The sequence below is a fragment of the Vibrio sp. Isolate33 genome, assembly GCF_022397895.1.
Lineage (GTDB): Bacteria > Pseudomonadota > Gammaproteobacteria > Enterobacterales > Vibrionaceae > Vibrio > Vibrio pomeroyi.
Genome location: NZ_JAKEUP010000013.1, coordinates 1 through 57671, shown reverse-complemented (window position 1 = coordinate 57671; position 57671 = coordinate 1). Strand labels below are relative to the sequence as shown.

Below are 57671 nucleotides of genomic sequence, written 5' to 3'. Positions count from 1 at the left end.
GTATAGATTGAGAGTAAATGGAACTGGTAATGACTTGGTTGTGGGACAGGGCGTATGGCTACGGTATTTATATCGTTCTCATGTTGCTGATTGCTCTCATCTGCTGGCATCTTTATTCACGTTATCAGTCGCATATTGAACAGCTTCTTCTTTCTACTCCGTCGCCACTCTATTTCGTCGATGTGCGAAGTGGCGAGATCCTCTATGCTAATCGCCAAGCGATGCAACTGCTTGGCATCCGCCAAATCGGTGTTAATTTTCGCTTTCCTACCGTGGAGAGTGAGAACAGCTTTCGCCACTATTTAACCAATCACATAAACTCTCGAGCATTTGAGCAGATCTCGTTTTGGGCTCTTTCTGAATTTGAATATTTTAAGATCAATTTAGTGGCTCGTAAGATCCGCTTTAGAAGCAAGAAAGCGTGGATGATTCACGCCTCTCCCTACAAGAATACCAATGAAGAGCAGTCTCAAGAAGTTCGAGAACTGAATGTCGCGCGTACGGCTTTGGATTCTCTGTCTGAGCTGATCTATGTAAAGGATCAGAAGGGTGAGTTGGTCGCGAGTAATCGTTCGTTTAAAAAGTTTTGGCATGGTCGTCCTGAAGAGGGCACTTTGAGTGTGTCTGGTGGTGCATTAAAAGGTCGTGTTAGTGAACGATCGTGGACAACCGACCAAGACGGCAAAGGTTGCTTGCTCGAAACCTATCAAAGTGTGCTGCTTTCCCAAGATGGAGAAACAATCGGTACGCTCTCTATTAGCCATGATGTGACCGATTGGCATGACATGCAGCAGAAACTGCGTGGCGAGATGGAGAAGCGTAAAGATACCGAAGTTGCACTTGCCCAGCGTGACACCATCTTACAAAACATCTTAGAAGCCAGCCCGGACTCAATTGGTATCTTCAACGAGAACATGGTTTATCAAGCGTGTAATAAGCCATTCGTCGCGGCGCTTGGTATTTCTGAGGTCAGTGATTTAGTCGGCAAACGTCTGCAAGACGTGGTGCCAAACAGCATGTACATGCGCATCTCAGACACGGATCATCAAGTGCTTCATCACGGTAAATCACTGCGCTACATCGATAAGGTGGTGTCCAGTGATGGCGAGTACACTTGGTATGATGTGGTGAAATCTCCGTTTAGAGATCCAGCCTCTAGCACCAATGGTGTGCTGATCATGGCGCGTGATATCACTGAGCGTTACCTTGCGGAGCAAAAACTTGAAGAGGCCAACCTTGAGCTTGAGCGCCTCAGTTTTATGGACAGCCTGACTCAAGTATCTAACCGACGTCGTTTCGACGAGCAGTTGTCGACACTGTGGCATTACCATGTGCGTGAGAAGTTGCCACTGACGATTATGTTGTGTGATATCGACTTCTTTAAAGGCTATAACGATTATTACGGACACCAGCAAGGTGATGATGCGCTGATTCAAGTCTCTCAGGCGTTTAAAAAGGTGCTTAATCGCTCGTCAGATTGTGTGGCTCGTTATGGCGGTGAAGAGTTCGGCTTTATTCTGCCAAATACAACGGCTGATGGTGCGCAGCTGGTGGCGGAGCGCATTCATAGTGAAGTCGTTAAACTAGGGCTAATACACGAGAAGTCGGCAGTCTCCGAATTCATCACGGTGAGTATCGGTATCATCTCTTACATTCCGACACCTGACGATGAGATGGAATCTGCGGTTGCCTTGGCTGATAGCGCGTTGTACCAAGCGAAATCCGATGGCCGAAACCGTTCAATTGTGCATCCATCGTCAATTCGCTAAACAAACCTATCACTGACTTAACCAGTATTTACTCGGGTTATCTGTTTTAAACAATATAACCCTAGCTCTCTTGCTGCATGTGATGTAGCTAGCTTACCTCCTATCTTCAAACAGGGTAGAATGTTGCTAGTCTTATCGCATGGAGCGCTAAATGAAACCCATGAAAAATCTCGCCCAGTATTACGTGGATCTACTCGTAAAACTGGGGATTGTCCGCTTTTCTATCTTACTCGCCCTAGCGCTTGTTGCTCTCGCTGTTGTTGTGCAAGTCGGCATAACCCTCGCACTCAAAGGTAATGTTGATGATATCGACATTGTCCGTTCAGTTTTCTTCGGTTTAGTGATCACGCCTTGGGCTGTTTACTTCCTGTCAGTGGTGGTTGATCAGCTGGAAGAGTCTCGTCAAAGATTGGCGAAGTTAGTCTCTAAGCTTGGTGACATGCGTGAGCGAGACCAAGAGCTCAACAATAAACTGCAACTCAATATCGAGAAGCTGAATCAAGAAATCGAAGAGCGTGAAAAAGCAGAAGAAGCACGCGCAGAAGCGATGCATGATCTCGAGAATGAAGTATTCCAACGTGAACGTACTCAACTTGAGTTAGCTGAACGTACTGCGCTACTGCGTTCGTTTATCGATGCCTCGCCTGACCTTATTTACTACCGTAATGAAGAGGGTGTTTTCTCTGGTTGTAACCGTGCGGTTGAAGAGCTCACTGGCAAGACAGAAAAAGAGCTAGTCGGTTTGACGCCTTGGGATGTCTACAGCAAAGAGGTCGCTCAACAAGTTGTGGAAACCGATAAGAAGGTGTTTGCCGATAACCAAGCGCTCACTTATGACCAATGGCTTGAATATCCTGACGGACGTAAGAGCTACTTCGAACTGCGTAAAGTACCTTTCTACAGCAAAGATGGTCGCCACTTAGGCTTAGTGGGTTTTGGTCGTGATATTACCGAGCGTAAAGAGCATCAAGAGTCGCTAGAGAAAGCCAGTCGCGATAAGACCACCTTTATCTCAACCATTAGTCATGAGCTAAGAACGCCGCTTAACGGCATTATTGGTTTGAGCCGTATGCTACTTGATAGCCAACTGACCACTGAACAGCGCAAGCAGATGCAAACAATCAAGGTGAGCGCAGTGACACTGGGTAATATCTTCAACGATATTATTGATATGGATAAGTTCGACCGTCGTAAGCTTGAGCTATTCCCAACCCCAATCAACTTTGAAGATTTCGTTGTTGAGATCGAAAGTATCTCTGCATTGATGGCTGAACAAAAAGGATTGAGATTCGATCTAGAAAGGTTGTCTGATCTCCCTGCGGCCGTTGAAGTGGATGGCACTCGCCTGAGGCAGGTGCTGTGGAACCTCGTAAGTAACGCGATGAAGTTCACCAAAGATGGTGGTGTGGTGATGACAGTCAGCGCCGACATTGATGGCGACTTTGCGAACATCACGATGGAAGTGGAAGACACCGGTATTGGTATCCCTGAAAGTGAAATCGAAAAGATCTTCGCGATGTATTATCAGGTGAAATCCGGAACGGATAATCTGCATGCGGTGGGTACAGGCATTGGCCTTGCTGTCTCACAGCAGCTGATCAATATGATGGATGGCAACATTGAAGTGACTAGTGAAGAGGGCTTTGGTAGTACCTTTACGGTTTCAATTCGTGTGCCGGTTAATCACGATACTCAAGCATTGATTAAAACACCAAGAAAGCAGTCGAATCTTAAGATCTTCATGGTCGAAGATATTGAACTGAACATCACGGTGGCTCGTTCTCTACTTGAAAGCTTAGGTCACGAAGTGACAGTGGTGATGACGGGTAAAGAGGCGCAAATCGCTTTCAACCCGGAAGACTATGACCTGGTACTGTTGGACATCCAACTGCCAGACATGACTGGCTTCGACATTGCTCAGTACTACCGCGAGAAGTACAGCCAGTTACCGCCTTTGGTTGCGTTAACTGCCAACGTGTTAAATAACAAACAAGAGTATTTCCAGAAAGGCATGGACGAAGCGATCAGTAAACCACTGTCGGTTCGAGCTATCCAAGATGTGATCAGCGAGCTTATCGAGGATGCACCAGAAGTGGTCGAGAAAGTCGGAAATATTGAAAAGAGTGAAGAGAGTAAGCCAGTTCTTTCATCGATTGACACCACTTTGCTTGATATTGATATGCTAGAGTCTTATGTTGACATTGTTGGACCGAAACCGGTTTTGGATAGCATCGCGATGTTTGAAGATATGATGCCGGAGTATATGGAAATATTGAATTCCAACATGGTCGCGAAAGACCAAGCCAGTATCGTTTCTGAGGCGCACAAGATCAAAGGCGCGGCAGGTTCGATTGGTTTGAAACGCATACAGCAAATTGCTCAGAAAGCTCAGTCGCCAGATATGCCTGCTTGGTGGGAGAATATTTCAGATTGGGTCGATGAAATTAATAACGAATACCAGAATGACATTGAAGTCTTAAAAAGTTGGTTAAACCAAAGGTAGAAGAATAATGAAAAAATTAGCATTCGCCGCATGCGTAGTGGCATTAGCAGGTTGTTCTGCACCGCAAGTAGAATGGCAGCAAGGTAACCAAGTTGAAGTATCTGCAACGACAGTAACAATGAAAAGCAATCTTTGGCACAACAAGATGCCAACGATTGGAGAGACTCAAGATAAGACACTGCATGGTGCTATCTACCTAGAATCAGACTCAGAGCTGCCAGCAACGCTAGCGGTTGAAAGCGTTACGGTAAAACAAGGTGCAGATACCTTGTTAGTGACGGCTGACGATCTTGATTTAAGAACGCACAGTGAAACTCAGTGGGAAGTCGCTTTTGTGTGGCAGCTAGAGATCGACAGTGACAAGCCTGTTGATGTTGCGGTTGAACTGAAAGATGGTGAAACCGTGAAGTGGCTGGTGGAGAAAGACGTTAAGGTTGATACGGTTTACTAAACCTTACTCAATTTAGAACAACAAAAAAGGGAGAATGCGTTGGCATTCTCCCTTTTTAATAACTATTGATTGCGCTTCTACTGTTAAAATCACTAAGTGCTAAACGACTCGAAACGCGAATCGAATTAGTCTTCTAGGTCACCACAAAAGCGGTAGCCTTCACCGTGAATCGTTGCAATGATTTCTGGCGTACCAGAAACAGATTCAAAGTGCTTACGAATACGACGGATTGTTACGTCTACAGTACGATCGTGTGGCTTAAGCTCACGGCCTGTCATCTTCTTAAGAAGGTCAGCACGTGTTTGGATCTTACCTGGGTTCTCACAGAAGTGAAGTAGAGCACGGAACTCTGAACGAGGTAGCTTGTAGCCTTCGCCATCTGGGCTAACCAGAGAGCGACTGTTGATATCTAGTACCCAACCGTTGAACTCGTACTTCTCAACGCTACGCTTTTCTTCTTGAACAGAGCTTGTGCTCATTGAACGGTTAAGAAGGTTGCGTGCACGGATAGTCAGTTCACGAGGGTTGAAAGGCTTAGTGATGTAGTCATCAGCGCCGATCTCTAGGCCAAGGATCTTATCAACTTCATTATCACGACCAGTTAAGAACATAAGCGCTACATTTGCTTGCTCACGTAGTTCACGCGCAAGTAGTAGGCCATTCTTACCTGGAAGGTTGATGTCCATAATTACAAGGTTAACTTGGTTGTCAGATAGCACTTGGTGCATCTCTTCACCGTCGCTAGCCTCAAAAACAGCATATCCCTCTGCTTCAAAAATACTCTTTAGAGTGTTACGAGTTACTTGCTCATCTTCAACGATAAGAATCTGCGGGGTTTGCATTTGGCGGTACCTAAATTTGTGACGAAACTGTGCTAATAGAATAAATTCTAGGCAAAAACATAACATACAGGTAATGTATTTTTGATGATAACTTAAAGTTTTCAAAAAAACACTTACTTCCAGCTATCTGCCTTCCTTGAAGTATTGCCCAATAACGTAGATCCAGTACGCCTTTCAATCATTCTTTTAGTGATTGCAACGGATTCTATAATGTTAACAGCATGCTAACAACGCGAGAATGTTAATTCCATTCACTTTGTTGATTTACATCAATTGCCGTATCGCAACAAACTTTAATAGTATGGCTACAACTTAACCAGTGTTATGGTGATTATTTAGCATCAAAACCAGAATGGTTATTCGAGATAGTTCTCACATCTCGCATGCTAAAGACCTGATTATGAACCAAGGAAGCGGAAAGCTGTCCTTAGAGTCTAGTAGATAAATATGCTCAATCAACTTTAATTAGTGATTAAATTGAGCATAGAACAATGAAAACAAAGGATTAATTTTAATAACATATAAAAGCACAGAGGTAAGCCTGACTTAACAGGTAGCGCCTTACTCACGGAGGATATATGCACGATATAACACCCGACTTGTGTGATGAGTTTGAAAGCAAAGTCACCCTACTTAACCTTCCATTACAGAACTTCGGTCAACGTGGTGCGTTCTGGGGAAAAATTGTAACAGTTCGTTGTTATCACGATAATTCCAAGGTTCGCGAGGTTTTAGCGACCGACGGCAGCGGCAAAGTGCTGGTTGTTGACGGAAATGGCTCGTGCCAAAAAGCATTGCTTGGTGACCAACTCGCTATTCTTGCAATAGAAAATGGCTGGGAGGGCGTGATTGTTAATGGTGCTGTGCGGGATGTTGGCATGATGTCGCAAATGGACTTGGGTGTTCAGGCGCTAGGTGCATCACCATTCAAAACCGAGAAGCGTGGCGTAGGCCAAGTGAATGTGACACTGACAGTGCATAACCAACTGATTCAGCCTGGTGATTACATTTATGCAGATTGGAATGGCGTGTTAATTTCGTCGGAGCTGTTGCTCGAATCATAACGGCGATTTGATTCGCCGTTATTAATGGGTAACAAGCATATTGGGTTAGAAGCGAAACCCTAATCCCACTTCAACCCCCTGCTGCCACTCTTCATAATCAAGGGTGGCATGCAGATCCAAGTTGTCCGTTAGTTGAACTCGGCTTGAAACTTCCGCAGCCACAGATTTTTCATTTTCTTCGGTTTCATCCTTATAGGTATGAAGAGAGCTATTGAAAGAGATTCTTTCAGAGAACTGATAGCTGACACCGCTCAAGAATCCACTTTCACTTTTCAAAGACGCACTGTTTATACGTGTACCGACATAAAGATCAACATCATCAAACAAGCTATAGGCGTAGCCACTGTCGACTTTCCAAGTATCGAAACTTTCGTTCGACGCATTTTGAGCTGAGATAAAGAACTTATGAGCAGAACGATCGATTTGACCAGGTAATAGGGGCAGGTTGCTTAACAGGGGTAAGCTGTTCGCTGAACAAACGACAGGCATAGCAAAGGCTAAAAGAATAAGTAATCTCTTCACTTCCCACTCCTGATGTCATTATTATTGTTCTTTGAACGTTATCGTTCAATTAAAGCACAGTTCTTGTATGCTTGCTGAACAATCGATATAGCATTTTGTTATGACCATATATGCAATTAATCACTCCTGAGTGTTTATAGGATAAATCCACGATCTGAATTACAGGTGCATACAGGGTGTTTTATCCCTTAAATGACGGTTTGCTCTGAAAAACGGTGTGAATGTAAAAAAAACGCAACTTTTCATTGACGTCTAGTGGTAAAAATTGATACACGTAGAGTAAAGCACAAGCAGAGAATTTGATATGCAGCACGTAAGCCACCTAGTAATGACCACAACCATTATTATTACCGACATTAACATTGTTGGGGCAGGCTGCTAAGTAACGGATTTTAAAAAAAAGGCCTGTATCCAACAAGATACAGGCCTTTTTTTGTACCATTTTTATGACTTATGGAGAAAGGGATGCGCGTTTTAAAGTTTGGAGGTTCATCATTAGCTGATGCAGATCGTTTTTTACGAGCTGCTGATATCATCGCTAATAATGCCCAGCAAGAAGAGCTAGCCGTTGTACTATCGGCTCCAGGAAAAACAACCAATAAGTTGGTCGCTGTTATTGAAGCTGCACTGAAAAATGGTGAAGCTGACGCACAAATTACAGAGATCGAATCTTCATTTACTGCGCTGTTTGCAGAGATTAAAGCGGTTGTACCTTCGATTGATGGTACTGCGTTCCAAGAGCAGGTTGATACCTCTCTTGCTCAGCTAAAGCAGTTCGTGAACGGCATCAACCTACTTGGTATGTGCCCAAACCACGTCAATGCTCGTATCATCAGTAAAGGTGAGCGAATCTCTATCCAGTTAATGAAAGCGGTACTTGAAGCAAAAGGCCAGCCAGCAAGCCTGATTGACCCAGTTCAATACCTATACGCTAAAGGTGATCACCTTGAAGCTATGGTTGATGTAGATGTGTCTACTCAGAACTTCCGTCAATCGCCACTTCCACAAGGTCACGTTAACATCATGCCGGGTTTCACTGCGGGTAATGATAAAGGCGAATTGGTCACCCTTGGCCGTAATGGCTCTGACTACTCAGCAGCAGTGCTAGCAGCATGTCTACGTGCTGATTGCTGTGAAATCTGGACAGATGTAGACGGCGTTTACAACTGTGACCCACGCTTAGTCGATGATGCACGTCTGCTTAAGTCACTGAGCTACCAAGAAGCAATGGAGCTTTCTTACTTTGGTGCTTCGGTTCTACACCCGAAAACCATTGCTCCTATCGCGCAATTCCACATTCCTTGCCTGATCAAAAACAGCTTTAACCCACAGGGTGCAGGTACTTTGATCGGCCAAGACACTGGCGAAGATAACCTAGCAATCAAAGGTATCACGACGCTAAGTGACCTAACCATGGTTAACGTATCAGGCCCTGGCATGAAGGGTATGGTTGGCATGGCGAGCCGTGTATTCGGCGCGATGTCTTCAGCTGGCGTTTCTATTGTCCTTATTACTCAATCTTCTTCTGAATACAGCATCAGCTTTTGTATTGAATCAGCAGATAAAGTAAAAGCGAAGCAAGTACTGTCTGACGCATTTGAACTTGAACTTAAAGATGGTCTATTAGAGCCAGTTGAGTTCATGGACGATGTAGCGATTGTAACGCTGGTGGGTGACGGTATGCGTACTTCACGCGGTGTCGCTTCTCAGTTCTTCTCTTCTTTAGCTGAAGTGAACGTGAACATCGTTGCGATTGCTCAAGGTTCATCTGAGCGTGCTATCTCTGCGGTTATCCCTGAAGATAAAATTTCAGAAGCAATTAAAGCGTGTCACGAAAACCTATTTAACTCTAAACACTTCCTAGACGTATTCGTTGTGGGTGTTGGCGGTGTTGGCGGTGAGCTTGTTGACCAGATCCAACGTCAGCAGGGCAAACTGGCTGAAAAAGGCATCGTGATTCGCGTATGTGGTTTAGCAAACAGCAAAGGCTTATTGCTAGACAGTGAAGGCTTACCACTAGAGCAATGGCGTGATCGCATGTCGAGCGCGACAGAAGAGTTTAGCCTAGCTCGTTTAGCGGCTCTGGTTCAACGTAACCACATCATCAACCCTGTACTGGTTGATTGTACGTCTAGTGAAGGTATTGCAGCACAGTACGCAGACTTCCTTGCGGCAGGTTTCCACGTGGTAACACCAAACAAGAAAGCGAACACAGCAAGCATGGCTTACTACCATCAGCTTCGAGAAGTTGCACGTAACTCACGTCGTAAGCTGATGTACGAGACAACGGTAGGCGCAGGTCTACCGGTAATCGAAAACCTACAGAACCTAATTTCTGCAGGTGATGAGCTTGAGAAGTTCAACGGTATCCTTTCTGGTTCACTGTCTTACATCTTCGGTAAGCTTGATGAAGGTATGACGTTAAGCCAAGCAACCAACATTGCTAAAGACAACGGCTTTACTGAACCGGACCCTCGTGACGATCTATCAGGTATGGATGTGGCGCGTAAGCTGCTTATCCTTGCTCGTGAAGCTGGTATGGCACTTGAACTTGAAGACGTTGAAGTAGACCAAGCTCTACCACCGGGTTTTGATGATTCAGGTACGGTTGAAGAGTTTATGGCTCGTTTGCCAGAAGCGGATGCTTACTTCCAAGAGCAATCAGCTATCGCTGCAGAAGAAGGCAAAGTACTTCGTTACGTTGGTGAGATCGCCGATGGTAAATGTAAGGTTCGTATCGCTGCTGTTGATGGCGACGACCCAATGTTCAAGATTAAAGATGGCGAGAACGCGCTGGCATTCTACAGCCGTTACTACCAACCAATCCCGCTAGTACTTCGTGGCTACGGCGCTGGTACTGAAGTAACAGCAGCAGGCGTATTCTCTGATGTGATGCGTACTCTTGGTTGGAAATTAGGAGTTTAGGAATGAGTTCAAGTGATATGGATGTTGTCGTTTATGCTCCTGCATCAATCGGTAATGTCAGTGTAGGGTTTGATGTGCTGGGGGCCGCTGTGTCTCCAGTGGATGGCACACTGCTGGGTGACCGAGTTATGGTTAAAGCAGGTGATGAACCATTCTCACTTAAAACAGCAGGCAGCTTTGTTTCTAAGCTGCCGACTGAAGCCAAAGAAAACATCGTCTACGACTGCTGGGTGGTGTTCTCTAGAGAGCTTGATAAAAAAGGCGTAGCGCTAAAGCCTTTGGAAATGACACTCGAAAAGAACATGCCTATTGGTTCTGGTTTAGGTTCAAGTGCATGTTCAATTGTAGCGGCACTTGATGCGCTAAACCGTTTTCACGGTCAGCCACTGAATGAAACTGAACTGCTTGCTCTGATGGGTGAAATGGAAGGTAAGATTTCAGGCGGTATTCACTACGATAACGTTGCGCCATGTTACCTTGGTGGCGTACAGCTTATGCTTGAAGAGCTAGGTATCATTAGCCAAGAAGTTCCGTGTTTTGATGACTGGTACTGGGTGATGGCTTATCCGGGCATTAAGGTTTCAACGGCAGAAGCGAGAGAGATCCTACCATCTCAATACCGTCGTCAGGATATCATTGCTCATGGTCGCCACTTAGCGGGCTTTATCCACGCGTGTCACTCAGGCCAACCTGAACTAGCTGCGAAGATGATCAAAGACGTGATCGCTGAACCATATCGTGAGAAACTGCTTCCAGGGTTTGCTGACGCTCGTAAATACGCGCTGTCGGCGGGTGCATTGGCTACTGGTATTTCTGGTAGTGGCCCAACTCTATTTAGCATTTGCAAAGAACAAGATGTCGCCGAGCGTGTTGCGCGCTGGTTAGAACAAAATTACGTACAAAATGAAGAAGGATTCGTTCACGTTTGTCGCCTAGATAAGCAAGGTTCGATCGTTACAGGAAGTGAGTTATGAAACTGTACAACATCAAAGAAAATGATGAACAAGTCTCTTTTGGCCAAGCCGTTCGTCAAGGCTTAGGCCGTAATCAAGGTCTATTTTTCCCATCAGAGCTGCCAAAGTTTGATGATATCGATGCGCTGCTAGCAGAGGACTTTGTCCCTCGTAGCTCAAAGATTTTGTCGGCGCTTATCGGTGATGAACTGTCGAAAGAGCAAATTGACCAGATGGTTGACGCAGCGTTCCAATTCCCTGCGCCAATCAACCAAGTAAAAGACGGTGTTTACGCACTTGAGCTTTTCCACGGTCCAACACTGGCATTTAAAGATTTCGGTGGCCGCTTTATGGCGCAATCTTTAGCAGCAGTTTCAGATGGTGGTCAAATCACTATCTTAACGGCAACATCAGGTGATACTGGTGCGGCGGTTGCGCATGCTTTCTACGGTATGGAAGACATCAACGTTGTGATCCTTTACCCGAAAGGCAAGATCAGCCCTCTGCAAGAGAAGCTATTCTGTACTCTAGGTAAGAACATCCATACTGTCGCGATTGATGGCGACTTTGATGCGTGTCAGGCACTGGTTAAAGACTCATTTGATGACGCTGAACTGCGTAAAGAGATTGGCCTTAACTCGGCAAACTCTATCAACATCAGTCGTCTAATGGCTCAGATCTGTTACTACTTTGAAGCGGCTTCTCAGCTGACTAAAGAGCAACGTGAAAACCTGGTTATCTCTGTACCAAGTGGTAACTTTGGTAACCTAACGGCTGGTCTATTGGCTAAAGCGCTTGGCCTACCAGTTAAGCGTTTCATTGCTGCAACCAACGAAAATGACACGGTTCCTCGTTACCTAGAAACAGGTCAATGGGATCCAAAACCGACTGTTGCGACGACATCGAACGCGATGGACGTAAGCCAACCGAACAACTGGCCTCGTATCGAAGAGCTTTGCCAACTGAAAGGTTGGGGCTTAGATACACTAGGCAAGGGTAAAGTATCTGACGAGCAGAGCGCTGAATCAGTACGTGACCTGAAAGCACAGGGTTATCTATGTGAACCACATGGTGCGATTGCTTACCGTTTATTGGAAGAGCAACTGCAAGAGAACGAAACTGGCTTGTTCCTATGTACAGCACACCCAGCGAAGTTCAAAGAAGTGGTTGATGACATCCTAGGCTCTGACATTGAACTGCCTGGTCCGCTAGCAAAACACGCTGCGATGGAGTTGTTGTCTGAAGATCTAGATAACGATTTCGAAGCGCTAAAAGCGGTACTTCGTCGAGTTCAACCAGCGTAGTTTTTCACAAACGTTATGTGTAGAACTTAGATGGTTAAGAGAAAGGTGAATGAGCAATCATTCACCTTTTTTATTGCCTGATTACTTTTAACCAGTAAGCTCTAATGAAGTATTTTCTTAAGCTTGAGGTTAACTCAAGCTCGGCAGTGAACTGACCAAAGTTAAATAGAAAGGGATAGTATGAATTTTTTAATTTTTCTTGGCTCTGTACGTGAGAGTACACCACCAAGACCAGCCCGATTAGGGATGAGAGTCAGCAAGGCGTGTGCAAAGTTACTGGCGGATAAACACTCTGAGCATACCGTCGAGATCATCGACCCATTGAATTACGATTTTGGTGACGTATTTCAACCAGAGTTTTCTTATCATCGCTCCAAAGTACCTGCACATCTTGCTGAGTTAGCGGACAAGATCGCAAAAGCGGATGGTTACGTGATGGTAAGCCCGGAATACAACCACTCAATGAGCCCGGCGCTGGCTAATATTCTCAACCATTTTGGTAGCTCGTTATTCTCATATAAACCGAGCGCTATTGTGACTTATTCTGCAGGTCAGTGGGGCGGAGCAAGAGCATCCGTTTCGATGAGAACTTTCTTATCAGAGCTAGGTTGTTTACCCGTTTCTGCGATGATTCATCTGCCTAAAGCACAAGAAGTGTTTGATGAAGAGGGCTGTGTTGCTCAAGAATCAGAACAGGCACAGTGGGATGAGTACATGAACCGAACGTTTCATCAACTGATGTGGTGGGCACAAGGTGCAGCGTTGCAAAGAGACAATGTGGATCCAACTGCGTTAGCGAAAGCCTTTACCAAAGATCCTTCTCAACGAAACGCGCCATAATCAGAGCAAGTTGGTGAGTGTGATGGGGTGATCCAGAGTGCTCCGAACTGAGTCGAGACAGTTAGCAATAAAAAGTGGGTAACACTAAAACGAAAAAAGCTTGGCCATTTCTGACCAAGCTTTTTAAATCTTTAACACTCTAGTTTACTGAGATTATAGAGACTCAGTGAACGTACGTGCGATAACGTCACGTTGCTGTTCAGTTGTTAGAGAGTTGAAACGTACAGCGTAACCCGATACACGGATTGTTAGCTGAGGGTAGTTCTCTGGGTGAGCAACTGCATCTTCTAGCGTTTCACGCTTAAGAACGTTAACGTTTAGGTGTTGACCACCTTCGATGCGTGGTGCTGCTTCGATTGCAACTTCACGGCTTTCGTACTCGCCTAGGTCTGCAGCTGAGATAACTTGGTCAGCTTCGAAACCTGCAGTAGCAACAACACAACGAGCTTCATTCTTCTCGCTATCTAGTAGCCAGATTGAGTTTAGTAGGTCATCGTTTGCTGCTTTAGTAATTTGAATACCTTGGATCATAACTATCTCCTAGTCCACTGAACGTGGTTTGATTATGGTGTTAACTTTCGATTTTTATTGAGCTGGGTAATATATACCTAATGTTTGTAAGGTTAACATTGATTTAAGTCAAAAAACAACCAAAAACCATATTTTTACAAAGGTGATTATATTGAGGTAAATCAATAAAACCTTTGAAAACAAAGTAATTACAAAATATTTTAAAGTATAAAAAATATTTAACAGTCCTATTTGGTGTAATTTTACTACATTTGTTATGTTTTAATTGAACTACAACTGATATGACCCTTTATTTATGATGCATTCTGAAAGTGTAAAGTGATTTAATGACAAACAAAATTTCATCCTCAAAACCTGAGACAAATATTAAGTTTATTGGCGCTCATGTGTCGGCGGCGGGCGGTGTTGATCAGGCACCCATGCGTGCGCGTGAGATCGGTGCTAATGCGTTCGCACTGTTTACCAAAAACCAGAGGCAGTGGGCGGCAAAGCCACTAGAAGCCAAAACCATTAGTGCATTCAAAGCCAACTGCAAAATGTTGGGCTTTGCTGCCGAGCACATTCTTCCTCATGATTCCTACTTGATTAATCTAGGCGCACCGGAAGAAGAGAAGCTAGAGAAATCACGCGCGGCTTTTATTGATGAGATGGAGCGTTGTAACCAACTTGGTTTAACGCTTTTGAATTTTCACCCTGGCAGTCATCTTAAGAAGATCTCTGAGACGGAATGCTTGGCTAAGATAGCTGAGTCGATCAACCTCGCTCATCAAGCGGTTCCAGATGTGATTGCGGTGATCGAGAATACGTCAGGCCAAGGTACTAACTTGGGCTGGAAGTTTGAGCACCTAGCAGAGATCATTGATCAAGTAGAAGATAAGTCGCGTGTTGGCGTGTGTTTAGATACCTGCCATACCTTTACTGCGGGTTATGACCTACGAACAAAAGAAGCGTGTGAGCATACTTTTTCAGAGTTCGACCGCATTGTGGGCATGCACTATCTAAGAGCAATGCACATCAATGATTCAAAAGCTGAGTTTGCGAGTCGAGTTGATAGACACCATTCTTTAGGAAAAGGCGAAATTGGCTGGGATTGTTTTGAGTATATCGCCTCAGATTCTCGCTTCAATGGAATCCCTCTTATCTTAGAAACGATTGATTCGACGATTTGGAAAGAGGAAATTCAACAACTTAGAATGTTTCATCGCTCAGCAACGGTCGCAACTGAAGAGGCGTAATAGTAGAGGGGAAAATTAACTTTCTTCTATTTGTAAAAATTGGCACCTTTCTTTCATAGTCTTAAAGTGAATATGTATTTCACGATGTCTTAGAGGAGGTGCCTTTATGTATTCAAAAGCCCAAACTTCAACTGTTTCTGCTGCTCGCCGTTTACCAACCCCAAACCGTCACGTGCATAGCCACGGTCACCATCGCACACAGCAGAAAAGTGGTTAATCGAGATCAACACAACTTGAACTGATTATTATGATTCATCAACAAGTGAACCCTACACATCATGTTTATTGATAGCTGTATGAGGTATAACTAGAGCCTTATTTAGGACAGTTAGCCGATACAGCTATTTTTTTGTCTGGCGAAACCTAGAAACCTTGATGATTGGGAAGTAAAACGATGAGCACACCAAAGACTTGGGAATCCATTATTAATGATGAACGTGAGAAAGAGTACTTCCAGAGTGTTCTCGCTTTCGTCGAACAGCAACGTAATAGTGGGAAAACCATCTACCCGCCACAAGAGCAGGTGTTCAGTGCCTTCGATATGACGCCTTTCGAATCAGTGCGAGTGGTTATCTTAGGGCAAGATCCTTACCACGGCGCCAATCAAGCACACGGCTTGGCATTCTCTGTGTTGCCCGGCGTAAAAATCCCGCCTTCTCTACGCAACATGTATAAAGAACTCGCACAAGATATAGAGGGTTTTGAGATCCCTAGCCACGGTTACCTTGATGCTTGGGCATCGCAAGGGGTGCTGATGTTGAACACCGTGCTTACGGTAGAAGAGGCAAAAGCACACTCACACGCTAAGTGTGGCTGGGAAACATTTACCGATGTCATTATTGCAGAACTAAACCAGCGCTCTGAACCGATCATCTTCTTGTTGTGGGGCGCACACGCCCAGAAGAAAGGCCAAGCGATTGATACAGGCATGCACCATGTGCTGGCAGCGCCTCATCCCTCGCCATTGTCAGCTCGTCGTGGTTTCTTTGGTTGTCAGCACTTTTCGACAACCAATAAGCTGCTTTCTTCTATGGATCAACAACCTATCGACTGGCATGTACCAGAAGAAGTGTAGGTTGGTGGTTTTCTGAGCAGGGTCAAATCATAAATCAGCATCTTCGTATACACTTATAAATAGTAGGTGTAATGGAGTGCAATACTATGATGATTGAAAGGATAAGACGAGAGCATGGCTATATGGCTCGTTTACTCGCGATACTCAACAATAAGTTAGAGTTCCTCAAGCAGGAGCGAGAAATAAACTATAGCCTGATCGCCGAGGTGGTTCATTACTTGATGAACCACTCAGACAAAGTACATCACCCTAAAGAAGACGTCATTTATCGCTACTACCTTAAGCAATATGGCAGTGACCAAGCGATTGAGGACTTGGAACTCGAGCATCAGTTGCTATCTGAGAAAACGGCCGACTTCTTAGGTGTGGTTGATATGATTCTCCAAGATGCTGTGGTGCCGCAACAGGTGTTCATTGACCAACTTGAGAGCTTTGTGAAAGCTCAGCGTAAGCACATGGAATATGAAGAGAAGCATGTGTTGCCAATGATTGTTGATGCATTCACGGTGAAAGATTGGCAAGAGGTCGAGTCACAGTGGCTTCAACCAGAAGACGACCCTGTTTTTGGGGACACGATTGCTGACCAATATCGCCAGCTCGCAGCTCGTGTTCGACAAAATGAGCAAGAGTGCGTTTAGATAATATTAAGAGTGAGTCTCCCAGTTCGAAGTGCCTTCTATATAAGAGGCGAGAGTTTGAGACTCCCTCTATATTAGGTGATTCGGTTTTAATGCAGCGCTTTGAACGGATACGAGAGTCTAGACAATAAAAAAGGCACCTTTATAGGTGCCTTTTGCTATCTGATTTCTTATCGTGCTGATTAAAGCTTTATATCGTCAAGGCTAAAATCAAGACCGAGGTTCATCTCTCTTAGCTCTTTCTCAAGCTGCCTACGATCGTTGATTGCTTCGATTTCACGCCACTTACGCTTGAGTGGTTTAGAGCGTGTTTTTTGAGTTGCACGAGGCATTTCTAGTTCTGATACTTCATCGAATTGAAAGCTATCCATAAGCCATATCTCCTTCCGTGGGACTAGTTCTTACGAACTATTAAATATCATATTTAGGTTCACCATAACCTTGATTTGTTTCTCATTTGTTTCAAATCTATGAAGCTTTTGTTCTGTTTTTTTATGCATGCTCACACATTGAGGGAATTTTTATGTATAAAAAACAAGCAAACAAACCGAAGTAAACGATTAAATTAGGGGTTATTGAATGTTAATTCATTGTGCGAAAGGAATAGCACTTTAGCCACAATGCATTTAAGTGCGTATTGCTGTGTGCGAGATAGGAATCTTATTGCTCTAGAAAAAAATGCAGATCTTCACTATACCTTGTAAAACCTAGGCTGACGTCATTTTTATAGGATGGTGTTCTTGTTGCGATGAGGCGATGGTTGTTGTTGATATTATGTCCCGATAATGTGACTTTTATTGGGCTGTATTGTTGAAAAATGTGTTAACAAAAGGTGTGTTATTAGTGAAATGTCATTTTAATATAAGTGCATTTGCATATTGATTTTTAAGCCGTCTCGCTGCATTATCCGCCCGTCAAAAAATACACTGATACGTAAAATGGATGCATGAAGCGACATTTACAATCTAGATCGCAGCAAATAAATATAAAACTAATGCCGACACAACTATTGACACTGGCATAGGTGATCTAGAGGAAGGCTAGGAAGCATGATCGGTGCTTAAACTCAATTACGAGGTTCACGTGACAGACTTAATCAATTTGATGAACGATCTCCTTTGGGGATCTATCTTAGTTTACTTACTGGTTGGTGTGGGTATCTACTTCACCGTACGACTAGGCTTCATTCAATTCCGCCATTTCGGCCACATGTTCTCTGTTCTAAGAAACAGCCGTAAAGCAGACAGTGCTGGTATCTCTTCTTTCCAAGCTCTTTGTACTAGTCTCGCTGCTCGTGTTGGTACGGGTAACATGGCAGGTGTTGCTGTAGCTCTAACCGCTGGTGGCCCTGGTGCTATCTTCTGGATGTGGCTAATCGCAATGCTAGGTATGGCAACATCGTTTGCTGAAAGCACACTGGCACAGCTATACAAAACGCGTGATAACGACGGTAACTACCGCGGCGGCCCTGCATACTACATGGAGAAAGGCCTAGGCATGCGTTGGATGGGGGTTCTATTCTCTATCTTCCTAATCATTGCATTCGGTCTTGTATTCAACGCGGTTCAAGCAAACGCGATTGCAAGCGCAATGAACACAGCATTTGACCTTGAGCGTAGCTACGTTGGTGTTGGTATCGTAATTATCTCTGCATTCGTTATCTTCGGTGGTATCCGTAAGATTGCACGTACTGCAGAAATCATCGTTCCAATCATGGCATTGGCTTACCTAGCGATCGCTATGTACGTGATGTTCGCGAACATTGAGAAAGTGCCTGAAGTATTGGCTCTTATCTTCAAGAGTGCATTCGGCCTGCAAGAAGCAGCAGCGGGTGGCCTTGGTTACGCAATCGCACAAGCGATGATTAACGGTATCAAACGTGGTTTGTTCTCGAACGAAGCGGGTATGGGTTCTGCGCCAAACGCAGCAGCTTCTGCTACGCCTTACCCACCGCACCCAGCATCGCAAGGTTACGTGCAAATGCTAGGCGTATTCATGGACACTATTGTTATCTGTTCTGCAACAGTAGCAATCATCCTGATGTCTGGTGAGTATGTACCACACGGTGAAGTAACGGGTATCGAACTAACGCAACGTGCACTAACAGCACAAGTGGGCGAATGGGGCGGCATCTTTGTAGCGGTAGCGATTTTCTTCTTCGCTTTCACTTCAATCATTGCAAACTACTCGTACGCTGAAACGAACCTTATCTTCCTAGAGCACAACAACAAGAAAGGCCTAGTGCTGTTCCGTATTGTTGTACTGGGTATGGTTATGTTCGGTTCTCTAGCGACACTACCAACGGTATGGGCTCTGGCTGACGTATCGATGGGCCTAATGGCGATTGTTAACTTGGTGGCGATTATCCTGCTATCAGGCATCGTGATTAAGCTAGCGAAAGACTACAACCGCCAACTAGACGCGGGTAAAGTACCGACATTCGATTCGAATGACTTCCCTGAGCTTAAGTCTCAACTGGAAGACGGTATTTGGGACAACAACAAGAAGTAATCTTGTTGGAGCGATAAACCGCTCATCCTAAAACGATTAGAAAGGCTAAGGTTTCGACCTTAGCCTTTTTCTTTGCCTGTCGTTTGTCTCACTCTGTCTATCAAAGCTCATTCTCCCTATCAAAGTAATAGGAAGAGTCATAAAGACAAGTTGATGTTTTTTCTATACTCTAGCAGCATCCAGTTAGATAACCGATTAGGGTAAAGTTATGTTAGTTGTCGTTTCTCCAGCCAAAACACTTGATTACGAATCACCATTAGCGACTGAACGCTTTAGCCAGCCTGAGTTTGTTGAACACTCTGCTGAGCTTATTGAAGAGTGCCGTAAACTGACACCTGCAGATGTCTCTGCATTGATGAAAGTCAGCGATAAGATCGCAGGATTGAACGTAGCGCGCTTTGAGCAGTGGAGCGAGACCTTTACCCAAGACAACGCACGCCAAGCCATCCTAGCCTTCAAAGGCGATGTATACACAGGCCTAGACGCTGAGACGCTATCGGATGAAGATTTTGACTACGCACAAAATCACCTACGCATGCTTTCTGGATTGTATGGTTTGCTTAAGCCGTTAGATTTGATGCAACCTTACCGCCTAGAGATGGGTACACGCTTAGCGAACGCTCGTGGAACTAACTTGTACCAGTTCTGGGGCAACATCATCACAGACAAGCTGAATGAAGCGTTGAACGCTCAAGGCGACAATGTGTTGATCAACCTAGCGTCGAACGAATACTTTAAAGCAGTGAAGCCGAAGAACTTGGATGGTCAAGTGATTACACCGGTATTCAAAGACTGTAAGAATGGTCAATATAAGGTCATCAGTTTCTACGCGAAGAAAGCGCGTGGCATGATGGCTCGCTACATTATCGAAAACAAAGTGGACTCAGTCGAAGCGCTGACTAAGTTCGATACTGCGGGTTACTATTTCGTTGAAGAAGAGTCGAACGCGAAAGAGTTGGTTTTCAAGCGCGAAGAGCAAAACTAGACGTTATTGATTAAAGGTAGTCACGCTCTATAGCGTGATACCCACTAGATAGAAAAAGCCCCATGCAGCGAACTGCATGGGGCTTTTTATTGAACCGTGAAAGCGTTAGATTACTTGTTTTTAACCGCTTTCTTTTTCTTAGCGATTTTCTTCTTCTTAGCGATTTTCTGTTTCGCTACCGCTTTCTTATCTTCTTTCTTCGGCTTCTTCTTCTTCGTCACGGCCGCTTTCTTGTGCGTTGGGCGCATGCCTTCGATGAAGCGTTCTTTGATTGGTTCGTCTGTGTAACGAGCCACACGCTCAATCATCAGTTGATCGTGCGCTTCAATGATAGAAACCGCGTTACCTTTCTTACCAGCACGAGCCGTACGGCCGATACGGTGTAGATATACGTCAGCAGTACGAGGCATGTCGTAGTTGATTACGTGGCTTACGTCTGGAAGGTCGATACCACGAGCCGCAACGTCAGTCGCTAGCAATACGTTTACTGAACCGTCACGGAAACGAGCAATTGCGTTGTTACGACGATCTTGAGGCATCTCACCTTGGATCCATGCACATGGGATTTGCGCGCTTTCTAGTTGAGCACGAAGATCACCTAGGCGATCGCGAGTCTTCAAGAACACGATGCTGCGCTCAGCTTGTTCTGTGATGATGTGCTTCAGGATGTTTAGCTTGTGCTCTGCTGTGTCTGCACGGTGGTACCACTGAGTGATCTTCTTACGCTCACGAAGTGATGATTTCGCATCGATCTCCGCAGGGTTTTTCAGTAGATCTTCAGTGAAGCCTTCAACACCTTTACCTTCTAGCGTTGCTGAGAAAAGTAAAGTTTGCTTACGCCAGCGACACTCTGCAGACAGACGGTCAACAACAGGACCAAAGCCCATGTCTAGCATACGGTCTGCTTCGTCTAGGATCAGCCATTCGATAGCACGACAGTCAAAGCGCTCAGCTTCGATGTATTCCATTAGGCGGCCTGGAGTCGCTACAACGATATCTTGTGTTGTGCCAAGGATGTCAGCGTGCTCTTGGTACATCACACCACCTGTGATGGTGAAGATGTTTAGCGCAGTGTATTTCGCAAGCTCACGAGCTTGGTCAGTGATCTGCATTGCCAGTTCACGAGTTGGCGTCAGGATAAGCATACGAGCAGGGCCCGCTTTCTTGCGTGGGAAATCCTGTAGGTACTGCAGTGCTGGCAGTACGAATGATGCTGTTTTACCAGTACCTGTTGGCGCAGAAGCCAAAACGTCTCTTCCATCTAACGCTTGTGGGATTGCTTCAGCTTGTATCTGTGTTGGACGTTCATAGCCCATTTCGTCAATTGCTTTAAGCAGCTCTTGGTTTAGATCGAGTTCTGCAAAGGTTCTGATCACTGTTGTTTCTCCACAAGCAATAAATGTTTCTGCCTCAAAAAGCAGACGATAAAAAAGAGTAGTCGGACATTATAGAAGCATTAGTGATTAGGATCACATGGTATTTGCTACATCTTGAGATAAAAATCTTTAGTAAGTGCAATAAATGCTGCGCTATAACCACCTTGATGATGAATTGTAAGCGATTCACGCTGCAAATCTTGCTCACAAGCAGGATCTTTAGATAACTCAAACAGGATGCGGCTCGCGGGTTTCTTGTCTGTTGTTTTCACATCAAGGCGCTTTGTTAGGTACCAACCACACTGCTGAGCAAGCTTGATGAAACCTTCTCCCTCTGGCGTTGGCAGTATGAAGCTGGCCGTCGCAGAGTCGGTTGTTATCTCAAAGCAGCGCTTCGCAAGATCAAGATGATCCAAACTGTCTGTGTGTCTGGCAGTGGCTCTTTGGCTTTGCTGTGCTTGCTCGCCTGAGTTGAAGTAGGGCGGGTTACAGATGATCGCGTTAAACTTCTGTGGAAAGTTTGCCGATAACACACTGTCGTGATGAAGCGAGACACGATCTTGCCAAGGTGACTGTTCAATATTGATGGTAGCCGCATCAATGGCGTGCTGATCAATATCGATCGCTGAGATAGCGGCATCTTCAAAGCGCTGTGCTGTCATTAAGGCTAACAGCCCTGTCCCTGTTCCTATGTCGAGTACTGATGATTTCGGCGCAAGGCTAACCCACGCACCAAGTAGCACGCCATCGGTGCTGACCGGCATACCGCTCTGTCCACCGTAAATAGAGAATTTCTTAAAATTGAAGCTTTTGGTTTCTACTGTTTTTTCTTTCATGAATGTTCTGAGTATCGAGATATTTTAAGTGATTAGCTCTAATGTTAACCACTTGTATGAGTCAATGTTCTGCTTGGTGATTTATTGTTGTGAATTATGGTTAGTTTATAATTATGGCTATTTTTCCATATCCAGTGGAATCCACTGCTTTTTGTTCATATATGCAAATTTATATGGTGTTTTTTTATGGTGACTTGCAGCTAGCTAAGTGTTTCGTCATTATGCGCGACTATTTTATAGATTGATTGGCAGCCTTGAGCTGTAACATTCATGTAAGCACAACATAAATTCATAAATATAATTAAGGATTATCTGTGAAACAGAGTCTAAAACTAACAGATATAATGGCATTGGGCTTTATGCTTTTTGCGTTTTTCTTGGGTGCGGGTAACATCATCTTCCCACCTCTAGCTGGCCAATTGGCTGGTGACCATTTTCTTCCAGCTATGTCTGGTTTTCTGCTGACTGCCGTTGGTCTGCCGTTAATCACAATCGTAGCCGTTGCTGTCGCTGGTGGCTCTTGGGGTCATCTAACCAAAGATCTTCCTAAGCAAGCTGCTACCATAATGGCTGTGCTGATCTTCATCATTATCGGTCCTGCATTTGCTGCACCACGTACCGGTCTTGTTGCTTATGAGATGGCGGTGAAACCGTTCTTCATCGATGCCTCTCAAGCTCACCTCACTCTTTTTTCGATTGCCTTTTTTGTAGTAGCGATGTTCTTCTCATGGTCGCAAGGTAAGCTTATCGACGTAATTGGCAAGGTTCTGACGCCTGCACTATTCGTTGGTTTAGTTGTATTGGCGATTGCTGTATTCGTTAACCCTCAAGGCGACGTTCTTGCGGCTCACGGTGAGTACATCACTCAACCACTGACCAAAGGTTTCCTTGAAGGCTACAACACCATGGATACTTTTGCTTCTTTGATGTTTGGTATGCTGATTGTTGACGCGATCCGCAGTAAGGGCATTACTGACCGCGCAGCGACGACTAAGTATCTGATCAGCGCAGGTTGTATTGCAGCTGCTGGTCTAGCGTTTGTTTACATCTCTCTGTTCTTCCTGGGCGCAACAAGCGCAACAGTAGCAGCGGGTGCCGACAACGGTGGCGCTATCTTAAGCCTATACGTTCAATCTTTGTTTGGTCCTTCTGGTCAGCTAGTGCTTTCTGTGATCGTATTATTGGCGTGTCTAACCACAGCGATTGGCCTTGTATCAGCATGTTCTGATTACTTCAGCTCACTAACGCCTCTGTCTTACAAGACTTGGGTAATCATTAACGGTGTCGCTTGTGCAACCGTAGCGAACGTTGGCCTTTCTCAGCTGATTTCTCTGTCTGTACCAGTATTGTTTGCACTTTACCCAGTCGCTATCGCTCTAGTAGCACTTACGTTCTTGCGCAGCCGTTTCCCTAATCCAAAAGCGGCTTACCGCGTGGTGGTATTAGTGTCTCTACTGTTTGCTTTAATTGATGGCGCTAAAGTAGCAGGTGTGGATGTATCTGCACTGAAGATGCTGCCACTGTTTGAGATTGGCATGGGTTGGTTACTACCAACAACTGCAGCAATCATCTGTATGTTCTTTGTTGGTAAATCAACAGAGCAAGAGATGGCAGAAGAGACGGTTTAATCTTTCCGTTGAGATTAAATAGTCACTAGACATAGAAAAGGCCTCATTACTTCGCAGTAATGAGGCCTTTTTGTATTCTGTGTGTTCTACATGAACAGCTCTTAGAGAGCGAGTATGTGCTTATAGCTTTTCGCTGTACTCAACCAGAACTTGTTCTACCCAGCTTGCGATACGGTCGTCGCTGAGTTCGTATTGTGAATCTTCATCAAGCGCCAAACCAACGAATTGTGATTGGTCTTCGGTGAGTGCTTTAGACGCTTCGAACTCGTAGCTATCATCGTTTGGCCAGAAGCCAACAAACTCTGCACCAGCGGTTTTCAGTTCGTCATGCAATAGACCCATCGCATCTAAGAACCATTCGCCGTAACCTTCTTGGTCACCCAAACCAAACAGTGCCACAACCTTGCCTTTAACTGGCGTTGTCGCGATGTCGTCCCACAGTTCATTCCAATCTTCTTGGATTTCACCGAAGTCCCACGTTGAGATGCCCAGTAACAAAAGGTCGTAGTCTGCCATCAATGAAAGAGGGGTTTCTTTCACGTTATGGATATCAACTAGGTCTTCACCAATAATGCCGCGAATCTTTTCTGCTGCCATTTCTGTGTAGCAGGTGGTTGAGCCGTAAAATAATCCAATTTTCATAGCAAACGTTCGATTTTAATTTCAGATGGCGAATTCTAACCATAAATCGACTTCGATTGCAGCGATTATCCGCTCAAGTCGTAATTTTTATGGCATTCATATTTGCTCTGGCATACTCTCAAAACAGTTTCCAATATTGTGAGTAACACTATGCAGTCGCCTCAAGGGCAGAGCGCAGACCACGGTCTAGTTGAACAGTTTTTAGATGCTATGTGGATGGAGAGAGGGTTATCTGAGAATACGCTTGTCTCGTATCGTACCGATTTGTCCAAGCTACTTACGTGGATGGAACAGCACAATTACCGCCTCGATTTTATTAGCCTTTCAGGGCTACAAGATTATCAAGGCTGGTTAGCCGACGCTGATTTTAAGCAGACTTCTCGTGCACGCATGTTGTCGGCAATTCGTCGCCTGTTTCAATATTTGCACCGTGAGAAAATCCGAGCGGATGACCCAAGCGCTTTGCTAATAAGCCCTAAGCTTCCTCAACGCTTGCCAAAAGATTTGAGCGAAGAACAAGTGGACGCCTTACTCGATGCACCAGATCCGAACGACCCTATCGAGCTTCGCGATAAAGCCATGCTTGAGTTACTCTATGCCACCGGCTTACGTGTGACGGAACTGGTTAGTTTGACGATGGAAAACATCAGCCTAAGACAAGGCGTGGTGCGTGTTATTGGTAAGGGCGGCAAGGAACGCTTAGTACCAATGGGCGAAAATGCCGTGGATTGGATCGAGACATTTATTGAACAAGGTCGTCCGCAGTTGCTTGGTGAAAACAGTTCAGATGTGGTTTTTCCAAGTAAGCGTGCCAAGCAAATGACCCGTCAGACGTTCTGGTACCGTATTAAGCATTACTCGGTTATCGCAGGTATCGATACTGAATTGTTGTCACCGCACGTATTAAGACACGCTTTTGCGACGCATTTACTGAACTATGGCGCAGATCTCAGGGTCGTACAGATGTTGCTTGGGCATAGTGACTTATCGACAACCCAAATTTATACTCACGTGGCGACTGAAAGGCTGAAGCAAATTCACGCGCAGCATCACCCTCGTGCTTAAATCCATTTATTTTTAAGGTGAACTTAATGAGCGTATTACGCCGTCTTCCTCTATTAGCGCTTCCTTTGATGATTACTGCATGTAACGCATCAGAAGCTAAAGTAGAACAAACATCAACAGCCGCAGAAGTTGCTCCAGCTCAAGCGATTGATACAGCAGCGTTAACGAAGCGTTTTGAAAAAATCGGTATCAAAGTTGATAAGATCGTTCCTTCAGATATCGATGGTCTGTTAGAGATTCAAACCAACAGCGGCATTATCTTCTCTTCTCCAAAAGGTGATCACTTTCTAGCGGGCACACTTTACTCTTTGGATGAGAACGGCAAATTCAGTGATGTATTGGCTGAGCGACAAGCGCCGCTTAATGCTGAAAAAGTAGCAGCACTGTCAGATACAGTTATCGAATATAAAGCGGATAACGAAAAGCACGTTGTGACTGTGTTTACGGATATTACGTGTGGTTACTGTGTTCGTCTGCACAGCCAAATGCAGGGCTATAACGACTTAGGAATTACCGTTCGTTACATGGCTTACCCACGCCAAGGTGCAACGGGTCAAGTTGCAGACCAAATGGCAGCAATTTGGGCTTCTGAAGATCCAAAAGCAGCGATGCACAATGCGAAAGTAGAACGCCAGATGCCTGCATCAGGCAAAGACCTTGCTGAGCAAAAACAGATCATCGCAAAACAATACCAACTAGGCCGTGAGCTTGGTATCAATGGTACGCCAGCTATCGTACTAGAAAGTGGTGAGTTGGTGAGTGGTTATTTACCGCCAGCACAACTGCTTCAACGTTTAGAGCAATAATCTCGTTTTCTGATTGCCAATTTATCCCCCATGTTTTTGATTTAAGGAGTGGCCTGATTGATATCGGGCCCATTTTTATATGATAGAGATCCAACGCCGTCCTGAGGTCGACATTTCAGTTTTACCTGCTCACTTACCTGACTTGTTAAAGCGCATCTATGTGAGTCGTGGTATCGACAGTGCTGACCAACTTGAGACTGCTGCGAAAGGCTTGCACTCTTATCAGAAACTGGGCGGCATCGATGCTGCGGTTGAATTGTTGTTCAACGCGATTCAGCATCAAAAACGCATCATCATTGTTGGTGACTTTGATGCCGATGGCGCGACCAGTTCAGCGTTGTCAGTGCTTGCTCTGCGTATGTTGGGCAGTTCTAACGTCGATTATCTGGTACCAAATCGTTTTGAAGATGGCTATGGCTTGAGCCCCGAGGTTGTCGAACAGGCCATCGAGCTTGGCGCCGAAGTGATCATGACGGTTGATAACGGTGTCTCTTCGATTGAAGGTGTCCGTTTTGCCAAAGAGAAAGGGCTAGAAGTTCTGGTTACCGACCATCACTTACCGGGCAATGAACTGCCAATGGTTGATGCGATGGTGAACCCGAACCTTGAAAGCTGTGCTTTTCCTTCTAAAGCTCTAGCGGGTGTGGGTGTTGCGTTCTACCTGATGATGGCGCTATGTGTTCACATGCGTAAGCTGAATTGGTTTGCAAAGCGTGGCATGACTGAGCCTAAGCTGATGGAGCTGATTGACCTTGTGGCGCTAGGCACCGTAGCCGATGTGGTGCCACTCGATGAGAATAACCGCATCTTGGTACATCAAGGATTGCAACGCATTCGCGCGGGTAAAGCTCGCCCGGGTATTCAAGCCTTGATTGAAATTGCCAAGCGAGATGCTAAACGATTAGTCGCTTCTGATTTTGGTTTTGCGTTGGGCCCTCGTATTAACGCTGCTGGCCGATTGGATGACATGTCCTTCGGTGTTGAACTGCTGATGAGCAACAACATCCACGCAGCGCGTCGAATGGCGAGTGAGTTGGATGGCTTGAATCAGACTCGTAAAGAGATTGAAGAGGGCATGAAGCAAGAAGCGATGGCTTTCTGTGAGCGTCTTGAGTTTGGTAAAGACGACCTGCCTTCTGGTTTGGCTTTGTTCCAGCGTGATTGGCACCAAGGCGTAATTGGTATCTTGGCTTCGCGTATCAAAGACAAATATCACCGTCCTGTGATTGCATTCGCCGATGGTGGCGAAGGGACGATCAAAGGTTCGTGTCGTTCGATTCCGGGCCTACACATGCGTGACGCATTGGATCGCATTGATACCCAAAACCCAGGTTTGATTCTTAAATTTGGCGGCCACGCGATGGCGGCGGGTTTAAGCATCATGGAAAAAGACTTCGAACGTTTCAGTAAGCTGTTCAATGATGTGGTGAAAAAAGAACTGGGAGAAACGGCACTTAAAGGCATTATCTTGTCTGATGGTGAGTTGCTGCCTGAAGAGTTTTCAATGCACACCGCTGAAACGTTGCGTGCAGGTGGCCCGTGGGGACAAGCTTTCCCTGAGCCAATCTTCGACGGTGAATTTAAAGTGCTGCACCAAAAGCTGGTGGGTGAAAAGCACCTTAAGTTGATGCTCGAGCCGTTATACAAAGGTCACCCAACCAATGTGATGATTGATGGTATTGCCTTTAACGTGGATTTGCGTCGCTGGCCTGATGCGTCAGTGAAAACGGTTCACCTTGCATTTAAGCTCGATATCAACGAGTTTCGTGGCAACCAATCGTTGCAGTTGATGATTGATCACATCGAAGCTAAATAGCCAAATCTCGGCTAATTAATGTTAAACATTTAGCGCTAAATTCAACAAGCTCTGTACATAATACAGGGCTTGTTTTCCTTCCTGTGATTGCCTGAATGGCATGATTTTCCCAGCCTTCAAAATTATATTCCTCTAAGTGATTGAATCTTGTTTCGAACCCTAAAAATTTCTGTATCTCCGTCACACTTTTGAGTACAATTCTCCGGTTAAATTCTACTCATAAATGATGAGCTAAAATGTTTGAAATCAATCCTATAAAAAACCGTCTGCAGGATGTGTCTGAGCGCACAAATATCCTGAGGGGGTATCTTTGACTATGACGCTAAGCAAGAGCGTCTAGAAGAAGTAAACGCAGAATTAGAACAACCAGATGTATGGAACGAACCTGAGCGTGCTCAAGCGCTAGGTAAAGAACGTTCTGCATTGGAAGCGGTAGTAGAAACGATCGACCAACTTGACCAAGGTGTTGAGGATGTTGATGGCCTATTAGAGCTTGCGGTTGAAGAAGAAGACCAAGAAACGTTTGACGAAATTGAACCAGAACTGGCTGAGCTAGAAGCTAAGCTAGAGAAGCTGGAATTCCGTCGTATGTTCTCTGGTGATCACGATGCATCAGATTGCTACATCGATCTGCAGTCAGGCTCGGGCGGTACAGAAGCTCAAGACTGGACTTCAATGATGTTGCGCATGTACTTACGTTGGGCAGACTCGAAAGGCTTCAAAACTGAAGTTATCGAAGTGTCTGATGGTGATGTTGCTGGCCTTAAAGGCGCAACGGTACGTATTTCTGGTGAGTACGCTTACGGTTGGTTACGCACAGAGACAGGTGTTCACCGTCTAGTTCGTAAGTCGCCATTTGACTCAAGTGGTCGTCGTCATACTTCGTTTGCATCTGCGTTTATCTATCCTGAGATTGATGACAACATTACGATCGACATTAATCCTTCTGATCTACGTATTGACGTATACCGTGCCTCTGGCGCTGGTGGTCAGCACGTTAACACCACGGAATCGGCGGTACGTATTACTCACGTCCCAACCAACACAGTGGTTCAATGTCAGAATGACCGTTCGCAGCATAAGAACAAAGATCAAGCGATGAAGCAGCTACGTGCTAAGCTTTTTGAACTTGAGATTCAAAAACAAAATGCTGAAAAACAGGCGAGCGAAGAAACGAAATCAGACATCGGTTGGGGCAGTCAGATCCGCTCTTACGTACTGGATGATTCTCGTATCAAAGATTTACGCACCGGCATCGAAAACCGTAATACTCAAGCGGTTCTTGACGGTGACTTAGACAAATTTATTGAAGCTAGCCTGAAATCAGGTCTGTAAGCTAACCAAGTATATTTGTAAAAATGCCTATATTTGCAAAGATATAGCGGTCCAAATTATAAAAGCAGGGTACATCTCTAATGACTGATGCTGTTCAAAACGAAAACGTACAAGAAGAAAACAAATTAATTGCTGAGCGTCGTAGCAAGCTGGATCACATCCGCCAAAACTGCAAAGCAAATGGTCACCCAAATGATTTCCGTCGTGAGCACCTAGCTGGCGATCTTCAAGCGGAATTCGGTGAGAAGACTAAGGAAGAGCTAGAAGAGCTTAACCACATCGTTGCGATCGCTGGTCGTGTTATGGCGAAGCGTGGTCCATTCCTTGCGATTCAAGAAACTTCTGGTCGTATCCAAGCATACGCAGCGAAAGACGTACAAAAAGTACTGAAAGAGAAGTACCAAGGCCTAGATATCGGTGACATCATCGGTGTTAAAGGTGCGCTTCACAAATCAGGTAAGGGCGACCTTTACGTGAACATGGAAGAATTTGAACTGCTGACTAAAGCACTTCGTCCTCTACCAGAGAAGTTCCACGGTCTAACTGACCAAGAGATGCGTTACCGTCAGCGTTACGTTGACCTAATCGTGAACGAAGATTCTCGCAATGCATTCATCGTGCGTTCTAAGCTTGTATCTTCAATCCGTAACTTCATGAGCGCTAAAGGCTACCTAGAAGTTGAAACGCCAATGATGCACGTGATCCCTGGTGGTGCGACTGCACGTCCATTCATCACTCACCACAATGCACTAGACATCGACATGTACCTACGTGTTGCACCTGAGCTTTACCTTAAGCGTCTAGTTGTGGGTGGTTTTGACCGTGTATTCGAGATCAACCGTAACTTCCGTAACGAAGGTCTGTCTCCACGTCACAACCCAGAATTCACAATGATGGAATTCTATCAAGCGTACTCTGACTACAAAGACCTTATGGATCTGACTGAAGAGATGCTAAGCACGGCAGCAATGGACGTTCTTGGTTCTACTTCTATGCCTTACGGTGACGAAACTGTTGAGTTCGGCGGCACTTACGCTCGTATGAGCATGTTCGATGCAATCAAACACTACAACCCTGAGCACGCTGAGATTCAAGCGCTAACAGAAGCAGACCTACAAGACCGTGAGAAGATGGTAGCTATCGCTAAATCTGTACACGTAGACGTAGAAACGTTCTGGACATGTGGTCAGCTTCTTGAAGAGATCTTTGGTGAAACGGCTGAGCCTCAGCTAATTCAACCAACGTTCATCACTGGCTACCCAGCGGACATCTCTCCTCTGGCTCGTCGTAGCGATGACAACCCGTTCTTTACAGACCGTTTTGAGTTCTTCATCGGTGGCCGTGAAGTAGCGAACGGCTTCTCTGAGCTTAACGATGCACAAGACCAAGACGAGCGTTTTAAAGCGCAAGTTAACGCGAAAGACGCGGGTGATGACGAAGCGATGTACTACGATGCAGACTACATTACTGCACTAGAACACGGCCTACCGCCAACAGCGGGTCAAGGTATCGGTATTGACCGTCTAGCTATGCTATTTACAAACACGCACACAATCCGTGACGTGATCTTGTTCCCGGCAATGCGTCCACAAGCGTAATTTTCGCTTAAGGGTCGTAGCAGCCAGCCCATAAAATTAAAAAGCCACCTTCGGGTGGCTTTTTCTGTTTTTATCCTTCAAAACCTAACCTGTACCGCACTCTTGATTCGAAAAATCATTATTTCTGACATAGTCTTACTATTGAGACAAAAAATCTAAGATAGTCTCACTACTATACGTCTCTGCGCTGAATACGATCTCGTGGCATTTTGTCGAACGATGAAGCAGTGACTTGTATTAGCCTGATTTAAATAAAAATAGAATAAGGAAGAAGGATGGGAACTCAATTTAAGATGGATTCCTTACCAGGTTCTCTTATCGTCGTTGGTGGTGCGTACGAACCCTGGTTATCTGTATTAGAACAAGTGGGTTGGCAATGCACCCAATGTGCAGATTTGCGAAAAGCCGATGCCTTGATTGCAGACATTGGTCCATGCATTGGCATTGTGGATCTTAGCCATGATGAGTTCAGCCTCAACGGTATTGCTAACCTCGTGAGCAATAACAAACAGGTGAGATGGCTCGCCTTCATTCGTGAATCACAATTAAGCTCTGATACGATCTGCCAGTTTATCGTTAACTTCTGTATCGACTTTTTCACGGCGCCAATTCCAGATGCTCAGCTATTGAGTACCATTGGTCACCAGTTGGGTATGCTTAAGCTTGAGCAGAAAGTATGGCCAAACTACGGCATTAACAACAATATGGGCCTACTGGGCGACTCTGTGGCTGTAAAGCGCTTGAGAGACCAAGTGAAGCGTATTGGGCCGACTGACGTCAGTATCCTAATTTACGGCGAGAGTGGGGCAGGCAAAGAGACGATTGCACGTTCAATTCATCAAAACTCTTCGCGAGCACAGAAACCATTTCTCACGGTGAATTGCCGCGCCTTGTCTGAAATGAGAATAGAAGCTGAAGTGTTTGGTATCTCAGCATCAGCGCAGCAAGCGACAGCACCATGTATGTTGGAAGAAGCCGATGGCGGAACCATCCTACTTAATGATGTGTTGGCGATGCCACGCAATCAACAATTGAACCTGCTACGCTTTTTGCAGGAAGGAAAAATTGAAACAGCGAACGGACCAAAATCTGTCGATGTACGTATTCTTGCTGCGAACTCTTCTGATATCGAAAAAGCACTGATTGAAGGTGACTTTAATGAAGAGCTTTATCACTACATTAATGTTCTGCGTATTCATGTTCCGAGCCTGAAAGAGCGTGTGAGTGATATTTCGGTATTGGCGAATCATTTCCTACGTGAGTACTCGAAAGAGTTTAATGCTCAGGCTAAGAGCTTTTCAGACGATGCAATTCGTTCGATGAATCGCTACCACTGGCCAGGCAACGTCCGTGAGCTGATGAATCAGATTAAGCGTGTTGTTCTGATGTCGGATGCGGTGATCATCGAAGATCACCAACTTGACTTACCAAAACAGAATGATGAACGACGCAGCTTAAAAAGCATACGTGAACGTTCAGAGCGCGATGCATTGCTGATTGTATTGGAGTCTTACGGTGGACAGGTTTCGTTGGCAGCTAAGGAGCTTGGCGTATCACGAGCCACCATGTACCGTTTGCTGAATAAACACAGCCTTATTTCTGAGGGTGTTGTGTAGAGCTTTCTGCTAAGTCATTTAATCTGTTAGTGTAAATTTAAGAGCCACGCATCATGCGTGGCTTTTTTGTTGTTCATCGCTGTGTCTATGTTCGAATAATCGAGAGATGAACTCTCAGTCACTAAGAGAGATATGCTGTGATTTTATATAATCATAGTGAATATCTTATATGTAAATGAATATGCAACTGATATTTTAGGTGAATGCATTGTTTTGAAAATGTTAACCAATTATCGGTTGAATAATATACTCACTTGGTTAGACTTTAACCGTGAAAGCAGCGATTTAACAAATACTTGTCTGCTTTTACTACCCATTTCTTTTTGGATTTTTTAGTTAGCTTGGAGGCGCAAATGAAACATTTCGATTTTATACAGCATATTTGCGCTTCGTTTGATCCGTGTTCTGACATGGTGACTGTTATGTCACAAACCTCAGCCATGGCCGATCGAAACACCCAAGATAAACCTAACTAATAGATCCGTACCCTTATTTGGCTGCGGAAAAATAGCAGCTAAGTGAGAAGTCCTCATACTATCTAACACGCTATTTTTCCTCAGTTTATTCAACAACTGGAGAGTTATTATGCGTCACTCAGTATATTTAAAATTAGCCACAGTCCTTATCCGTGCAGACCTTCGTCGTGAAGAGCGTGAATGGCAACGAAAAGTTCGTCGCAGTTCATATGATCTACCATGGAACAATACTCACTTATTAAGAGATATTGGTCTTGAAGCAGATGGTCGACCTATTGGTTTTTCTGAACCTGAAGTCGTTACTATTGAACGTCGAGTACGTCACCTTCGTCGTGTCTTAAGTGCGCGAATACCGACGTAATCTGCGGGGTTGATAGCACCTTTCAACCCCTTAGATAAGTCACAGGGATAGTTATGGCGTCAAAAGTGTGAGCTTTTGAACTAGAACTGACCAAAAAAGAGAAGCTCTTGCTTCTCTTTTTTGGTTTTTTAATCGAGAAAAATCAACACGCCCTAGTAAAGAAATAGAGTTCTACTAAGCTTTAGAGAGCAAGGGAGGCCGGCTATGCAAAAGCATCAATTAGACATGTGGTTACATGGAGAGCACAAAGACTCTTATCAAACACCCAAAGTGTACGTTATTGGTTGTTCTGATATCTCAGAGTATCTATTGGCGGTGGAGTACAAACACAAGCTAGAACCGGTCAAGCAAGACGGCGAGCCGCTTCACTTTGGATCCTTGGATCAAGTGAAAGAGGAGTTACTCCGGCTCGGCTTTGAAAAGGCCTACCTTCGCTTGCACAACGCGTATGACGAGTTCGGCAATGAACCAAGCCAAAGCTACTGCGATATTGAACTGGCGCTCAAACCTCATTAGAAATCGTTTCTTATTACCGACGGTTTATAACACATTGATGATTCGATCTTTGAAGTGCGTTAAGCGACCTATGCGTAGTGTGTCGTCAGCAATTTGTGGGTGAATTGAGTTCTTAGGTAAAAACCACGCGGTTTAGTCTTGATGGGTTTTCCACTTGCACCATAAGCTTCCGTTAACACTCGGCTGTTGGCGGCTTTTGGTCGTAGATGCAACGCTTCACCGTGCCTTGCTGTTATTTGTTCAACATTGCCTAACACGATTAATTCCATCAGTTCTTCCCAATCCCTTTTTAGAAGCTCGTTTTCAGCTTCGCTTGGTGTCCATAACAAAGGGGATCCTACATGCCTTTCTGCCAATGGGATCTCTCTTTCTCCCTCAACAGGGATCCACAATACTTTGGATAGCTTGTTACGAACGTGACTGGTTTCCCAGGTAATGCCTTGCACGCCCATTAATGGAGCTACACAAACAAACGTGGTTTCGAGCGGCTTTCCAGAGTAGCCAATCGGAATGCTTTTGAGCTCAATACCTAGCTTCGCAAAATCTTGTTCTGGCTTACTGCCAGCAGGTGCGCCTAAGTGCCATTCCAAAAGCTGTCCAACCCAGCCTTTATCACGCTTGAGGTCGTTTGGCATGTCCATTTCGGCTTCGTCAGCGAGCTCTTTGAAAGTCATTCCGGCAATCGCGTAGGCTCTGTCTAACAGCTCTTGTTGTGTTTGTGGTTCTGGTTTCATAATAAAAGGCATGATCAAAAAAATGATTTTATCAGAAGTTATCACCATATGACGACTGGTTAAGAAATGATCTCATTGCGACTAAAGGGATCAAAGTCAGGGTTATCCACAGGACATGAACGTAATTAATTGAAACATTAATTTAGTGGATAAATAAACAGGGGTTTATGGTGGATAAAATGCTTGCCAAACAGGGGTTAAAATGAATCTTTCGATTAGCAGTGTGGATAAACACCGGAGTGGTTGATCTTTAACCACGTTCTAATTTTAAAAGATCTTTTTCATTTCTCATGTTTTTTAAAATGAGTTTTTTATTTTAATCATTTGATTTTAAATGAATTTAAATTAAATCTATAGATTTGTTGTTTTGGGTGTTGATGAATCTATGGATTAAAAAAAACGATTGCGGGTAATTCTTCACATAGTTATTCACAGAAAAGGTGAATAAATGTGGTCTATGTCTCACTATTGTGTGGGTAACTAAATTTTGAACAAAACTTATCCATATTCTTAGTTAATATTCATAAATATAGCGCTTATCACGTCACTAAGTTTGCTCCGATTGGGGATATGTGGAAAAATCAGTGTAATTAAAAATTTAGATAGAGGTTGGCCAGTGATAGATGGCGATGGTTACCGATTAAATGTTGGTATTGTAATCTGTAACAACCATGGTCAGGTCTTCTGGGCTAAACGATACGGACAACATTCATGGCAATTTCCTCAAGGGGGAATAGATGAAGGTGAGACTCCGGAACAGGCAATGTACCGAGAGTTGTATGAAGAGGTTGGCCTTACTAAAAAGGATGTAAAGATCGTCGCGACAAGTCGTCATTGGTTACGCTATAAGCTACCCAAACGACTGGTTCGATGGGATTCGAAACCTGTCTGTATTGGACAAAAACAGAAGTGGTTCCTTTTGCGCTTAGATTGCGATGAATCGCGTATCAATATGCAGCGTGGAAGTACACCTGAGTTTGATGGTTGGCGTTGGGTGAGTTACTGGTACCCAGTTCGACAAGTTGTTTCTTTCAAGCGAGATGTTTACCGTCGAGCGATGAAAGAATTCGCATCTTTAGCAATGCCGTTTAAAGAGCGAAAAACAAAAGGAAAACGCAAATTGCGTAGAGGTTAAGCATGCTCAGTCAACTAAGGGAAATAGTTGAACACGTATCAAGAGTTGAAGATGTGTCGACGGCACTTGATATTTTAGTTAAAGAGACATGCAGTGCGATGCAGACGGAATGTTGCACCGTGTATTTAGCCAATAATGATATGCAGCGCCTTGAGTTGATGGCAACTCAAGGCCTGATCTTTGAAGGCAATAGTATCCACATTGGTTTTGATGAAGGTCTGGTTGGCCTTGTTAAGCGAAGTGCGGAACCTATCAACCTTGCACAAGCGTCTGCTCACCCTGCTTATAAGTTTTTTCCAGAGCTTGGAGAAAACGTCTATCACTCTTTTCTTGGTACTCCGATCATCCATCGCAAGCAAGTGCTTGGCGTATTGGTTATTCAGCAGAAATCTCCGCGTTTATTCAGTGAGATGGAAGAGTCCTTCCTTGTCACGCTCTCAGCACAGCTTGCGGTTATTGTGGCGCACGCCCAAACTCAAGGCCATTGGCTATTAGAGCAACAGAAGCTGCCTGCAACTAAAGGTATCGCTGCCTCATCGGGTGTCGCGATTGGTGATCTTTGGTGGGACAACACACAGCCTGAATTAACAGATGTGTATCCTGCATCGACACTCAACATCGAGAGAGAGCAAGAGTTGTTGGCGGTCGCAGTAGAGAAAGCCCTCAATGACTTTAAGCGCATGCGAAAGCGCTTAGACAGTGAAATCAATAAAGACGCATTGGCGATCTTTGACCTGTTCACTCACTTACTCAACGATCCTATGTTGCGTAAGGATCTAAAGAGCCAAATTCAGAAAGGCGATAAAGCGGATTGGGCATTACGACAAGTAGTTGAGAGTTACTCCAACCGCTTTGCTCGCATGTCTGATGTGTACCTTCGTGAGAGAGCACAAGACATCCGAGAACTCGGACAAAGGTTGCTGTATTTCCTCCATAACTCTGAATATGAGCTACGCACATTAGATAAACCTATCATTCTAGTGGTTCGTGAATTAACGGCTTCGGTATTAGCGTCGATTCCCAAAGAAAAGCTGTTGGCAGTGATCTCCTTGGAAGGGGCGGCGAACTCACACGCTGCGATCTTGTCTCGCGCTCTTGGTATTCCTTCTGTGATGGGGGTGAACCTCAACCTTGTTCAAGCGAATGGCAAGCAAGCGATTGTTGATGGGTACAGCGGTGAGATCTTTATTGAGCCGACGAAGAACCTACTCAAAGAGTATCAAGGGCTGATTCTGGAAGAGAGTGAGCTCTCTTCTATGGTCAACCGAGACCTGTATCTGCCAGCAAAAACGCAAGATGACCAGCAGGTCGAGATTTTGCTTAATGCGGGTTTGAGCGCCGATACCAATATTGCCATCAACCAAGGTGTTGATGGGGTAGGGCTGTATCGAACGGAAATATCTTTCTTGTTACAACAAAGGTTTCCGTCAGAAGACGAACAGTTCAAACAGTATCGTTCTGTGCTGGCAAGTTATCCTAAGAAGCAAGTGGTGATGCGTACACTCGATATCGGTGGTGATAAGGCCTTACCTTATTTCCCTATTGAAGAGGACAATCCATTCCTTGGCTGGCGTGGTATTCGCTTTACGCTCGATCATCCTGACATCTTTATTATTCAATTACGTGCGATGTTACGTGCGAGTTGTGAAAGTCATAACTTGAGCATTTTGCTGCCGATGATCTCTGGTGCTCAAGAGCTCGATGACGCGTTACAGTTGATTGAGCAAGCCTATGACGAGGTACACGAGCTTGATAACCGAGTGCGTATGCCGCGCATTGGCATCATGATCGAAGTACCATCAATGCTTTATCTGCTGCCACTGATTGCGGACAAGGTCGATTTTGTTTCTGTTGGTACCAATGACTTAACCCAATATTTATTGGCCGTTGATCGGAACAATTCACGAGTCTCCGATGTCTATGAATCAATGCACCCTGCGGTGATCATGGCATTAAAACAAATTCATGATACTTGTAAGCAATATCAATTACCCGTGTGTATTTGTGGAGAGCTAGCCGGTGATCCGATGGGCGCATTGTTACTGATTGGCTTGGGGTATCAGACACTAAGTATGAATACCTCGAATGTGGCCAGAACCAAATATCTGATTCGTCAATCTAACTTGGGTGAATTACAGGATTTGGCAAATAAGGCACTTTCAAAACCGTATGGTAGTGACATCTATAGTATGATGCTGAACTATTTCGAAGAGCGTGAATTTACAGGCTTCATTCGAGCAGGTAAAAAATAGGATTTAACGTGTCATATGAACTGATAGGCTTGCTAGCAGGTCTTGGTGCTATTGTTGGTGTTTTAGCTGGCTTGCTAGGCATTGGTGGTGGTTTGCTGGTGGTTCCTGCCTTACTGTTTTTGCTTCCTAAAGCGGGTATACCTCAAGAGTTTGCGATGCAAATGGCACTGGCTACGTCGCTATCCACCATTATTGTTACGTCAGGATCATCTGCGATTAACCACTTAAAATTGGGTAACGTGGATATCTTTGTCGTTAAGTGGTTAATGCCCGGAGTGGTTGTGGGTGGTTTCCTCGGTTCTTTTGTGGCCGAAGTGATTCCGGCTCAGTATCTGCCAAAAGTATTCGGTATGATCGTGTTGGTGCTGGCTTTGCAAATGCTATTGTCGATTCGCTCTAAGAGTCAGAAGGCAATGCCAGGTTCAGCTAAAACTATGTTATGTGGTGGCGGTATTGGTTTGGTATCAAGCTTAGCGGGTATTGGTGGTGGGTCGTTGTCTGTGCCTTTTCTTAACCATCACGGTGTGGAAATGCGCAAAGCGGTTGGCTCATCTTCGGTGTGTGGTTGTGTTATTGCGATATCGGGAATGCTCGGTTTCATCTGGCATGGTTCTTCTGTCGATGATCTGCCTGCATTTAGCTTAGGCTATGTTTATCTTCCTGCTTTGATTGCGATATCTTGTACTTCCGTTCTGACGACGCGAGTGGGTGCGAAACTGGCTACTCAATTGCCAACCCCAGTGTTGAAGAAATTCTTTGCGGTATTTTTAATGTTTATAGCAGCCACAATGCTGCTGTAGTGTCTTTTCTGTTAGCTGTGAGCTAACCGTTGATCAATTTAGATAGAGAGCCAAGTATGTCTCAGGGTTTTATCGAATTCCCAAATCTCGATCCTGTTCTTATTGAACTAGGACCAATCTCAGTTCGTTGGTACGGCTTAATGTACCTCGTCGGTTTTATGTTTGCTCTTTGGTTAGCAAATCGCCGAGCTGATCAGCCAGGTAGTGGTTGGACTCGTGAGCAAGTATCAGACTTACTGTTTGCTGGCTTTCTAGGTGTGGTTCTTGGTGGTCGTATTGGCTACGTACTTTTCTACAACTTCGACCTTTTCTTAGCAGACCCTCTTTACCTATTTAAGGTGTGGACTGGCGGTATGTCTTTCCATGGTGGTTTGCTGGGTGTTATCACGGCAATGTTTTGGTATGCGAAAAAGAACGGTCGCACCTTCTTTGGCGTAGCAGACATGATTGCACCATTAGTACCATTTGGTTTAGGTATGGGCCGTCTAGGTAACTTCATGAACAGCGAGCTTTGGGGCCGTGTGACTGATGTGCCATGGGCAATCGTGTTCCCGAATGGTGGTCCACTTCCTCGTCACCCATCTCAGCTTTATGAAATGGCGCTTGAAGGTATTGTTCTGTTCTTCATCTTGAACTGGTTTATTAAAAAGCCGCGTCCTCTTGGTTCTGTATCAGGATTATTCCTAGCAGGATATGGTACATTCCGTTTCTTAGTAGAATACGTACGTGAACCAGATGCTCATCTAGGCTTGTTCGGCGGATTTATCTCGATGGGACAAATCCTGTCACTGCCAATGGTTATCATCGGTGTGCTGATGATGGTTTGGGCATACAAACGCGGTCACTACAAAGACGAATTACCACAACAAACGAAGTAAGGAATTGGTGTGAAACAGTATTTAGATCTCTGTCAGCGTATCGTTGATGACGGTACTTGGATTGAAAATGAACGTACGGGCAAGCGCTGCCTAACCGTTATCAATGCTGACCTGGAATATGATGTTGGTAATAACCAGTTCCCTTTAGTAACAACGCGCAAGAGCTTCTGGAAAGCGGCGGTTGCTGAACTGCTTGGCTACATTCGTGGTTACGACAATGCTGAAGACTTCCGTAAACTAGGCACAAAAACTTGGGATGCGAACTCTAATCTGAACGAAGTATGGCTGAACAATCCTTACCGTAAGGGTGAAGATGACATGGGCCGTGTTTATGGTGTTCAAGGGCGAGCATGGGCAAAGCCTGATGGCGGTCATATCGACCAACTGAAGAAGATTGTTGATGATCTAACGAACGGTATTGATGACCGTGGTGAGATCTTAAACTTCTACAACCCAGGCGAGTTCCACATGGGGTGCTTGCGCCCGTGTATGTACAGCCACCACTTCTCTCTACTTGGTGATACTCTGTACCTAAACAGCACTCAACGCTCTTGTGACGTGCCGCTAGGCCTGAACTTCAACATGGTTCAAGTGTATGTGTTCCTAGCAATCATGGCGCAAATCACTGGCAAGAAAGCTGGCGTGGCTTACCACAAGCTAGTTAATGCTCATATTTATGAAGATCAATTAGCACCAATGCGTGATATTCAGTTGAAGCGTGAGCCTCTAGCTGGCCCAACATTCCATATCAATCCAGATATTAAGTCTCTAGAAGATTTGGAAACGTGGGTAACGATGGATGACTTCTGGGTTGAAGGCTACGAATGTCACGAAGCAATTAAATACCCGTTCTCGGTTTAATCTAATTCGCTTTGTTTGATAGAAAGGCTGCCACTGTGCAGCCTTTTTTTATTTGCAATGCTTGGCTTGCTTACTATTTATAAAACCAATAATCTTGTGGGGTCTTTTCTAACTACAGAACAGCTATGACTCGCTCGCATTGCTTCCTATTGCAACACGACTTTCCTATTTCTTTTTACCCTGAGAAGAATCAGTTGGTGATTGATAGTGAAGAGATTCATTTAGAGCCATTGCAAGCAAAGCTGCTTAGCTATTTCATCGAAAAGCGTGGGCTGGTGGTGAGTACGCAACAGATCGCTACCGATGTGTGGCAAAGAACTCACGTATCCGACAACTTGGTCAGACAGGTCATCAGTTTATTGCGCAGTCAACTTCAAGATAAGTCTCGCCCATATCGGATTATTCAGACGATACCTAAGCAAGGTTATCTGTTTGATATTGAAGTGACTCTGCCGAGCGTTAAACTTATGTCTGCCGAAAAGACTTCTCTATCTGCGACTGCAACTCTCGCTCCTTATTACAAAAAGAAAATCATCGCCCTCACAGTAACCGCAGTATTAGCGGTTGGTGTGACTGCATCTTGGGTATGGAACAACGACTTCCAAATTAATGACCCTTTGGTGATTACTGCACGCCAGGCTGATGTGATTCCCGTTTATATCCATGACATCACCCTCGATTCGGCGAACAATTATGAGATGTCAGAAAGTGTATATAACTATCTTTTCTACGGGTTGAACTCAGCTAAAAATCTATCAGGTTACCACTTCTCTCAGCTATCCAAACAGGGCAAGCAATCACTTGCCAACAATGGTGTCGAACTCAAAAGTTGGCTCAAGAAAAAGGATGGGGATTATGTACTGAGTGTGCTGGTACAAAACAACAGTCACCCTAACCAAAGCCAGAAAGTAGAAAAGAGCTTTAGCCAACATAATTTCTTTGATGCCATTGGGGATGTCATCCTTGAGATTAAAGCGATTATTGCACCTACGGGGTCTGAGTATGGCGTAGCGAGTCATCGAGTGACCTCTATTGAGAGCTACGATGATTGGAGTGTTATCTCTGAGGGGATATCGCTTTTTTACCAAGGCAAAGGTGGTCAGCCATTTGAAGACATAGCGGTTCAGTTGGATGCGATTCAACAGCAAGGACGAGACAATTATCTGGTGAATGCCTTACTTTCGTATTCGGAGTCTTTAGCTTATTTGCAAAACAGTGAGCAAGAAGATCGCGAACGCGCTCTGCAATTGGCAAAGCAAGCCTTTGAGATGAATCCACGTTGTGATATCGCCAATCTTACTCTGGGACTAGCTTTGTTAATCAACCAACATGCCAACCAAGCTTTCCCTTACCTTTCTTATGCTGCTGAAAGTACACCGAGCCCAATCAGCTTTTATCTGCTTAGTGTGGCTGACAAGCTGTCGGACAACCCAAAAGGCTGGCAATACAACTATCAGCGCTATACTGACGTAAAAAAAGAGCATACAGGTCAACTGTTTGATCTTATTGAATCTTTATAAAAAACAAACCTTTCCTAAACCGTGAAATACGTTTTCAAGTGAAGGTGTTTCGTGAGAGCTGATTGCAACGGTATTTCTATACGGCTCACTTGTACCAGCTAGTTTTTTAACATGTTTGATTATTGTTTGGACTCAGGCTCGATTGCCTTGCATCAAGCGTAAAAGCATCGATTTCCACATACTGGTCACCAAATCATTCATTATTTGGGATAAACACATGTTGAAGAAGTTTGCTTTTCAGATCATTCCTATTCAGATCTTCTTATTCGTCTTTTGGTTCAAAAATGGCTTTATCGATAAAGTGATGGGCGTGCTACTTGGCTTTATCACGCCAGATACTGCTTATGCGGGAGACACCTGGGCAGGCTGGAAAGGCTATATTGTCGGTACTTGGGACAAGAGCCAAGTCGGTCACGCTTTACTGAGCCCAACGTTCGACTTTATGTTTCCGATTCTAATTGCTTTGCAATGTGTGCCGTTTTTATTGGTTATTCGCTCGGTACTTGGTGGTGAGTTCATGGTTGGTAAAGAACGTCCGTGGTTGCTTTATGCCGCATTTTCATCTTTATTTGTGACTGCTTGTATGGCTTTCACTCAAACCATCACTGGCGCAAGCGATGGACAGTATCTATGGCAATTTATCGGTTTTGGCATGGTTGCGATTATGTACCTACGTAATGAGCAAGGTAAGTAGGGTAGCTAGATACGAGTAAACGGGATTCGAGATGCGAAGAGCTAAGAGTAGAAGCGAATAAATGAAATTAGGAATACGAAAAACATATCTAGATTTGAGTCGGCGATATACCAAATACGATTATCACAGTTTGTGTTTTTCGTTACTCGCTTATCCGTATCTCTAATCTGCTTCTGGCTCTTCGTTACTCGTTCACTCGCATCCCGTATCTGCTGTACAGAAAAGAAAAAGCCCGCAACCAAGGTTGCGGGCTTTGTTATAAGCGATGTTTGTTTTGCTGTTAAGCAGTAAGAGCTAACACGCTACCAGGCAGTACAAGGAATACCGCAACAAGGTAACCAGCCACTACAGCTTTGTTCTTCACAGCCATGTCTGAAATTAAGTCAGCTGCTTTAACTGGTAGTTCACGTAGGAACGGAATACCGAAGATGAATACCGTTGCCATGATGTTGAACACCAAGTGTACTAGAGCAATCTGTAGTGCGAATACTGCGAACTCACCAGATACTGCTGTTGCTGCTAGTAGAGCGGTAATACATGTACCGATGTTTGCGCCCAGAGTGAATGGGTAAACGTCACGTACTTTAAGAACACCTGAACCTACTAGCGGAACCATTAAGCTTGTTGTCGTTGAAGAAGACTGAACAAGGATAGTAACGATAGAGCCAGAAGCGATACCGTGGATTGGACCACGACCGATTGCGTTCTTTAGAATCTCACGAGCACGGCCAACCATTAGGCTCTTCATTAGCTTACCCATTACTGTGATAGCTACGAAGATAGTCGCGATACCAAGAACGATAAGCATGATGCCGCCAACAGTGTCGCCAAATGTTGATAGTGGCTCTTTAATCGCGCTTACTACAGGTTTAGTGATTGGCTTGATGAAGTTAAGACCCTTCATGCTCATATCACCTGTTGCTAGCATTGGAGACACTAACCAGTGAGAAATCTTCTCTAGAATACCAAACGCCATCTCTAGTGGTAGGAAGATAGCAACGGCTAATAAGTTAAAGAAGTCGTGAATGGTCGCACTTGCGAATGCACGCTTAAACTCTTCTTTACAACGAACATGACCAAGACTAACTAGCGTATTGGTTACCGTAGTACCAATGTTCGCCCCCATGATCATAGGGATTGCTAGCTCAACAGGTAAACCACCTGCCACAAGGCCAACGATAATTGAAGTAACTGTACTTGATGACTGAATAAGTGCTGTTGCCACTAAACCAATCATTAAGCCTGCAACTGGGTGTGAAGCAAATTCGAAAAGAACCTTTGCTTGCTCGCCTGTTGCCCATTTGAAGCCTGTACCAACCATTGAAACTGAAAGTAATAGTAGGTAAAGCATGAATGCCAAGTTAGCCCAGCGTAGCCAACGAGTTGTGCTCGAGATAGGCGCTGCTGCAGTAGTAGCTTGGTTCATAATGTTTTCTCCATTGGACCGTTTAAGTCTGTGTTTGGTCTGTTTGTTTAATCTGAGCGTGATGTTAGAGGGGAAATATTTCAGTAATATTACATTTTGGTTTAGGTGAGGCTTTTTTGTGATGATTTACTCTTTAAATATTCCCATAGCTAATGTGGTTATTTTAAGTATCTGTTTTTAAATGAATTTAAAGAGTGTTTCTATAGGTGATATAGATCTTAAAAGTTAGAAAAAAATTGAAAATAATCGCTCAAATATTACATTATGAAATCACACACTTCGAAAAAATAAGTGGTAATTAGTTGTTATGTTAGGTTTTTCCGAGTTTGTTGAGCGGGAGTGTCATATTTGATATAAAAGGGTATCTACTCCTTTATTACGGCACACCTATGTCGCACCTCAACTATAACCATCTTTATTACTTCTGGATGGTCTGCAAGCAAGGCTCTGTTACCAAAGCGGCAGAAGCTTTATTTCTCACTCCTCAAACGGTAACGGGTCAGATAAAAGCATTAGAAGAGCGAATGGACGGCAAGCTGACCAAGCGCAACGGGCGTAGTGTTGAGCCAACAGAGCTTGGGCAGCTGGTCTTTAAGTATGCTGACCGTATGTTTGGCCTGAGTTACGAAATGCTCGATATCGTGAATTACAGCCAGCACTCCAATATTCTGTTTGATGTGGGTGTTGCGGATGCGCTGTCAAAAAGGCTCGTGAGCAAGATCTTAATGTCGACGATTCCAGAAGATAACAGTATCCACCTTCGCTGTTTCGAATCGACTCACGAAATGCTGCTTGAGCAACTCTCTCAACATAAGCTGGATATGATTTTGTCTGACTGTCCGGTGGACTCTAGCCAAAGCCCAGGCTTGTTTAGTAAGAAGCTGGGTGAGAGTGGCATGAGCTTTTTCAGTTCAGGCAAGGTTGAAGGCGTTAACTTCCCAGCAGTATTAGAACAAAGGAAGCTTTTGATCCCAGGTAGCCGAACCTCGATGGGGCGTAAAGTGCTGCAGTGGTTTGATAGACAAGGGCTTAAACCTGATATTTTAGGTGAGTTTGATGATGCGGCATTGATGAAAGCATTTGCTCGTTATCATCATGACGCTATTTTCTTGGCACCGACGCTGTATATGTCTGAAGTGGAAGAAGATACTTCGCTGCAATTATTGGGTGGTATTGAAGAGCTAAAAGAGGAGTACTACGTCATATTTGCTGAGAGGATGATCCAACATCCAGCAGTTAAAAACGTATGTGACGCAGATTTTAGCAAATTGTTCGAGTGAGATAGTTTGTTAATGAATTGATATCGATTATCATAACTCCGCAATATGCCGGAAATACTGATAGCCCGTAGTTGGCGAAAAGGTTGTAGGGAGCCAAACTATGAACTTAAAAGAGATGGAGAAGAACTCAGCACAAGCTGTGATTCTACTCAAAGCCATGGCCAACGAGCGTCGCTTACAGATCTTATGCCTATTACATGGTACTGAACTGTCAGTTGGGGAGTTGTGCGGCAAGTTGGAACTGAGTCAGTCTGCTTTATCTCAACATCTTGCTTGGTTGAGAAGAGATGGTTTGGTCGAAACTCGCAAAGAAGCTCAAACTGTGTATTACACATTGAGCAGTGAAGAAGTAAAAGCGATGATTAACCTACTGCATGGTATTTACTGCAAGTAGCTTATTACTGATGAGGGAGATGATTTCTTGTCAGGGATAAGGTCGACACAAGGAAGTGTCAGTATTTCACGTCGAACGTTAATCCTGAACAGCTTGTTTTCCTATCGACTTACTCTGTTTATTGAAAAGCAGGTTCGGTGAATAAGCAAAACTGTTTTCACTGAGTAAAGTCGCTTTTAGTCAGTAACTAGCAGCGTTACTCAAAATTTAGATATAAAAAAACCGGCCTAGGCCGGTTTTTTTCGTTTTGCGTTGTAATCAAATTTCTATTAAAGAGCTTTGATTGCAGCAGCGAAACGAGACTTATGACGTGCAGCTTTATTCTTATGAATAAGGCCTTTAGTCGCCATACGGTCAAGAAGTGGTGTAACTTCTACAAGAGCAGCAGTTGCAGCTTCTTTATCACCAGCTGCGATAGCTGCGATAGTCTTTTTCATGTAAGTGCGCATCATAGAACGACGGCTAGCATTGTGCTGGCGACGTTTCTCAGCTTGGATAGCGCGCTTCTTAGCAGATTTACTGTTTGCCAAGGGTCTAACTCCCAAAAACTTAGTTCGGTGACAATTTAAGGGCGAGGACTATCCCTCATTAGCGCTTAATTGTCAAATGATTTGTGCAAAAACCAATCGTAGCCAAACAAACTTTGGTATGGAAAGGTCATCGCGGTTAAGATGGCGGGGATTCTAACAGCATTTTTAGACCAATGCTAATAAATATGCTTCTTAGGATAGGATAGTATTTATCCTCGCTTGAAAGTAATCAACTAGTGTCAGAGGTTTCTGTGAGTAAACGACTATTAAAGTCAGGCCTGATTGTCAGTGCTATGACTTTTGTTTCCCGTGTATTGGGGCTAGTACGTGATGTAGTAGTAGCAAATTTGATGGGGGCTGGAGCGAGTGCCGACGTATTTTTCTTCGCTAATAAAATCCCTAATTTCTTACGTCGACTTTTTGCAGAAGGTGCGTTTTCTCAAGCGTTTGTTCCTGTATTAACGGAATATCACGCGGCAGGCGATAAAGATAAGACTCGAGATTTAATTGCTAAGGTGTCGGGTACACTCGGGGTTTTAGTGTCTATCGTTACGGTTATCGGGGTCTTGGGCTCTGGTGTGATCACCGCGATGTTTGGTGCAGGTTGGTTTATCGACTGGCTGAATGATGGCCCTGCGGCGCCTAAGTTTGAGCTGGCGAGCTTCATGCTCAAGATTACCTTTCCTTATTTATGGTTTATCACCTTTGTTGCTTTATCTGGTGCGATTCTTAATACATTAGGTAAATTTGCGGTCTCTTCTTTTACCCCTGTGTTCTTGAACGTAATGATCATCGGCGCAGCGTGGTTTATCTCTCCTAATCTGGAACAGCCTGAAATTGGCTTGGCTATCGGTGTATTCCTTGGTGGTTTAGTCCAATTCTTATTTCAAATGCCTTTTTTAATAAAAGCGGGTGTGTTGGTTAAGCCGAAATGGGGCTGGAGAGACCCAGGCGTCGTTAAGATCCGAACATTAATGATCCCAGCTCTGTTTGGTGTGTCTGTTAGCCAAATCAACTTATTGTTTGATACCTTCATTGCCAGTTTCCTAGCGACGGGCTCTATCAGTTGGTTGTATTACTCAGACCGCTTACTTGAGTTTCCACTAGGTTTATTCGGTATCGCGATTGCGACGGTAATTCTTCCTGCTCTATCTCGTAAACACGTAGATGCTCAAGGAGAAGGGTTCGCACATACCATGGACTGGGGCGTGCGCATGGTTTTGCTGCTTGGTATTCCTGCGATGTTAGGCCTTATCGTTTTGGCTAAACCCATGTTGATGGTGCTATTCATGCGTGGTGAGTTCTCTCCACACGATGTACAACAGGCATCGATGTCTTTGGTTGCTTACGCATCTGGCTTGCTTAACTTCATGCTGATCAAAGTATTGGCTCCGGGTTACTACTCTCGCCAAGATACTAAAACACCGGTTAAGTACGGCATTATCGCTATGGTGACCAATATGGTGTTTAACGCGATCTTTGCTTATTTCTATGGTTATGTAGGTTTGGCGATTGCGACAGCCTTGTCTGCTTTTGTGAATATGGCCTTGTTATATAGAGGATTACATCTTGCGGGTGTATATCAATTAACGAAGACAACCTTATTGTTCAGTGCCAAATTGATTATCTCGGGTGTGGTGATGGTAGCCGCTATTTTATGGCAGCTGGATAATATGCAACATTGGCTTGAATGGAGCTTTAGCCAGAGAGCGCTGACATTAACAGGCTTGATTGGACTTGGTGGCTTTGTTTATATTGTTTCGGTACTGATTTTAGGTATCCGAGTAAAACATTTAAAAGCAGCGACAGATTAATACTGATTAGTATATAATCCGTCGGTTTCACACAATAAATGATGCAAATAACAGGTTTTAGCTGATCATAATGGAACTGATCCGAGGTATACACAATATTAAAGCGCAGCATCATGGCTGTGTATTAACCATAGGTAACTTCGATGGTGTTCATTTAGGACATCAAGAGGTTCTGAGTCAGGTTTCTAAACAAGCTGCAGCATTAGGGCTACCTTCTGTTGTTATGACGTTTGAGCCGCAACCTATGGAGCTGTTTGCCCGAGATAGAGCGCCAGCACGTTTAACTCGCTTACGAGATAAGTACGTGCAACTGAGCAAGCTAGATATCAGTCGTTTATTGTGTGTCAATTTTAATCAGTATTTTGCAAGTTTATCCGCAGAAGCATTCATTAAGGATCTTTTGGTTGATAAGCTTGGTGTGAAGTTCTTGGTGGTTGGTGACGATTTTTGCTTTGGCAAAGGCCGCACTGGTAATTTCGCTATGCTTAAAGAAGCGGGCGAAAAGTATGGCTTTGAGGTGGTAAGCACCCAAAGTTATTGCTTAAACCAATTACGAGTCAGCAGTACTGAGATACGAAATGCATTAGCGGTCGATGACTTGGCTGCAAGTGCTACCATGTTAGGACGTGATTACAGTATTAGTGGTCGTGTGTCCCATGGTCGTAAACTAGGGAGAACCATAGGTTTCCCTACCGCTAATATTCCATTAAAGCGTTGTGTTTCTCCTGTATCGGGAGTGTATGTTGTTGAAGCATTGGATATCGACGGGGTTCCTGTCGGTGGCGTTGCTAATATTGGACAACGACCAACAGTTAATGGTGTAAGGCAGCAATTAGAAGTGCACTTTTTTGACTTTAAAGCCAATTTGTATGGTAAACAGTTAGAAGTACGACTTTTGCACAAACTGCGCGACGAGATAAAATTTGAATCGTTCGACGCATTAAAGAATCAAATAGAATTGGATGCTGAAGCCGCAAGGGTGTGGCTGCTTCAGCTAAAGAATTAATCGGATGATTCCACCGATTAACATAATGTCTAACTTCGCCCAATATAACGGAATTAAGAATCGATGAGTGATTATAAAGATACCCTGAACTTACCAGAAACAGGGTTCCCAATGCGCGGCAATCTGGCAAATCGTGAGCCAGAAATGCTTAAGCGTTGGTACAAAGAAGATCTTTACGGCGAAATCCGTAAGGCAAAGAAAGGTAAAAAATCTTTCGTACTGCATGATGGCCCTCCATACGCGAACGGCGACATTCACATTGGCCACGCGCTGAATAAGATTCTTAAAGACATTATTATTAAATCTAAGACCCTTTCTGGTTTTGATGCACCGTACATCCCTGGTTGGGACTGTCACGGTCTTCCAATCGAGCTAATGGTTGAGAAGAAGAAAGGTAAGCCTGGTCAGAAGATTTCGGCTGCTGAATTCCGCGAAGAGTGTCGTAAGTACGCTGCGGGCCAAGTTGAAGGTCAGAAAGAGAGCTTCAAACGTCTTGGTATCATGGGCGAGTGGGACAAACCTTACCGCACTATGGATTTCGGCACAGAAGCGAACATCATTCGTTCTCTAGGTAAAATCGCAGACAAAGGTCACCTTCTTAAAGGTTTCAAACCAGTTCACTGGTGTACTGACTGTGGTTCTGCTCTAGCTGAAGCTGAAGTTGAATACAAAGATAAAGTTTCTCCATCTATCGATGTGAAATTTACTGCAGCTGATGAAGCTGCTCTTCTAGAGAAATTTACTCTAGCGGAAGGCCACGCGGGTCAGGGCGAAATCTCTATCGTTATCTGGACAACAACACCATGGACTCTGCCTGCTAACCGCGCAGTATGTCTACGTGATGATCTTGAATACGTGCTTATCCAAGTTGAAGCAAATGGCGACCAGCCGGCTCAACGTATCGTTGTTGCTTCTGAACTAGCAAAAGACGTAATGGATCGTGCAGGTATCGAGCACTTCCATAACCTTGGTTTTGCTACTGGTGCTGATCTTGAGCTTTCTCAGTTCAACCACCCGTTCTACGACTTTACTGTTCCAGCTGTTCTTGGTGACCACGTTACAACGGATTCAGGTACTGGTGTGGTTCACACTGCACCTGGTCACGGTCAAGAGGATTTCGTGGTTGGTAAGAAGTACAACCTAGAAATCGCTAACCCAGTAGGCTCTAACGGCGTTTACCTGCCAGATACTGAGCTATTTGCTGGTCAGCACGTATTCAAAGCGAACGATTCTGTTTTAGAAGTTCTAAAAGAGAAAGGTGCACTTCTGCATCACCACGCTTACGAGCACAGCTACCCACACTGTTGGAGACATAAAACTCCAATCATCTTCCGTGCAACACCACAATGGTTCATCTCTATGGATCAAGCAGGCCTGCGTGCAAAAGCACTAGAGTCAACTAAGAATGTTGAGTGGATGCCGGAGTGGGGTCAAAGCCGTATCGAAGGTATGATCGAAGGTCGCCCTGAATGGTGTATCTCTCGTCAACGTACTTGGGGTGTGCCAATTGCTCTGTTCGTTCATAAAGAAACGTCAGAACTTCACCCTGATAGCCCAGCGCTTATTGAAAAAGTAGCGAAGCTAGTTGAAGAGAAAGGCATTCAAGCTTGGTGGGATGTAGACGCTGCTGAACTTATGGGTGCAGAAGACGCTGATAAGTACGAAAAAGTAATGGATACGCTAGACGTATGGTTCGACTCAGGTGTTACGCACTTCTCTGTTGTTGATTCTCGTGAAGAATACAACGGCAACAGTGCTGATCTTTACCTTGAAGGTTCAGACCAACACCGTGGCTGGTTCCAGTCTTCTCTAATTTCATCTATCGCGATGAAAGATGAAGCACCATACAAGCAAGTACTAACTCACGGTTTCGTGGTTGATGGTAACGGCCGTAAGATGTCTAAATCTATCGGTAACGTTGTTGCACCTAAAGATGTAACCAACAAGCTAGGTGCAGACATCCTGCGTCTATGGGTTGCTTCTACAGACTACACGGGTGAAGTTGCTGTTTCTGATGAAATCCTGAAGCGTTCAGCTGATGCTTACCGCCGTATTCGTAACACAGCTCGTTTCTTCCTTGCGAACTTGAACGGTTTCAACCCTGAAACTGACCTAGTTCCTGCTGAAGAGATGGTTGCACTTGATCGCTGGGCTGTTGGTCGTGCTCAAGCTGCACAAGAAGAGATCGTTAAAGCATACGGCGAGTACAACACGCACGGTGTAACTCAGCGTCTAATGCAGTTCTGTTCTATTGAAATGGGTTCTTTCTACTTAGACGTAATCAAAGACCGTCAGTACACAGCGAAGCAGGGCAGCCATGCTCAACGCAGCTGTCAGACTGCGCTTTACTACATCGTAGAAGCTCTAGTTCGTTGGATGGCACCTATCATGTCGTTCACAGCAGATGAAATCTGGAACGAGATGCCAAGCTCTTTACCAACTGGAGAGCAGCGTGACAAGTTCGTATTCACTGGTGAGTGGTTCGAAGGTCTATTTGGTCTTGCTGAAGGCGAAGAGCTAAGCAACGAATTCTGGGCTGAAATCCAAACGGTTCGTGGCGCGGTGAACAAGCTTCTTGAAGACGCTCGTAAAGAGAAAACAATTGGTGGTGCACTGCAAGCTGAAGTGACTCTATACGCTGACGACGCACTAGCGGCTAAGATCAACAAGCTAGAAGATGAGCTACGTTTCGTACTTATCACTTCTGCAGCGGTTGTTAAGCCACTGAGCGAGAAGTCTGATGCAGCTCAAGCGACAGACGTTGAAGGTCTATTCGTTGAAGTTGCAGCAACAGAAGCTGAGAAGTGTGACCGTTGTTGGCACCACACACCAGACGTAGGCACAATTGAAGGACACGAGAAGATCTGTGGCCGTTGTGTGTCAAACGTTGATGGTGAAGGCGAAGTGCGTAAGTTCGCATAACGACTCAGAGAAAGACTGAACTTTTTGTAAAAATCATAGCCCCAGTATCAACTGGGGTTATTTTTAGTTATAGGAAATGTGTTTAACCAAGTTGATTATTCATAGCGACTCAAAGCGAGTGTGCGAATGAGGAATCGCTTCGTAAATACTAGGAATAGAAATGAGTGAAGTTTCGTTAAAACAATCTGGTGTACGTTGGTTATGGTTGGCTCTGCTGGTTTTTATAGCAGACATCGGCATCAAACTCTTTGTCATGGACAACATGGGTTATGGCTGGGCAAACCGTATTGAAGTGTTGCCGTTCTTTAACTTTTTGTACGTTCACAACTACGGCGCCGCATTCAGCTTCTTGAGTGATCAAAGTGGTTGGCAGCGTTGGTTATTTACCGGTATCGCCTTTGCTGTAACGGGCATGCTGACGTACTGGATGAGCAAGCTACCAGCGACAGAAAAGTGGAACAACATCGCTTATGCCATCATCATTGGTGGTGCAGTCGGTAATGTATTTGACCGAGTCGTACACGGCTTTGTTGTCGATTACTTAGATTTCTACTGGGGCACTTACCACTGGCCTGCATTCAACTTAGCGGATATGGGAATCTGTATCGGTGCTGCGATGATCATCCTCGATGGTTTTCGCAAGAAAGACGAAAGCAAATAGGCTAATAAGCCTTAAGTAAAAACGCTTTGAAATAGATTGCTCTAAAGTCAGTCTATGACTCACAGAATAGAATAGCCCTAAGCGCTGTCGGTTGATTCCGACAGCGCTTTTTTTTATGCTGCAACTAATATGAGAGCAAAGCAGAATGCATTCTCAAATAATAAAGAAGTCTAAGGAAAGTAACGTGGCAGCAATTAAAAATGATTCAGCAGTAACCCTACATTTTACGATTAAGATGAAGGATGGTTCAGTTGCCGATAGTACGGAAAATATGGGCAAACCAGCGAAGTTCGTTATGGGTGATGGCAGCCTAAGTGAGAACTTCGAAGCATGCCTGCTTGGACTTGAAGAAGGCACGGAAAAGTCTATCGAACTCAAAGCACAAGATGCGTTTGGTATGCCTAATCCAGACCATATTCACCATATGGATAAAGCAAAATTTGCTGGTGGTACAGATGTTGAAGTTGGCACCATCATGGCATTCTCTGGCCCTGACGGTATGGAAATCCCAGGTATTATTACAGATATCGCGGGTGACTCAGTGACGGTTGATTTTAATCACCCACTTGCAGGCCAAGACGTTACGTTTGATGTCAATATCTTAGCTGTCGAATAACATCGTCTTACAGGTGACACTCAACCCAGAGCTTCACTGTCTAGGCGCTTCACTGTAGAATGCGAACCTCGCTGACGGCGAACTCTATAGAAACAACCTTAGTACCGCGGTAAATGATGAGCAATGAAATGAAAATAATGTTAGCTAACCCTCGTGGCTTTTGTGCCGGTGTCGATCGTGCGATCAGCATCGTAGAGCGCGCACTTGAAATGTATCAGCCACCGATTTATGTTCGCCATGAAGTGGTACATAACCGCTTTGTTGTTGAAGGGCTTAAGCAACGTGGTGCTATTTTTGTCGAAGAGCTGAGTGAAGTGCCAGACGACAACATCGTAATTTTCTCTGCTCACGGTGTATCTCAAGCCGTTCGTAAAGAAGCAAAAGAGCGCGAACTTACAGTATTTGATGCAACGTGTCCTTTGGTGACTAAAGTTCATATGGAAGTTGCTCGTGCGAGCCGCAAACATATGGAAGTAGTTCTTATTGGTCACGCAGGTCACCCTGAAGTTGAAGGTACTATGGGTCAATACGCTAGCCAAACCGGTGGTATGTATTTGGTTGAAAGACCTGAAGATGTACAGAACCTAGTGGTGAATGATCCAAGTAACTTACACTACGTGAGCCAAACTACGCTGTCTGTTGATGAAACAGCAGATGTGATTGAAGAGCTACGTCGTGTATTCCCTGAGATTCAAGGCCCACGTAAAGACGACATCTGTTACGCGACTCAAAATCGTCAAGACGCAGTGCGTGAGATGGCAAACGACGTCGATGTTGTGATTGTGGTTGGTTCTAAGAACTCATCGAACTCAACACGTTTGAAAGAGCTGGCTGAGAAGCTAGGCACACCTGGTTACCTAACTGATTGCCCTGAAGACATTCAGACTGAGTGGGTTGAAGGCAAGAAGAAAATCGGTGTAACCGCTGGTGCTTCTGCTCCTGAAGAGCTAGTTAACCAAATCTTAGACCGTATTCGCGAGCTAGGTGCTACCGATGTTGAAGAGATTCAAGGTCGTGAAGAGAACATGTTCTTCGAAGTGCCAAAAGAGCTGCAGATTAAACAAGTCGATTAATCTTTATCGACTTGTGATGCTAGCGATTTCAAACAGCAGAAAGCCAACGTTGATGCGTTGGCTTTTTTGATCGTGCTATATCTAAACTTGAAATTTGTTTACTGGAGGCCGAGTTGCTCTTTTAACGTCTTGAGATAGCGACGACTCACAGGGACTTCAAAGCCTGTCAGGGTAATGATCTCCGCTAATCCATTTTCTAACAGTTTGATCTCTTGGATCGATTTTATGTTGATCAAATACTGTCGATGACAGCGGATCAAATCGGTCTTTTCTTCTAAGATCTTCAGGGTTAATTGTGAGGTTGCTGTTTGCGATGAGCTGCGAACATGCACGCCACTGATATCGGAATAGGCGCATTCAACCGTTTGGCTTGCCATGATCACAATGCGGTTATGACCAATACACGGGATCTGCTCTAAGTGACAGGGAGCAATCGCAGAGATGTCTTGTGCTGGTGCTTTCTGGTTCTGCTTGATGACCTTATTCAGACGGCAAACACTCTTGTTTAATCGACAAGGTTCAACGGGTTTGAGTAGGTAGTCAAAGGCATTGTCTTCAAAGGCTTGAATCGCATATTGATCGTAGGCGGTCACAAATACCACGTAGGGCATGGTTTCCGGGTCAAGCATGCTCAGCAATTCAATCCCAGTGACCTGAGGCATTTGAATGTCTAAATACACCACATCAGGCTTGAGAAGGTTGATCTGCTTAAGCCCTTCAATTGCGTTACTTGCTTGACCAATGACTTCCACTTCTCCAGTTTCAGTCAGCAGCTCAATCAATTCTTCGCGAGCAAAAAGCTCATCATCGACAACTAGTGCTTTTAACATCCTACAATCTTCATCTTGATTCTATCCCTGCTTGTTTCTATCTATGTCTTCTAAATATGCTTACCGAGAAGCTATCACCTACGAAAAGACCGCTATTTCAGTATAGGTATGATAAAGCTCATTCGAGTAAATTGCTGTGGTTGAGATTCTATTTTTAGTGCTGAGTCTTGTCCAAAGAAATTAGTGAGTCGTTTATCAACAATCTCCATGCCTAATCCGACATGATCTTGAGGTGGTTTCTGATAGTTGCCTGCATTGTCTTCGACGATCAGTTTGAATCCACCTTGGAATGCCTCGCTATAGATCTTCACTATCCCGCCTTCTAACATATTTGAAATACCATGCTTGATGGCGTTCTCAACCAGTGGTTGCAGAGTAAAACTCGGCAATTGTGATTCGTACAACTGTGGGTCTATGTCCCACTCCACTTCTAGTCTGTCGGTGAAACGAGCCTTCTCAATGGTGAGATACGCATTGACGTGTGCCAGCTCGTCTTTGAGTTTCACAGTGTTGATGTTCTGCTTAAGGTTGCTTCTAAAGAAGTGAGACAGGTGTTGAATAAGCTCTCGCGCTTTGTCTGGGTCACGGCGTGTGACTGCGCTGATGGTATTGAGCGCATTGAACAAGAAATGCGGGTTAACCTGAGCGTGCAACAGTTTGATCTCAGCTTGAGTGAGCAGGGTCTGTTGCTGCTGATAGTTGCTGAACAGGATCTGACTCGACAATAGTTGAGCGATACCTTCGGCCATCGACATGTTAATGGTCGAGAATAGCTTCAGCTTAGGCTCATACAGTTTAATGGTACCAACGACTTCGTTACCTGCACGAAGTGGGATAATAAGCGCAGAACCTAACTTACAATCTTGAGATAGGGAGCATTGGTAAGGGTTCTCTTTACCATCAAGGTAGATGATGTCGTTTTTTTCCATCGAAGTGAGAGTACTCTGCGATGAAATAGGGGTATTTGGAATATGGTGTTCATCGCCAATACCGACGAAAGCGAGGATTTTTTCTCGGTCAGTAATCGCTACCGCACCTACATTGGTTTCTTCATAAACGATACGCACGATCTTTTGTGCGTTATCGGAAGTGAAGCCGCCATGCAAAATACCTACGGAACGCTCGGCAATGGTGAGTGCGCGGCGTGAGAAGGTGGCGGAGTACTTCTCGAAGATGGTTTTTCTGTCTTGGATGATGCTCATGAACAGTGCTGCACCTACAGAGTTTGCAATGATCATTGGCGCAGCAATATCTGAAACAAGCGCATAGGACTGCTCAAACGGTTTGGCGACTGCGAGCAGAATTAACATCTGAATGATCTCTGCAAAAAGGGTGACAGAGAACACTACCAGTGGGTTAAACAGCTGACTGGCTTTGTTCTTTCTGACTAGGTAAACGTGCAGTAGACCACCAATCAAGCCCTCTGCTGTCGTTGAGATAGCACAAGCTAAGTCAGTAAAACCGCCTAATGAATAGCGATGAATCCCGCCAGTAAAGCCGACCGCAAAGCCAACCACAGGCCCACCAAACAAACCGCCCATTACCGCGCCCATCGCTCGCGTGTTGGCGATGGCGTCATTGATCTGCAGTCCGAAGTAGGTGCCCATAATGCAGAACAGGGAAAACAGAACGTAGCAGCTGATCTTATGGCTTAAGCGAGATGAGATGCTCAACAAAGGGAGAATCAGTGGGGTTTTACTTAACATGTAAGCAATCACTAAGTAGACGCAGGTTTGTTGTAGCAGAGAGAGAATGAGTTCCATATTTTCACCTATTGAGACGCTTGTTAAGTGTAAAGCTCATTGCTTGGTAACGGTAGCTTTGCTTGTGTTTTAGTGGGCTATATTCGCTTCCCTGAGTCGAAAGCACTAACGCCTTGTCTCGTCCTAAAATACGTTGACAGTATTTCTACTAAGCCAACAGCGTCAGCTGTTGGCTTTTTTCATGCACCTCATTTGGAGTTTTCATCCTGAGACTAAGGTGCGGCCTCATATTGTTATAGGTACTTATAGACTCTTTTACTAGT

49 protein-coding genes, 1 pseudogene and 1 other annotated feature are annotated in these 57671 nt (G+C 44.6%); of the genes and pseudogenes, 37 read left to right on the top strand and 13 right to left on the bottom strand.

What is annotated here, in order from left to right; translation table 11 throughout:
* The first annotated feature begins 17 nt into the window (after positions 1 to 17).
* The 3 genes from L1D37_RS17130 to L1D37_RS17120 all read left to right on the top strand — a co-directional run bounded on the left by L1D37_RS17130 (position 18) and on the right by L1D37_RS17120 (position 4723).
* On the top strand, positions 18 to 1769 hold the full coding sequence (locus L1D37_RS17130) for a diguanylate cyclase (RefSeq protein WP_239848565.1): 1752 nt from the start codon (positions 18 to 20) through the stop codon (positions 1767 to 1769).
* Between the two features lie 151 nt (positions 1770 to 1920).
* Positions 1921 to 4272: an aerobic respiration two-component sensor histidine kinase ArcB gene (gene arcB, locus L1D37_RS17125; protein ID WP_239848564.1), complete on the top strand. Its 2352-nt coding sequence runs from the start codon at positions 1921 to 1923 to the stop codon at positions 4270 to 4272.
* 7 nt (positions 4273 to 4279) lie between these two features.
* Complete coding sequence (locus tag L1D37_RS17120; protein WP_017630237.1) at positions 4280 to 4723, top strand: hypothetical protein; 444 nt, start codon at positions 4280 to 4282, stop codon at positions 4721 to 4723.
* A gap of 125 nt (positions 4724 to 4848) precedes the next feature.
* Here the strand turns inward: L1D37_RS17120 and arcA are convergent, their stop codons facing one another.
* Complete coding sequence (gene arcA, locus L1D37_RS17115) at positions 4849 to 5565, bottom strand: two-component system response regulator ArcA (protein WP_004741534.1); 717 nt, start codon at positions 5563 to 5565, stop codon at positions 4849 to 4851.
* 372 nt (positions 5566 to 5937) lie between these two features.
* Positions 5938 to 6096 (bottom strand): annotated as a pseudogene (locus L1D37_RS17110) (ribonuclease activity regulator protein RraA).
* A 47-nt stretch (positions 6097 to 6143) separates the two neighbouring features.
* Here L1D37_RS17110 and L1D37_RS17105 point away from each other — a divergent pair.
* Complete coding sequence (locus L1D37_RS17105; RefSeq protein WP_239830932.1) at positions 6144 to 6629, top strand: putative 4-hydroxy-4-methyl-2-oxoglutarate aldolase; 486 nt, start codon at positions 6144 to 6146, stop codon at positions 6627 to 6629.
* Between the two features lie 45 nt (positions 6630 to 6674).
* Here L1D37_RS17105 and L1D37_RS17100 read toward each other — a convergent pair whose 3' ends face one another.
* Complete coding sequence (locus L1D37_RS17100; protein ID WP_239848563.1) at positions 6675 to 7151, bottom strand: ribonuclease regulator; 477 nt, start codon at positions 7149 to 7151, stop codon at positions 6675 to 6677.
* A gap of 317 nt (positions 7152 to 7468) precedes the next feature.
* Positions 7469 to 7587 (top strand) — a sequence feature (Thr leader region).
* A gap of 29 nt (positions 7588 to 7616) precedes the next feature.
* On the opposite strand from L1D37_RS17100, the gene thrA reads away from it, so the two are divergent.
* The 4 genes from thrA (at position 7617) to L1D37_RS17080 (ending at position 13173) form a co-directional block, all read left to right on the top strand.
* Complete coding sequence (gene thrA / locus L1D37_RS17095) at positions 7617 to 10076, top strand: bifunctional aspartate kinase/homoserine dehydrogenase I (protein WP_176682016.1); 2460 nt, start codon at positions 7617 to 7619, stop codon at positions 10074 to 10076.
* Positions 10077 to 10093: 17 nt separating this feature from the next.
* On the top strand, positions 10094 to 11050 hold the full coding sequence (gene thrB / locus L1D37_RS17090) for a homoserine kinase (RefSeq protein WP_048615050.1): 957 nt from the start codon (positions 10094 to 10096) through the stop codon (positions 11048 to 11050).
* Positions 11047 to 12333 carry a threonine synthase gene (thrC, locus tag L1D37_RS17085; RefSeq protein WP_017630232.1) on the top strand — a complete coding sequence of 429 codons (1287 nt, stop codon included), beginning with the start codon at positions 11047 to 11049 and terminating at the stop codon, positions 12331 to 12333. Before thrB ends, thrC begins: the two co-directional genes overlap by 4 nt.
* Before the next feature lie 180 nt (positions 12334 to 12513).
* Positions 12514 to 13173 carry an NAD(P)H-dependent oxidoreductase gene (locus L1D37_RS17080; RefSeq protein ID WP_239848562.1) on the top strand — a complete coding sequence of 220 codons (660 nt, stop codon included), beginning with the start codon at positions 12514 to 12516 and terminating at the stop codon, positions 13171 to 13173.
* 153 nt (positions 13174 to 13326) lie between these two features.
* Here L1D37_RS17080 and grcA read toward each other — a convergent pair whose 3' ends face one another.
* Entirely contained in the window at positions 13327 to 13704 is a 378-nt protein-coding gene (gene grcA / locus L1D37_RS17075; protein ID WP_017059315.1) for an autonomous glycyl radical cofactor GrcA, read from the bottom strand.
* 326 nt (positions 13705 to 14030) lie between these two features.
* Here grcA and nfo point away from each other — a divergent pair, with 326 nt between their 5' ends.
* The 3 genes from nfo to L1D37_RS17060 all read left to right on the top strand — a co-directional run bounded on the left by nfo (position 14031) and on the right by L1D37_RS17060 (position 16652).
* A complete protein-coding gene (gene nfo, locus L1D37_RS17070; protein WP_176682014.1) occupies positions 14031 to 14939 on the top strand; it encodes a deoxyribonuclease IV in 909 nt (302 codons plus the stop codon).
* Positions 14940 to 15333: 394 nt separating this feature from the next.
* On the top strand, positions 15334 to 16014 hold the full coding sequence (ung, locus tag L1D37_RS17065) for a uracil-DNA glycosylase (protein WP_239848561.1): 681 nt from the start codon (positions 15334 to 15336) through the stop codon (positions 16012 to 16014).
* 86 nt (positions 16015 to 16100) lie between these two features.
* A complete protein-coding gene (locus L1D37_RS17060; RefSeq protein ID WP_026084176.1) occupies positions 16101 to 16652 on the top strand; it encodes a hemerythrin domain-containing protein in 552 nt (183 codons plus the stop codon).
* Positions 16653 to 16834: 182 nt separating this feature from the next.
* On the opposite strand, the gene L1D37_RS17055 is transcribed toward L1D37_RS17060, so the two are convergent.
* Positions 16835 to 17023, bottom strand: a complete 189-nt coding sequence (locus L1D37_RS17055) for a DUF3545 family protein (protein WP_008224353.1) — start codon at positions 17021 to 17023, stop codon at positions 16835 to 16837.
* 712 nt (positions 17024 to 17735) lie between these two features.
* Here L1D37_RS17055 and L1D37_RS17050 point away from each other — a divergent pair.
* Both L1D37_RS17050 and yaaA read left to right on the top strand, forming a co-directional pair.
* Positions 17736 to 19163 (top strand): sodium:alanine symporter family protein, encoded by a 1428-nt coding sequence (locus L1D37_RS17050; protein WP_032545312.1) that lies wholly within the window; start codon positions 17736 to 17738, stop codon positions 19161 to 19163.
* A gap of 208 nt (positions 19164 to 19371) precedes the next feature.
* Positions 19372 to 20148, top strand: a complete 777-nt coding sequence (gene yaaA / locus L1D37_RS17045) for a peroxide stress protein YaaA (RefSeq protein ID WP_123924403.1) — start codon at positions 19372 to 19374, stop codon at positions 20146 to 20148.
* Between the two features lie 110 nt (positions 20149 to 20258).
* Here yaaA and srmB read toward each other — a convergent pair whose 3' ends face one another.
* Together srmB and L1D37_RS17035 are read right to left on the bottom strand one after the other, a co-directional pair.
* Positions 20259 to 21524 (bottom strand): ATP-dependent RNA helicase SrmB, encoded by a 1266-nt coding sequence (srmB, locus tag L1D37_RS17040; protein WP_017630226.1) that lies wholly within the window; start codon positions 21522 to 21524, stop codon positions 20259 to 20261.
* Positions 21525 to 21631: 107 nt separating this feature from the next.
* Positions 21632 to 22360 (bottom strand): methyltransferase, encoded by a 729-nt coding sequence (locus tag L1D37_RS17035; protein ID WP_239848560.1) that lies wholly within the window; start codon positions 22358 to 22360, stop codon positions 21632 to 21634.
* A gap of 314 nt (positions 22361 to 22674) precedes the next feature.
* On the opposite strand from L1D37_RS17035, the gene brnQ reads away from it, so the two are divergent.
* Complete coding sequence (brnQ, locus tag L1D37_RS17030) at positions 22675 to 23988, top strand: branched-chain amino acid transport system II carrier protein (RefSeq protein ID WP_017630224.1); 1314 nt, start codon at positions 22675 to 22677, stop codon at positions 23986 to 23988.
* A gap of 120 nt (positions 23989 to 24108) precedes the next feature.
* On the opposite strand, the gene fldB is transcribed toward brnQ, so the two are convergent.
* Positions 24109 to 24630, bottom strand: a complete 522-nt coding sequence (gene fldB / locus L1D37_RS17025) for a flavodoxin FldB (RefSeq protein WP_017630223.1) — start codon at positions 24628 to 24630, stop codon at positions 24109 to 24111.
* Positions 24631 to 24780: 150 nt separating this feature from the next.
* Here fldB and xerD point away from each other — a divergent pair, with 150 nt between their 5' ends.
* The 8 genes from xerD (at position 24781) to L1D37_RS16985 (ending at position 34219) form a co-directional block, all read left to right on the top strand.
* On the top strand, positions 24781 to 25695 hold the full coding sequence (xerD, locus tag L1D37_RS17020; protein WP_086712433.1) for a site-specific tyrosine recombinase XerD: 915 nt from the start codon (positions 24781 to 24783) through the stop codon (positions 25693 to 25695).
* A gap of 26 nt (positions 25696 to 25721) precedes the next feature.
* Positions 25722 to 26501: a thioredoxin fold domain-containing protein gene (locus L1D37_RS17015; protein ID WP_239830924.1), complete on the top strand. Its 780-nt coding sequence runs from the start codon at positions 25722 to 25724 to the stop codon at positions 26499 to 26501.
* 79 nt (positions 26502 to 26580) lie between these two features.
* A complete protein-coding gene (gene recJ, locus L1D37_RS17010; protein WP_239848559.1) occupies positions 26581 to 28317 on the top strand; it encodes a single-stranded-DNA-specific exonuclease RecJ in 1737 nt (578 codons plus the stop codon).
* Between the two features lie 236 nt (positions 28318 to 28553).
* A protein-coding gene (gene prfB / locus L1D37_RS17005) for a peptide chain release factor 2 (protein WP_102300662.1) occupies positions 28554 to 29652 on the top strand; the annotation gives its coding sequence in 2 pieces (ribosomal slippage) (positions 28554 to 28628 and positions 28630 to 29652; 1098 coding nt in all).
* An 80-nt stretch (positions 29653 to 29732) separates the two neighbouring features.
* A complete protein-coding gene (lysS, locus tag L1D37_RS17000; RefSeq protein ID WP_176681989.1) occupies positions 29733 to 31250 on the top strand; it encodes a lysine--tRNA ligase in 1518 nt (505 codons plus the stop codon).
* Between the two features lie 275 nt (positions 31251 to 31525).
* A complete protein-coding gene (gene vpsR / locus L1D37_RS16995; protein WP_176681990.1) occupies positions 31526 to 32866 on the top strand; it encodes a cyclic-di-GMP-binding transcriptional regulator VpsR in 1341 nt (446 codons plus the stop codon).
* Between the two features lie 585 nt (positions 32867 to 33451).
* A complete protein-coding gene (locus L1D37_RS16990) occupies positions 33452 to 33703 on the top strand; it encodes a hypothetical protein (protein WP_004735015.1) in 252 nt (83 codons plus the stop codon).
* Positions 33704 to 33907: 204 nt separating this feature from the next.
* The gene (locus L1D37_RS16985) at positions 33908 to 34219 is read left to right on the top strand and encodes a DUF6482 family protein (protein WP_004735016.1); all 312 of its coding nucleotides are present in this window, start codon (positions 33908 to 33910) and stop codon (positions 34217 to 34219) included.
* 68 nt (positions 34220 to 34287) lie between these two features.
* On the opposite strand, the gene mutH is transcribed toward L1D37_RS16985, so the two are convergent.
* On the bottom strand, positions 34288 to 34953 hold the full coding sequence (mutH, locus tag L1D37_RS16980) for a DNA mismatch repair endonuclease MutH (protein ID WP_261885264.1): 666 nt from the start codon (positions 34951 to 34953) through the stop codon (positions 34288 to 34290).
* Positions 34954 to 35569: 616 nt separating this feature from the next.
* Here mutH and rppH point away from each other — a divergent pair.
* The 7 genes from rppH to L1D37_RS16945 all read left to right on the top strand — a co-directional run bounded on the left by rppH (position 35570) and on the right by L1D37_RS16945 (position 43093).
* Positions 35570 to 36088: an RNA pyrophosphohydrolase gene (gene rppH / locus L1D37_RS16975; RefSeq protein ID WP_004739545.1), complete on the top strand. Its 519-nt coding sequence runs from the start codon at positions 35570 to 35572 to the stop codon at positions 36086 to 36088.
* 2 nt (positions 36089 to 36090) lie between these two features.
* Positions 36091 to 38340 carry a phosphoenolpyruvate--protein phosphotransferase gene (gene ptsP / locus L1D37_RS16970; protein ID WP_239848558.1) on the top strand — a complete coding sequence of 750 codons (2250 nt, stop codon included), beginning with the start codon at positions 36091 to 36093 and terminating at the stop codon, positions 38338 to 38340.
* Between the two features lie 8 nt (positions 38341 to 38348).
* Positions 38349 to 39140, top strand: a complete 792-nt coding sequence (locus L1D37_RS16965; RefSeq protein ID WP_017630215.1) for a sulfite exporter TauE/SafE family protein — start codon at positions 38349 to 38351, stop codon at positions 39138 to 39140.
* 56 nt (positions 39141 to 39196) lie between these two features.
* Positions 39197 to 40018, top strand: coding sequence for a prolipoprotein diacylglyceryl transferase (gene lgt / locus L1D37_RS16960; RefSeq protein ID WP_239848557.1), 822 nt, complete (start codon positions 39197 to 39199; stop codon positions 40016 to 40018).
* 9 nt (positions 40019 to 40027) lie between these two features.
* Positions 40028 to 40879, top strand: a complete 852-nt coding sequence (locus L1D37_RS16955) for a thymidylate synthase (RefSeq protein WP_239848556.1) — start codon at positions 40028 to 40030, stop codon at positions 40877 to 40879.
* Positions 40880 to 41004: 125 nt separating this feature from the next.
* Positions 41005 to 42399, top strand: a complete 1395-nt coding sequence (locus L1D37_RS16950; RefSeq protein ID WP_239848555.1) for a winged helix-turn-helix domain-containing protein — start codon at positions 41005 to 41007, stop codon at positions 42397 to 42399.
* A gap of 217 nt (positions 42400 to 42616) precedes the next feature.
* Positions 42617 to 43093 carry a hypothetical protein gene (locus tag L1D37_RS16945; protein ID WP_176682013.1) on the top strand — a complete coding sequence of 159 codons (477 nt, stop codon included), beginning with the start codon at positions 42617 to 42619 and terminating at the stop codon, positions 43091 to 43093.
* A 280-nt stretch (positions 43094 to 43373) separates the two neighbouring features.
* On the opposite strand, the gene L1D37_RS16940 is transcribed toward L1D37_RS16945, so the two are convergent.
* Positions 43374 to 44519 carry a Na/Pi symporter gene (locus L1D37_RS16940; RefSeq protein WP_017629800.1) on the bottom strand — a complete coding sequence of 382 codons (1146 nt, stop codon included), beginning with the start codon at positions 44517 to 44519 and terminating at the stop codon, positions 43374 to 43376.
* 389 nt (positions 44520 to 44908) lie between these two features.
* On the opposite strand from L1D37_RS16940, the gene nhaR reads away from it, so the two are divergent.
* Both nhaR and L1D37_RS16930 read left to right on the top strand, forming a co-directional pair.
* Positions 44909 to 45799: a transcriptional activator NhaR gene (gene nhaR / locus L1D37_RS16935; protein WP_017629799.1), complete on the top strand. Its 891-nt coding sequence runs from the start codon at positions 44909 to 44911 to the stop codon at positions 45797 to 45799.
* 100 nt (positions 45800 to 45899) lie between these two features.
* Positions 45900 to 46193 carry a metalloregulator ArsR/SmtB family transcription factor gene (locus L1D37_RS16930; protein WP_004735028.1) on the top strand — a complete coding sequence of 98 codons (294 nt, stop codon included), beginning with the start codon at positions 45900 to 45902 and terminating at the stop codon, positions 46191 to 46193.
* Positions 46194 to 46462: 269 nt separating this feature from the next.
* On the opposite strand, the gene rpsT is transcribed toward L1D37_RS16930, so the two are convergent.
* Positions 46463 to 46723, bottom strand: a complete 261-nt coding sequence (gene rpsT, locus L1D37_RS16925) for a 30S ribosomal protein S20 (protein ID WP_004739529.1) — start codon at positions 46721 to 46723, stop codon at positions 46463 to 46465.
* Between the two features lie 251 nt (positions 46724 to 46974).
* On the opposite strand from rpsT, the gene murJ reads away from it, so the two are divergent.
* The 6 genes from murJ (at position 46975) to ispH (ending at position 54815) form a co-directional block, all read left to right on the top strand.
* Positions 46975 to 48537 carry a murein biosynthesis integral membrane protein MurJ gene (gene murJ, locus L1D37_RS16920; protein ID WP_032545310.1) on the top strand — a complete coding sequence of 521 codons (1563 nt, stop codon included), beginning with the start codon at positions 46975 to 46977 and terminating at the stop codon, positions 48535 to 48537.
* A gap of 70 nt (positions 48538 to 48607) precedes the next feature.
* Complete coding sequence (gene ribF / locus L1D37_RS16915; protein ID WP_017062867.1) at positions 48608 to 49543, top strand: bifunctional riboflavin kinase/FAD synthetase; 936 nt, start codon at positions 48608 to 48610, stop codon at positions 49541 to 49543.
* Between the two features lie 63 nt (positions 49544 to 49606).
* A complete protein-coding gene (gene ileS / locus L1D37_RS16910; protein WP_239848554.1) occupies positions 49607 to 52465 on the top strand; it encodes an isoleucine--tRNA ligase in 2859 nt (952 codons plus the stop codon).
* A 160-nt stretch (positions 52466 to 52625) separates the two neighbouring features.
* Positions 52626 to 53126 (top strand): signal peptidase II, encoded by a 501-nt coding sequence (gene lspA / locus L1D37_RS16905; RefSeq protein ID WP_239848553.1) that lies wholly within the window; start codon positions 52626 to 52628, stop codon positions 53124 to 53126.
* A gap of 184 nt (positions 53127 to 53310) precedes the next feature.
* Complete coding sequence (fkpB, locus tag L1D37_RS16900; protein ID WP_145575390.1) at positions 53311 to 53742, top strand: FKBP-type peptidyl-prolyl cis-trans isomerase; 432 nt, start codon at positions 53311 to 53313, stop codon at positions 53740 to 53742.
* 116 nt (positions 53743 to 53858) lie between these two features.
* Complete coding sequence (ispH, locus tag L1D37_RS16895) at positions 53859 to 54815, top strand: 4-hydroxy-3-methylbut-2-enyl diphosphate reductase (RefSeq protein WP_029235087.1); 957 nt, start codon at positions 53859 to 53861, stop codon at positions 54813 to 54815.
* Between the two features lie 98 nt (positions 54816 to 54913).
* Here the strand turns inward: ispH and btsR are convergent, their stop codons facing one another.
* Both btsR and L1D37_RS16885 read right to left on the bottom strand, forming a co-directional pair.
* Positions 54914 to 55645 carry a two-component system response regulator BtsR gene (btsR, locus tag L1D37_RS16890; protein WP_132744213.1) on the bottom strand — a complete coding sequence of 244 codons (732 nt, stop codon included), beginning with the start codon at positions 55643 to 55645 and terminating at the stop codon, positions 54914 to 54916.
* Between the two features lie 92 nt (positions 55646 to 55737).
* Positions 55738 to 57408, bottom strand: coding sequence for a sensor histidine kinase (locus L1D37_RS16885; RefSeq protein ID WP_239848552.1), 1671 nt, complete (start codon positions 57406 to 57408; stop codon positions 55738 to 55740).
* Positions 57409 to 57671 lie beyond the last annotated feature (263 nt).

Coding starts and splice junctions, on each gene's coding strand:
- L1D37_RS17130 (WP_239848565.1), top strand. CDS start 18: ATGGAACTGGTAATGACTTGGTTGTGGGACAGGGCGTATGGCTACGGT.
- arcB (WP_239848564.1), top strand. CDS start 1,921: ATGAAACCCATGAAAAATCTCGCCCAGTATTACGTGGATCTACTCGTA.
- L1D37_RS17120 (WP_017630237.1), top strand. CDS start 4,280: ATGAAAAAATTAGCATTCGCCGCATGCGTAGTGGCATTAGCAGGTTGT.
- arcA (WP_004741534.1), bottom strand. CDS start 5,565: ATGCAAACCCCGCAGATTCTTATCGTTGAAGATGAGCAAGTAACTCGT.
- L1D37_RS17105 (WP_239830932.1), top strand. CDS start 6,144: ATGCACGATATAACACCCGACTTGTGTGATGAGTTTGAAAGCAAAGTC.
- thrA (WP_176682016.1), top strand. CDS start 7,617: ATGCGCGTTTTAAAGTTTGGAGGTTCATCATTAGCTGATGCAGATCGT.
- thrB (WP_048615050.1), top strand. CDS start 10,094: ATGGATGTTGTCGTTTATGCTCCTGCATCAATCGGTAATGTCAGTGTA.
- thrC (WP_017630232.1), top strand. CDS start 11,047: ATGAAACTGTACAACATCAAAGAAAATGATGAACAAGTCTCTTTTGGC.
- L1D37_RS17080 (WP_239848562.1), top strand. CDS start 12,514: ATGAATTTTTTAATTTTTCTTGGCTCTGTACGTGAGAGTACACCACCA.
- grcA (WP_017059315.1), bottom strand. CDS start 13,704: ATGATCCAAGGTATTCAAATTACTAAAGCAGCAAACGATGACCTACTA.
- nfo (WP_176682014.1), top strand. CDS start 14,031: ATGACAAACAAAATTTCATCCTCAAAACCTGAGACAAATATTAAGTTT.
- ung (WP_239848561.1), top strand. CDS start 15,334: ATGAGCACACCAAAGACTTGGGAATCCATTATTAATGATGAACGTGAG.
- L1D37_RS17060 (WP_026084176.1), top strand. CDS start 16,101: ATGATGATTGAAAGGATAAGACGAGAGCATGGCTATATGGCTCGTTTA.
- L1D37_RS17055 (WP_008224353.1), bottom strand. CDS start 17,023: ATGGATAGCTTTCAATTCGATGAAGTATCAGAACTAGAAATGCCTCGT.
- yaaA (WP_123924403.1), top strand. CDS start 19,372: ATGTTAGTTGTCGTTTCTCCAGCCAAAACACTTGATTACGAATCACCA.
- L1D37_RS17035 (WP_239848560.1), bottom strand. CDS start 22,360: ATGAAAGAAAAAACAGTAGAAACCAAAAGCTTCAATTTTAAGAAATTC.
- fldB (WP_017630223.1), bottom strand. CDS start 24,630: ATGAAAATTGGATTATTTTACGGCTCAACCACCTGCTACACAGAAATG.
- xerD (WP_086712433.1), top strand. CDS start 24,781: ATGCAGTCGCCTCAAGGGCAGAGCGCAGACCACGGTCTAGTTGAACAG.
- L1D37_RS17015 (WP_239830924.1), top strand. CDS start 25,722: ATGAGCGTATTACGCCGTCTTCCTCTATTAGCGCTTCCTTTGATGATT.
- recJ (WP_239848559.1), top strand. CDS start 26,581: ATGATAGAGATCCAACGCCGTCCTGAGGTCGACATTTCAGTTTTACCT.
- lysS (WP_176681989.1), top strand. CDS start 29,733: ATGACTGATGCTGTTCAAAACGAAAACGTACAAGAAGAAAACAAATTA.
- vpsR (WP_176681990.1), top strand. CDS start 31,526: ATGGGAACTCAATTTAAGATGGATTCCTTACCAGGTTCTCTTATCGTC.
- L1D37_RS16990 (WP_004735015.1), top strand. CDS start 33,452: ATGCGTCACTCAGTATATTTAAAATTAGCCACAGTCCTTATCCGTGCA.
- L1D37_RS16985 (WP_004735016.1), top strand. CDS start 33,908: ATGCAAAAGCATCAATTAGACATGTGGTTACATGGAGAGCACAAAGAC.
- mutH (WP_261885264.1), bottom strand. CDS start 34,953: ATGAAACCAGAACCACAAACACAACAAGAGCTGTTAGACAGAGCCTAC.
- ptsP (WP_239848558.1), top strand. CDS start 36,091: ATGCTCAGTCAACTAAGGGAAATAGTTGAACACGTATCAAGAGTTGAA.
- lgt (WP_239848557.1), top strand. CDS start 39,197: ATGTCTCAGGGTTTTATCGAATTCCCAAATCTCGATCCTGTTCTTATT.
- L1D37_RS16950 (WP_239848555.1), top strand. CDS start 41,005: ATGACTCGCTCGCATTGCTTCCTATTGCAACACGACTTTCCTATTTCT.
- L1D37_RS16945 (WP_176682013.1), top strand. CDS start 42,617: ATGTTGAAGAAGTTTGCTTTTCAGATCATTCCTATTCAGATCTTCTTA.
- L1D37_RS16940 (WP_017629800.1), bottom strand. CDS start 44,519: ATGAACCAAGCTACTACTGCAGCAGCGCCTATCTCGAGCACAACTCGT.
- nhaR (WP_017629799.1), top strand. CDS start 44,909: ATGTCGCACCTCAACTATAACCATCTTTATTACTTCTGGATGGTCTGC.
- L1D37_RS16930 (WP_004735028.1), top strand. CDS start 45,900: ATGAACTTAAAAGAGATGGAGAAGAACTCAGCACAAGCTGTGATTCTA.
- ribF (WP_017062867.1), top strand. CDS start 48,608: ATGGAACTGATCCGAGGTATACACAATATTAAAGCGCAGCATCATGGC.
- ileS (WP_239848554.1), top strand. CDS start 49,607: ATGAGTGATTATAAAGATACCCTGAACTTACCAGAAACAGGGTTCCCA.
- lspA (WP_239848553.1), top strand. CDS start 52,626: ATGAGTGAAGTTTCGTTAAAACAATCTGGTGTACGTTGGTTATGGTTG.
- ispH (WP_029235087.1), top strand. CDS start 53,859: ATGAGCAATGAAATGAAAATAATGTTAGCTAACCCTCGTGGCTTTTGT.
- btsR (WP_132744213.1), bottom strand. CDS start 55,645: ATGTTAAAAGCACTAGTTGTCGATGATGAGCTTTTTGCTCGCGAAGAA.
- L1D37_RS16885 (WP_239848552.1), bottom strand. CDS start 57,408: ATGGAACTCATTCTCTCTCTGCTACAACAAACCTGCGTCTACTTAGTG.